54 protein-coding genes and 3 tRNA genes (2 of these 57 cut by a window edge) are annotated in these 57,061 nt (G+C 57.3%); 24 read left to right on the plus strand and 33 right to left on the minus strand.

The features are described from left to right. Both D7M11_RS19445 and uvrA read left to right on the plus strand, forming a co-directional pair. Positions 1 to 154, plus strand: partial view of a hypothetical protein gene (locus D7M11_RS19445; RefSeq protein ID WP_193556234.1) — the final stretch only. Its footprint begins 803 nt before the window's first position; only the last 154 of its 957 coding nucleotides appear in the window; its start codon lies off the left edge, out of view; the stop codon is at positions 152 to 154. Positions 155 to 182: 28 nt separating this feature from the next. Continuing rightward, on the plus strand, positions 183 to 3,113 hold the full coding sequence (uvrA, locus tag D7M11_RS19450) for an excinuclease ABC subunit UvrA (protein WP_120748915.1): 2,931 nt from the start codon (positions 183 to 185) through the stop codon (positions 3,111 to 3,113). Between the two features lie 49 nt (positions 3,114 to 3,162). On the opposite strand, the gene D7M11_RS19455 is transcribed toward uvrA, so the two are convergent. Continuing rightward, positions 3,163 to 3,618, minus strand: a complete 456-nt coding sequence (locus D7M11_RS19455; RefSeq protein ID WP_120748916.1) for a hypothetical protein — start codon at positions 3,616 to 3,618, stop codon at positions 3,163 to 3,165. A gap of 143 nt (positions 3,619 to 3,761) precedes the next feature. Between D7M11_RS19455 and D7M11_RS19460 the strand changes: the two genes are divergently transcribed. Continuing rightward, positions 3,762 to 4,442 carry a helix-turn-helix transcriptional regulator gene (locus tag D7M11_RS19460; protein WP_120748917.1) on the plus strand — a complete coding sequence of 227 codons (681 nt, stop codon included), beginning with the start codon at positions 3,762 to 3,764 and terminating at the stop codon, positions 4,440 to 4,442. Next, positions 4,439 to 6,211 (plus strand): ABC transporter ATP-binding protein, encoded by a 1,773-nt coding sequence (locus tag D7M11_RS19465; protein ID WP_120748918.1) that lies wholly within the window; start codon positions 4,439 to 4,441, stop codon positions 6,209 to 6,211. Before D7M11_RS19460 ends, D7M11_RS19465 begins: the two co-directional genes overlap by 4 nt. Positions 6,212 to 6,583: 372 nt before the next feature. Here the strand turns inward: D7M11_RS19465 and D7M11_RS36940 are convergent, their stop codons facing one another. After that, on the minus strand, positions 6,584 to 6,739 hold the full coding sequence (locus D7M11_RS36940) for a hypothetical protein (RefSeq protein ID WP_193556235.1): 156 nt from the start codon (positions 6,737 to 6,739) through the stop codon (positions 6,584 to 6,586). Positions 6,740 to 6,756: 17 nt separating this feature from the next. Between D7M11_RS36940 and D7M11_RS19470 the strand changes: the two genes are divergently transcribed. Further along, positions 6,757 to 6,954 (plus strand): hypothetical protein, encoded by a 198-nt coding sequence (locus tag D7M11_RS19470; RefSeq protein WP_120748919.1) that lies wholly within the window; start codon positions 6,757 to 6,759, stop codon positions 6,952 to 6,954. Here D7M11_RS19470 and D7M11_RS36495 read toward each other — a convergent pair. The 3 genes from D7M11_RS36495 to D7M11_RS19480 all read right to left on the minus strand — a co-directional run bounded on the left by D7M11_RS36495 (position 6,924) and on the right by D7M11_RS19480 (position 9,685). After that, positions 6,924 to 7,088, minus strand: coding sequence for a hypothetical protein (locus D7M11_RS36495; protein WP_158606726.1), 165 nt, complete (start codon positions 7,086 to 7,088; stop codon positions 6,924 to 6,926). The two genes, D7M11_RS19470 and D7M11_RS36495, sit on opposite strands and share 31 nt — an antisense overlap. Further along, positions 7,085 to 9,118, minus strand: a complete 2,034-nt coding sequence (locus D7M11_RS19475) for a penicillin-binding transpeptidase domain-containing protein (RefSeq protein WP_120748920.1) — start codon at positions 9,116 to 9,118, stop codon at positions 7,085 to 7,087. Before D7M11_RS19475 ends, D7M11_RS36495 begins: the two co-directional genes overlap by 4 nt. Positions 9,119 to 9,325: 207 nt before the next feature. Then, on the minus strand, positions 9,326 to 9,685 hold the full coding sequence (locus D7M11_RS19480) for a winged helix-turn-helix transcriptional regulator (RefSeq protein ID WP_120748921.1): 360 nt from the start codon (positions 9,683 to 9,685) through the stop codon (positions 9,326 to 9,328). A 151-nt stretch (positions 9,686 to 9,836) separates the two neighbouring features. Here D7M11_RS19480 and D7M11_RS19485 point away from each other — a divergent pair, with 151 nt between their 5' ends. Both D7M11_RS19485 and D7M11_RS19490 read left to right on the plus strand, forming a co-directional pair. Further along, positions 9,837 to 10,775 (plus strand): aldo/keto reductase family protein, encoded by a 939-nt coding sequence (locus D7M11_RS19485; RefSeq protein WP_120748922.1) that lies wholly within the window; start codon positions 9,837 to 9,839, stop codon positions 10,773 to 10,775. A 332-nt stretch (positions 10,776 to 11,107) separates the two neighbouring features. After that, positions 11,108 to 11,416 (plus strand): hypothetical protein, encoded by a 309-nt coding sequence (locus tag D7M11_RS19490; protein ID WP_120748923.1) that lies wholly within the window; start codon positions 11,108 to 11,110, stop codon positions 11,414 to 11,416. Between the two features lie 15 nt (positions 11,417 to 11,431). Here the strand turns inward: D7M11_RS19490 and D7M11_RS19495 are convergent, their stop codons facing one another. The 4 genes from D7M11_RS19495 to D7M11_RS19510 all read right to left on the minus strand — a co-directional run bounded on the left by D7M11_RS19495 (position 11,432) and on the right by D7M11_RS19510 (position 15,807). Then, positions 11,432 to 11,818 (minus strand): iron chaperone, encoded by a 387-nt coding sequence (locus D7M11_RS19495; RefSeq protein WP_120748924.1) that lies wholly within the window; start codon positions 11,816 to 11,818, stop codon positions 11,432 to 11,434. A gap of 152 nt (positions 11,819 to 11,970) precedes the next feature. After that, positions 11,971 to 13,887, minus strand: coding sequence for an LTA synthase family protein (locus D7M11_RS19500; protein ID WP_120748925.1), 1,917 nt, complete (start codon positions 13,885 to 13,887; stop codon positions 11,971 to 11,973). A gap of 231 nt (positions 13,888 to 14,118) precedes the next feature. Next, positions 14,119 to 14,916: an alpha/beta hydrolase gene (locus D7M11_RS19505; RefSeq protein WP_120748926.1), complete on the minus strand. Its 798-nt coding sequence runs from the start codon at positions 14,914 to 14,916 to the stop codon at positions 14,119 to 14,121. Between the two features lie 531 nt (positions 14,917 to 15,447). Then, the gene (locus D7M11_RS19510; RefSeq protein ID WP_120748927.1) at positions 15,448 to 15,807 is read right to left on the minus strand and encodes a HesB/IscA family protein; all 360 of its coding nucleotides are present in this window, start codon (positions 15,805 to 15,807) and stop codon (positions 15,448 to 15,450) included. A gap of 298 nt (positions 15,808 to 16,105) precedes the next feature. On the opposite strand from D7M11_RS19510, the gene mqnE reads away from it, so the two are divergent. Further along, entirely contained in the window at positions 16,106 to 17,209 is a 1,104-nt protein-coding gene (mqnE, locus tag D7M11_RS19515) for an aminofutalosine synthase MqnE (protein WP_120748928.1), read from the plus strand. Between the two features lie 87 nt (positions 17,210 to 17,296). After that, positions 17,297 to 18,361, plus strand: a complete 1,065-nt coding sequence (locus D7M11_RS19520) for an NAD(P)/FAD-dependent oxidoreductase (protein ID WP_120748929.1) — start codon at positions 17,297 to 17,299, stop codon at positions 18,359 to 18,361. Between the two features lie 19 nt (positions 18,362 to 18,380). On the opposite strand, the gene D7M11_RS19525 is transcribed toward D7M11_RS19520, so the two are convergent. Continuing rightward, positions 18,381 to 18,632 (minus strand): YuzB family protein, encoded by a 252-nt coding sequence (locus D7M11_RS19525; protein WP_120748930.1) that lies wholly within the window; start codon positions 18,630 to 18,632, stop codon positions 18,381 to 18,383. A gap of 94 nt (positions 18,633 to 18,726) precedes the next feature. Here D7M11_RS19525 and D7M11_RS19530 point away from each other — a divergent pair, with 94 nt between their 5' ends. Continuing rightward, entirely contained in the window at positions 18,727 to 18,972 is a 246-nt protein-coding gene (locus tag D7M11_RS19530) for a NifU family protein (RefSeq protein ID WP_120748931.1), read from the plus strand. 75 nt (positions 18,973 to 19,047) lie between these two features. Here the strand turns inward: D7M11_RS19530 and D7M11_RS19535 are convergent, their stop codons facing one another. The 5 genes from D7M11_RS19535 to D7M11_RS19555 form a co-directional block, all read right to left on the minus strand. Then, complete coding sequence (locus tag D7M11_RS19535; protein ID WP_120748932.1) at positions 19,048 to 19,836, minus strand: SDR family oxidoreductase; 789 nt, start codon at positions 19,834 to 19,836, stop codon at positions 19,048 to 19,050. 37 nt (positions 19,837 to 19,873) lie between these two features. Further along, positions 19,874 to 20,587, minus strand: a complete 714-nt coding sequence (locus D7M11_RS19540; RefSeq protein WP_240041212.1) for a Cthe_2314 family HEPN domain-containing protein — start codon at positions 20,585 to 20,587, stop codon at positions 19,874 to 19,876. A gap of 3 nt (positions 20,588 to 20,590) precedes the next feature. Next, positions 20,591 to 22,351 carry a UbiD family decarboxylase gene (locus D7M11_RS19545; protein WP_120748933.1) on the minus strand — a complete coding sequence of 587 codons (1,761 nt, stop codon included), beginning with the start codon at positions 22,349 to 22,351 and terminating at the stop codon, positions 20,591 to 20,593. Between the two features lie 182 nt (positions 22,352 to 22,533). Continuing rightward, positions 22,534 to 23,490: a COX15/CtaA family protein gene (locus D7M11_RS19550; RefSeq protein WP_240041213.1), complete on the minus strand. Its 957-nt coding sequence runs from the start codon at positions 23,488 to 23,490 to the stop codon at positions 22,534 to 22,536. Between the two features lie 228 nt (positions 23,491 to 23,718). Further along, positions 23,719 to 24,060, minus strand: coding sequence for a thioredoxin family protein (locus D7M11_RS19555; RefSeq protein ID WP_120748934.1), 342 nt, complete (start codon positions 24,058 to 24,060; stop codon positions 23,719 to 23,721). A 207-nt stretch (positions 24,061 to 24,267) separates the two neighbouring features. On the opposite strand from D7M11_RS19555, the gene D7M11_RS19560 reads away from it, so the two are divergent. The 3 genes from D7M11_RS19560 (at position 24,268) to D7M11_RS19570 (ending at position 26,391) form a co-directional block, all read left to right on the plus strand. Continuing rightward, complete coding sequence (locus tag D7M11_RS19560; protein WP_120748935.1) at positions 24,268 to 25,107, plus strand: SPFH domain-containing protein; 840 nt, start codon at positions 24,268 to 24,270, stop codon at positions 25,105 to 25,107. 13 nt (positions 25,108 to 25,120) lie between these two features. Then, positions 25,121 to 25,321: a type II toxin-antitoxin system antitoxin gene (locus D7M11_RS19565; RefSeq protein ID WP_120748936.1), complete on the plus strand. Its 201-nt coding sequence runs from the start codon at positions 25,121 to 25,123 to the stop codon at positions 25,319 to 25,321. Between the two features lie 83 nt (positions 25,322 to 25,404). After that, complete coding sequence (locus D7M11_RS19570; protein WP_120748937.1) at positions 25,405 to 26,391, plus strand: CPBP family intramembrane glutamic endopeptidase; 987 nt, start codon at positions 25,405 to 25,407, stop codon at positions 26,389 to 26,391. Here the strand turns inward: D7M11_RS19570 and clpP are convergent. Genes clpP through D7M11_RS19585 form a run of 3 tightly spaced genes read right to left on the minus strand, consistent with a single transcriptional unit; the run spans position 26,384 to position 27,953 of the window. Further along, on the minus strand, positions 26,384 to 26,962 hold the full coding sequence (gene clpP / locus D7M11_RS19575; RefSeq protein WP_120748938.1) for an ATP-dependent Clp endopeptidase proteolytic subunit ClpP: 579 nt from the start codon (positions 26,960 to 26,962) through the stop codon (positions 26,384 to 26,386). The genes D7M11_RS19570 and clpP overlap by 8 nt on opposite strands. Before the next feature lie 60 nt (positions 26,963 to 27,022). Next, positions 27,023 to 27,310, minus strand: a complete 288-nt coding sequence (locus D7M11_RS19580; protein ID WP_120748939.1) for a hypothetical protein — start codon at positions 27,308 to 27,310, stop codon at positions 27,023 to 27,025. A gap of 4 nt (positions 27,311 to 27,314) precedes the next feature. After that, a complete protein-coding gene (locus tag D7M11_RS19585) occupies positions 27,315 to 27,953 on the minus strand; it encodes a winged helix-turn-helix domain-containing protein (RefSeq protein ID WP_240041214.1) in 639 nt (212 codons plus the stop codon). Between the two features lie 174 nt (positions 27,954 to 28,127). Between D7M11_RS19585 and D7M11_RS19590 the strand changes: the two genes are divergently transcribed. Further along, positions 28,128 to 29,426: a DUF2515 family protein gene (locus D7M11_RS19590; protein ID WP_120748941.1), complete on the plus strand. Its 1,299-nt coding sequence runs from the start codon at positions 28,128 to 28,130 to the stop codon at positions 29,424 to 29,426. A gap of 160 nt (positions 29,427 to 29,586) precedes the next feature. On the opposite strand, the gene D7M11_RS19595 is transcribed toward D7M11_RS19590, so the two are convergent. Beyond that, a complete protein-coding gene (locus D7M11_RS19595; RefSeq protein WP_193556236.1) occupies positions 29,587 to 31,215 on the minus strand; it encodes a putative polysaccharide biosynthesis protein in 1,629 nt (542 codons plus the stop codon). Between the two features lie 190 nt (positions 31,216 to 31,405). Here D7M11_RS19595 and D7M11_RS19600 point away from each other — a divergent pair, with 190 nt between their 5' ends. Continuing rightward, positions 31,406 to 32,302: an AraC family transcriptional regulator gene (locus D7M11_RS19600; protein WP_147433461.1), complete on the plus strand. Its 897-nt coding sequence runs from the start codon at positions 31,406 to 31,408 to the stop codon at positions 32,300 to 32,302. 62 nt (positions 32,303 to 32,364) lie between these two features. On the opposite strand, the gene D7M11_RS19605 is transcribed toward D7M11_RS19600, so the two are convergent. From D7M11_RS19605 to D7M11_RS19635, 7 genes are all read right to left on the minus strand, one after another. After that, a complete protein-coding gene (locus D7M11_RS19605; protein WP_120748944.1) occupies positions 32,365 to 33,159 on the minus strand; it encodes a phytanoyl-CoA dioxygenase family protein in 795 nt (264 codons plus the stop codon). Between the two features lie 307 nt (positions 33,160 to 33,466). Continuing rightward, positions 33,467 to 34,273: an SDR family NAD(P)-dependent oxidoreductase gene (locus D7M11_RS19610; RefSeq protein ID WP_205127083.1), complete on the minus strand. Its 807-nt coding sequence runs from the start codon at positions 34,271 to 34,273 to the stop codon at positions 33,467 to 33,469. Positions 34,274 to 34,307: 34 nt separating this feature from the next. Beyond that, positions 34,308 to 35,393: a succinylglutamate desuccinylase/aspartoacylase family protein gene (locus D7M11_RS19615; RefSeq protein ID WP_120748945.1), complete on the minus strand. Its 1,086-nt coding sequence runs from the start codon at positions 35,391 to 35,393 to the stop codon at positions 34,308 to 34,310. 21 nt (positions 35,394 to 35,414) lie between these two features. Then, positions 35,415 to 36,149 (minus strand): MBL fold metallo-hydrolase, encoded by a 735-nt coding sequence (locus tag D7M11_RS19620; RefSeq protein WP_120748946.1) that lies wholly within the window; start codon positions 36,147 to 36,149, stop codon positions 35,415 to 35,417. Next, the gene (locus tag D7M11_RS19625) at positions 36,146 to 37,159 is read right to left on the minus strand and encodes a Gfo/Idh/MocA family protein (protein WP_120748947.1); all 1,014 of its coding nucleotides are present in this window, start codon (positions 37,157 to 37,159) and stop codon (positions 36,146 to 36,148) included. The genes D7M11_RS19620 and D7M11_RS19625 overlap by 4 nt, the downstream gene beginning before the upstream one ends. Before the next feature lie 3 nt (positions 37,160 to 37,162). Further along, the gene (locus tag D7M11_RS19630; RefSeq protein ID WP_205127084.1) at positions 37,163 to 38,257 is read right to left on the minus strand and encodes a pyridoxal-phosphate dependent enzyme; all 1,095 of its coding nucleotides are present in this window, start codon (positions 38,255 to 38,257) and stop codon (positions 37,163 to 37,165) included. A 305-nt stretch (positions 38,258 to 38,562) separates the two neighbouring features. Beyond that, complete coding sequence (locus D7M11_RS19635; protein WP_120748949.1) at positions 38,563 to 39,246, minus strand: FadR/GntR family transcriptional regulator; 684 nt, start codon at positions 39,244 to 39,246, stop codon at positions 38,563 to 38,565. Between the two features lie 363 nt (positions 39,247 to 39,609). On the opposite strand from D7M11_RS19635, the gene D7M11_RS19640 reads away from it, so the two are divergent. The 9 genes from D7M11_RS19640 (at position 39,610) to D7M11_RS19680 (ending at position 49,613) form a co-directional block, all read left to right on the plus strand. Then, the gene (locus tag D7M11_RS19640; protein ID WP_120748950.1) at positions 39,610 to 40,269 is read left to right on the plus strand and encodes a FadR/GntR family transcriptional regulator; all 660 of its coding nucleotides are present in this window, start codon (positions 39,610 to 39,612) and stop codon (positions 40,267 to 40,269) included. Positions 40,270 to 40,485: 216 nt separating this feature from the next. Continuing rightward, positions 40,486 to 41,574, plus strand: coding sequence for a hypothetical protein (locus D7M11_RS37465; protein WP_240041215.1), 1,089 nt, complete (start codon positions 40,486 to 40,488; stop codon positions 41,572 to 41,574). A 183-nt stretch (positions 41,575 to 41,757) separates the two neighbouring features. Next, positions 41,758 to 42,897, plus strand: coding sequence for a serine hydrolase domain-containing protein (locus tag D7M11_RS19650; protein WP_240041216.1), 1,140 nt, complete (start codon positions 41,758 to 41,760; stop codon positions 42,895 to 42,897). Between the two features lie 29 nt (positions 42,898 to 42,926). Continuing rightward, on the plus strand, positions 42,927 to 44,072 hold the full coding sequence (locus D7M11_RS19655) for a serine hydrolase domain-containing protein (protein ID WP_158606727.1): 1,146 nt from the start codon (positions 42,927 to 42,929) through the stop codon (positions 44,070 to 44,072). A 1-nt stretch (position 44,073) separates the two neighbouring features. Next, the gene (locus D7M11_RS19660) at positions 44,074 to 44,874 is read left to right on the plus strand and encodes an ABC transporter permease (protein WP_120748952.1); all 801 of its coding nucleotides are present in this window, start codon (positions 44,074 to 44,076) and stop codon (positions 44,872 to 44,874) included. After that, a complete protein-coding gene (locus tag D7M11_RS19665; RefSeq protein WP_120748953.1) occupies positions 44,871 to 45,653 on the plus strand; it encodes an ABC transporter permease in 783 nt (260 codons plus the stop codon). The genes D7M11_RS19660 and D7M11_RS19665 overlap by 4 nt, the downstream gene beginning before the upstream one ends. Before the next feature lie 6 nt (positions 45,654 to 45,659). Beyond that, the gene (locus tag D7M11_RS19670; protein ID WP_205127085.1) at positions 45,660 to 46,646 is read left to right on the plus strand and encodes an ABC transporter ATP-binding protein; all 987 of its coding nucleotides are present in this window, start codon (positions 45,660 to 45,662) and stop codon (positions 46,644 to 46,646) included. A 63-nt stretch (positions 46,647 to 46,709) separates the two neighbouring features. Then, complete coding sequence (locus D7M11_RS19675) at positions 46,710 to 47,642, plus strand: ArsR/SmtB family transcription factor (RefSeq protein ID WP_120748954.1); 933 nt, start codon at positions 46,710 to 46,712, stop codon at positions 47,640 to 47,642. Positions 47,643 to 47,798: 156 nt separating this feature from the next. After that, positions 47,799 to 49,613 carry a glycoside hydrolase family 2 protein gene (locus tag D7M11_RS19680; RefSeq protein WP_120748955.1) on the plus strand — a complete coding sequence of 605 codons (1,815 nt, stop codon included), beginning with the start codon at positions 47,799 to 47,801 and terminating at the stop codon, positions 49,611 to 49,613. 301 nt (positions 49,614 to 49,914) lie between these two features. On the opposite strand, the gene D7M11_RS19685 is transcribed toward D7M11_RS19680, so the two are convergent. From D7M11_RS19685 to D7M11_RS19715, 7 genes are all read right to left on the minus strand, one after another. Then, positions 49,915 to 49,991, minus strand: a tRNA-Asp gene (locus D7M11_RS19685). 29 nt (positions 49,992 to 50,020) lie between these two features. Beyond that, positions 50,021 to 50,094, minus strand: a tRNA-Met gene (locus D7M11_RS19690). Positions 50,095 to 50,103: 9 nt separating this feature from the next. Beyond that, a tRNA-Lys gene (locus tag D7M11_RS19695) sits at positions 50,104 to 50,175 on the minus strand. Between the two features lie 523 nt (positions 50,176 to 50,698). Then, entirely contained in the window at positions 50,699 to 51,085 is a 387-nt protein-coding gene (gene mscL, locus D7M11_RS19700) for a large conductance mechanosensitive channel protein MscL (RefSeq protein ID WP_120748956.1), read from the minus strand. A 152-nt stretch (positions 51,086 to 51,237) separates the two neighbouring features. Further along, a complete protein-coding gene (locus D7M11_RS19705) occupies positions 51,238 to 52,551 on the minus strand; it encodes an ABC transporter substrate-binding protein (protein WP_120748957.1) in 1,314 nt (437 codons plus the stop codon). A gap of 196 nt (positions 52,552 to 52,747) precedes the next feature. Next, positions 52,748 to 53,692, minus strand: coding sequence for an AraC family transcriptional regulator (locus tag D7M11_RS19710; protein WP_120748958.1), 945 nt, complete (start codon positions 53,690 to 53,692; stop codon positions 52,748 to 52,750). Positions 53,693 to 53,952: 260 nt separating this feature from the next. Further along, a protein-coding gene (locus D7M11_RS19715) for a heparinase II/III domain-containing protein (protein WP_158606728.1) crosses the window boundary here: on the minus strand, positions 53,953 to 57,061 show its 3' portion. 758 nt of this gene lie beyond the right edge of the window; only the last 3,109 of its 3,867 coding nucleotides appear in the window; the start codon falls outside the window, past its right edge; its stop codon occupies positions 53,953 to 53,955.

Raw genomic sequence — 57,061 nt, forward strand, 5'->3', positions numbered from 1 at the left:
ACTCGATCCGGGACTGCTGGAGATGGGGTGCGCCTGGCTCGCGGAGCGCGAATACATCGTTCAGGTTCCGGTCAGCGTCAAACCCACGCCCAAGAGCAGATGGTTTCTCGACGAGCCCGGCTATATGCTGGAGGACGAGTACGGGCTGTATTAAAATATCGCCAGAGGAGCGACCGCCATTCATGAAAACGAGTATCGAGGTACGAGGCGCCAGACAAAACAATCTTAAAAATATCGACGTCAACATTCCCCGCGACCGGATGACGGTCATTACCGGCGTCAGCGGCTCGGGCAAGTCGTCGCTCGCCTTCGAGGTTATATACGGCGAAGGGCAGCGGCGCTTTCTCGAATCGCTCTCCACCTTCGCCAAAAGCCGGATGAATCAACTGAAAAAGCCCGACGTCGACTTCGTGTTCGGCCTCTCGCCGGTGATCGCCATCGAGCAGAAGAAGGGCAACCAGAACCCCCGCTCCACGGTAGGCACGATGACCGACCTGTACGACTTTCTCCGGCTGTTGTTCGCCTCGAGCGGCGAAGCGTGCTGTCCGTTCTGCGAGCATCCGATCGAGACGAAGACGGTCGGCCAGATGATCGACCACGTGCAGGCGCTGCCCGCCGGGACGGAGCTGGAGGTGCTCGCCCCGATCTTCAAGCTGTACGATGAAGACTACCAGACGCTGTTCGACGAGATTCGCTCCAAAGGCTTCCGCACGGTCAAAATTAACGGAACGCCGCATCATCTCGGCGACCCGGTCGAACTGGACGAGGAAGCGGACTACCGGATGGAAGTCGTCGTCGATAAGGTGATCGTGACGCCGGGACTGTTCAAGTCGCTCACGAAGACGATCGAGAACAGCCTCAGCCTGGTCGGCGACGGCTTCATCCGGTTCGAGATCGTAAACGCAACGGACGGCAAGACGATCGATATGAAAGCGTTTTATGACGATTTCGGCTGCCCGGAGCACCATCTCGTTCTCGGCGAGCTGCATCCTTCCTACTTCTCATTCAACGATCCGAACAGCGCCTGCCGGACATGCGGCGGCATCGGGACGTATCTGCGCACCGAGAAACGGTTCCTGATCCGTAACCCGGACAAAAGTGTCAGCAAGGGAGCGCTCGATCATTCGCTGTACGGACCCAGCACCAAGAAGTCTTACCGCGGCATGATTTTGCAAAGCTTGTTCGCCCATTACGGCTTCAGCATGGACACCCCTTTCTGCGAGCTGCCCGAGCACTTCGTCGACATTCTGTTCAACGGAACGAGAGGCGAGCAGTTTCCGCTCATTATGACCGATACCGATTCCCGTCACGCGAAGCGCCAGGTCGGCCAATTGCGCCGTTATCCCGGCCTTGTCGCCGAAGTGAACCGCTGGTACAAATGGTTCGTCAAGAAGCGGGCCGGCACCGGGGGCGGCGACAACGAGTTTTTCAAGCGGGTCATGGTCGAGAATACGTGTCCGGACTGCGAAGGGAAAAAGCTGAAGCCGCAGCGGTTCTGCGTGCGCATCGGAGATAAGGACATCCACGAGTTGTGCAGCGCGCCGCTCAAGGAGCTGAAGTCGTTTCTGGACGGGGTCGCATTTCCGGAGCATAAACGTCAGGTCGGCGCCCAGATTACCGCTCAGATTGATTCCAGGCTGACGCTGCTGATCGACATCGGCCTCGAATATTTGAATCTCGGACGGAGGTCGGACACGATATCCGGCGGCGAGGCGCAGCGCATTCGCCTGTCCACGCAGATCAGCTCGGGGCTCATGGGCATGCTGTACGTGCTGGACGAGCCCAGCATCGGCCTGCATGCCAGAGACAGCCTGAAAATCATACAGACGCTCCAGAAGCTGCGCGACATCGGCAACACGATCATCGTCGTCGAGCACGACATCGACACCATCCGCAGCGCCGACCACATTATCGAGATCGGACCGGGGCCCGGCGAACACGGCGGGCAGGTAATCGCTCAAGGGACGGCCGCCCAGCTGCGCAGATCGAAGACGTCGCTGACCGGCTCGTTCCTCTCCGGAGCGCGGCGGATCGAAGTTCCGTCCAAGCGGCGTGTGCCTGCGGGCCTGTACCTCCACATCCGCGGAGCGCGGGCGAACAACCTGCGGAATGTCGACGTCGACATTCCTCTCGGTATTATGACCTGCGTCACCGGCGTTTCCGGTTCGGGCAAGAGCACGCTCATCAACGAGGTGATGTACAAGCAGCTGTACGCTGTTTTTCAGGATCAGCGCATCGTGCCGGGCGAGCACGACTCGATCGAAGGTGCCGAGCATTTGACCGGCATCATCAATATCGACCAGTCGCCGATCGGGCGGAGCACTCGGTCGAACCCAGCCACCTATGTCGGCTTCTTCGACCGGATTCGCGAGTTGTTCGCCGAAACGGAGGACGCCAAGGAGCGGGGGCTCGGCAAAAACGAGTTCAGCTTCAACCAGAAAACCGGCCGCTGCGAAAGCTGTCAGGGCGAGGGCATCGTCTCGACGCAGCTCCAGTTTATGCCCGACATCGAGTCGGTTTGTCCGTCCTGCAAGGGAGCGCGCTTCAACAACGACGTGCTGGAGGTGAAGCTGAAGGGCAAATCGATCTCCGACGTGCTTGACTTAAGCATCGAGGATGCGGTAACGTTTTTCAGCGATCAGCCTTACATTCTGCATAAGCTGAACGTGCTCAACCAGCTCGGGCTCGGCTATCTGAAGCTCGGCCAATCGTCGACCACGCTGTCCGGCGGCGAGGCGCAGCGCATCAAGCTGGCGACGGAGATCGGCAAGCTGAAGCGCGGCTCGCATAACCTGTACATTCTCGACGAGCCGACGACCGGCCTTCATCTGCACGATATCCAGAAGCTGATCGATTGCATGAATCAGCTCGTGGAGAGCGGGCATTCCGTGCTCGTCATCGAGCATCATCTCGATGTGATCAAGGTGTCCGACTACTTGATCGACATGGGGCCGGAAGGCGGCAAGGACGGCGGCACCGTCGTAGCTCAGGGCACGCCGGAGCAAGTCGCGGCCGTGGAATGCTCGCATACCGGCAAGTTTCTGAGGGATATCCTGTCGTCCGACAACCGTTATTGGAAGGAGCCCGAACGGGTGCTGCAATCGAACTCCTGAGCCGTAATACAATTAAGCAGGCCGGTATGCGCGTACCGGCCCGCTTGTGTTACTTCTTTTTATAGCGTCTCCCTAAAAAGAGACAGATCCAGATGAAGATGGTAAGGTATAATCCTGATGCCCAAATGTTCGCGGCAGACGGATAACCGATCATGATGGCATGGATGTCGGTCGGAAACCAAAGCCCTGCCATACGTAAAATTTGATTCATGTAGTGATGAACGCCCAGACCTGCCGCAATATACGCTGCTCCGCTTGTCAACGAGAGCAATGCAGCGTCCGTCCTCTGCCTGGAACGAGAGAGCTTCACAGTCAGAAGTACAGCTGGAATAGAGGCAATTCCCATAGTCCACCATTTCAAATCCAAAATAGAAAGTCGAATACCGTGATAAAGGGACCCGGGATACCGTATACAGTTGTACAGCGTCCCGAAAACATAGGTGCCGAGCAGCGCTATCATCCCAGCTAGCGCACCCAAAACGATCGCCAAGACAGCTTGCTTCATGCCTTTTCACCCTCTTTCCGCACCATATTTCAATCCCGCGGCTATCCACCCATTGCCCACTCCATCCCGCGCAACCGCTAATTGCTTTCCGTCCAGCCGCCGCGGGTGGTAAGTTAGAAGTACGTCAGACGCGAGGTGAGCCGATGGATACAAGAAAGTTCGGGGCGTACTTGTGCAAGCTCCGCAAAGAACGCGATTTCACCCAATCCCAGCTTGCCGACATGCTGAATGTGACGAGGCAGGCCGTGTCCAAATGGGAGATGGGCGATTCGCTGCCGGATATATCGCTTTTGCCGCAATTGTCGGATATTTTCCGGGTCACGATCGATCAGATTTTGAATTACGGCGAAAGCTGCAAAGCCGAAAACAAAATGATGCTGCAAATCTTGAACGGCTCGCCCGAGAAGGTGGCGAATATGCTGGAGGCCGGCGAGCTCGGCGCGGATTCGATCGTTCATGCCGCCCCGCTGCTGAAGGCGAGCACGCTCGGCATCATTGCCGAAGGATTCGCAAGGCACGGCATCGATATCCGCCATGTCTCCAAGCTGGCCGCGTATATGAACGAGGCGGAGCTGACTCATCTGCTGAAGAAGGCTACCCTGGACACACTGGACGAGCAAATGCTGGAGCAGTTCGTCCCTTTCCTCGACGGAGCGTCCAAAGAAATTTTGTTTATGAAAATTATAAACCGCGAGCTGAACGCCTCGTTCATGACGGTGCTCGTCCCTTACCTGGACGGCAAATACTGCTCGCTGATCGAAGCGGCCGTCCTTGAGGGCGAGCTCGATGAACAAATACTGAAAGTCATGCGGGGCATGGCATGAACAAGGACCCGAACGAACCAGTCTCCCGCTTACATACCACCGTCCCTCTTCGCCGCGTCCTAGCTTTATTTCGCCCCTACAGACAGCTTTCCTGCTTGATTGTGCTGCTCGCTCTAACCGGCTCGATGCTGTCTCTCGCGACTCCGCTAATGCTGAAGACCGTCATCGATACGGCTATTCCGAACGGCAGCGAAGCGCTGCTGTGGTCGCTCGGAGCGGGGGTGCTTGCGGTCTCCCTGCTGTCCGGCTTGCTGGACGTCTGGCAGAACCATCTGGAGCACAAGGTCGGACAAAGCATCATGCGCGATTTGCGGTTACGGCTGTACGGGAACGTGTTGCGGCAATCGATTTCGTTTTTCACCCGGTCTAGAGCAGGAGACATCCTTCAGCGGTTGACAGGCGATATTCAAAAGATTCAGTCGGTCGTGACAAGAAGCGTCGTAACCGCCATCACGCAGTCGACCGTCTGGATCGCCTCCATCATCCTATTGCTCGTGCTGGATGTGAAGCTTGCGCTTTTTGCCCTGCTCCTGCTGCCTCTGCACCTCTATCCCGCTCGCAAAACGGCCAAAGCCCGCAAGCGGCTAGTCAAAGAAGCCCAGCGTTTCAAATCCGACCTCTCCTCGCATCTCGCGGAAACAACCGGAATTTCCGGCGCTTTGCTGACTGCTCTGTACGACGGAGAAGCTTATCAGACAGCCAAATTCGCCAAGCTGAACGAAATCGTGATGCGTCTGGAGCTAAGGATGAACCTGATGGGCCGATGGATCACTATGTTTAATGGCGTACTGCCGTCCATAGGCACTATTATGGTTTATATGTACGGAGGGTTTAAGGTGATGGAGGGCTCCATGACCGTCGGGGGAATCGTCGCTTTCGCTGCTTACTTGAGCAGACTTTACGGGCCGACTCAGCAACTGCTCAATCTTCACAGTGATGTCGTTTCTTCGCTCGCCGTTTTTGAGAACGTCTTTGAATATGAGGATATGCAACCGGAGGTGAAGACTGCGGAGTACGCTCCTCAGTTGCCTACCGTCACCGGGCACGTCCGCTTTCGCGACGTGTCGTTTCATTACGGTCCCGACAAGCTGACGTTATGCGACATTTCGTTTGAGGCTCGGCCCGGAGAGGTTGTCGCCATCGTCGGACCGAGCGGCGCCGGCAAGTCGACACTGCTCAGTATGCTCGCCCGGCTTCACGATCCGGTATCCGGTTCAATCGAGATCGACGGCCGCGACATACGCGGTGTATCGCTAAACAGCTTGCGGAAGTCGCTCGCCTTCGTAACACAGCAAACGCACTTATTCCACGCATCGATCCGGGACAATCTGCTGTTTGCTTGTCCTGGGGCTACCGATGAAGAGCTTGCCGACGCCTGCCGAAAAGCTTGCATTCTCGAATACGTTCAATCGCTGCCCGAGGGCTTCGAGACGATCGTTGGCGAGCGGGGCTTCCGGCTGTCGGGCGGCCAGCAGCAGCGGCTTTCGATCGCCAGAGCGATACTGAAGAAGCCTCGAATATTAGTTCTCGATGAAGCCACTTCACATCTAGACACCCAGTCCGAAGCTCTGGTGCAAGCCGCACTCGAACAGCTTATGATAGGAAACACGACGCTCGTCATCGCCCATCGGCTGTCCACCATCGTAAATGCGGACCGAATCATCGTCTTGGAGAACGGGCGCGTAGCGGAAACCGGCACCCATCGGGAGCTGCTGGGCCGAAACGGCTTGTACGCGAAGCTGATCTCGTCGCTGGACAATCGGATGTAAGTTACTTGTCCGCCCATTCACCGGTTTGCATACACGCCGCAGCTCGATCGAAAGCTCCTTGAGTAGGCGCCGGTTGAGCTTTTTTAACGTTACACAAAGTTTTGATTCGCTAAATCGTTAAAGCGAAGTCCGAGTTTCTGTACCAAGAAAAACTTCCGCTGATTTTGGGGTCCCCGCAAAGTAATCGGAATACCACCCGAAGCTTATCTTCACTTTGTGGGGTCCAGTAGCGGGCGCTCATCCTTGAAATACGTCGATAAACGTTTTTCTTATGCTGGTGGTGGCGATGATGCAAAAATTGGTTGTGATTGTTCCTCACGGCGAAGACAGGATTAGCGGTCGGGTAAGGCGAATGATATAGGGGAGAACTTACTATTGAAACAATTGAAACAATTGAAACAATTGAAACAACTGAAACAATTGAAACAACTGAAACAACTGAAACAACTGAAACAACTGAAACAACTGAAACAACTGAAACAACTGAAACAACTGAAACAACTGAAACAACTGAAACAACCATACCAAGAACGGAGGGTCGCCTTATGGTCGAAAAATACCCGCTTCTGGAGGAACCGGGCAAAACGATGTTCGTTTTTGCCGCAAACGGCAAATTTTACGGGCATATCGTAAAAGACCGGACCGATAAAGGCCCGGCCAAATTTTTGTTCGAGACGCAAAGATACGGCTCGGTAGAAGAGCTCAAAAGCGATTACCCGCCCGCGGCGGCAACGAACGGGTGAGCGGCGTTTGCCGGATTGCTGCGCGGCTTGGCGGCAGCGCAGCGGATCTGGTTCGACTGCCCGGCATCGCCCGGGTGCCGTTCGGACGTAAGCTTCGAAGCAACGCCGGACGCGAGCGATGCCTTGTTTGTCACTGTTTCGGCATCTGCTGGAACATCCGCTTCACTTTCTTTGTCACATAGCCGCTTCCGCCTCGGCCCTTCACGTCCTCCACCATGACGGACAGCACGACTTGCGGATCGGCGCTATTAAATCCGACAAACCAGCCGTTCTCGAGCCCGTCCTCGTTCTTGCTTCGCTTGTATTCGGCTGTGCCGGTTTTGCCGGCGATCGCGGCGCCGGGTATGTACGTTCCGTGTCCGGGCCCGCCGGGCTCCGCTACCGCCTTCACGAGGTCGCTTGTCAGCAGCTCCGCCGTATCCGGCGTCATCGCGCGCGCTTTCCACACTTTCGAACGGTTGCCCTGCTCTTCGTCGGTCAGCACCGGGTATGCGATATCCCCTTTATTGACCAGCGCGGCAAAAACGAGCGCCGCATGCAGCGAAGTCATCGTCACCTCGCCTTGTCCGTAGCCGCTGTCGGCGAGCTGAATATCGCTGCGTATGCCGTTGTTCGCAAGCTGCGACTTCTGGAACGGATACGCAAGCGGCAGTTCCTCGCCGATGCCGAACCGGGCCGCTGCGGAAGCGAACGCCTCCTTGCCCGCGGCGAGTGCAGCTTGCGCGAAATAGATGTTGTCCGAGTAGACGAGGGCGTTTTGCAGATTGACCGGATTCGATTCATGTACGCGCCTTACGTAATAGTTGCCCCACGAGGAATCCTTGCTCCAGTTCAGCCCCGGTATGTTCTTCCGCTCGTTCGGATCGAGCGTATGCCCGTCGAGACCGATCGCCGCCGTCACGAGCTTGAACGCGGAGCCGGGCGCGTAAGCTTTCGTAAACCGGTTCAAAAACGGCTGCTTCGGGTCGGTATTCCAAGCGTTATACTGCCCGCTCGTCAGCCCCCGCTGAAAGGCGTTCGGATCGTACGACGGGCTGCTCACGAGCGCCAAAATATCGCCCTTCACCGGCTGAATGGCCGCGGCCGACCCCGCATCCGGCTGCAGCTCCTTGTACAGCGCCTGCTGCACGCCCGCATCGATCGTCACGCGGACCGTCTCGCCGGCTTCGGCCTCCTTCCGCGCAAGCAGCGCTTTTTCGTTGCCATCGGCGTCGGTGATCGCTATGCGCGCCCCGCTATGGCCCCGCAGCCGAGTTTCGAGCAATTGCTCGAGTCCGGATTTGCCGATCAGATCGCCTGCCGCGTAATGCTGCTCCTTGAGCCGTTCCAATTGTTCGGCGCTGATCTCCCCGATGTAGCCGGTAATATGCGCAGCCGCTTCGGCAAGCGGGTACACGCGCATCTTCTTGCTCTGGATCGTCACTCCCGGCATATCCCGGAACTGCTCCTCCGCCGCTTCCGCCACGAACCCAATCGGCACGAACGAATCCGGCTTCACCCACTTCGCGCCAAGCAGGCCGCCAATCGCATCGACTCCGATGCCAAGCTTCTCCGCGAGTCTCGCTTTCGTCTGTTCCGCCTTGTCACCCAGCTTCCCCGGCACGATGCCGACTTGCTGCGCGGTTCCGTTTATGGCGAGCCCCACCCCGCTGCGGTCCAAAATTTCGCCCCGCTCGCCCTTATCGGTCGTAACCCGCACCTTGTCGCCTTCTTTCATGGACGGGAACAGGAGCGACGCATTCCAATCGACATCCCACTTCGTTTCGCCGTCGAGTATGCGTTTGACGAGCTTTGCCACATGTTCGAATTGCAGCGGTCCGGCGACCGTATCCATCGCCACGCGGTAACGAAGCGACACCTCGTCCGTTTCCGGCTGCGGCTTGCCCGGTTTCGGGTCAACGGACTCCACCGCTTCCACCATCAGCTTCGACACGCCGATTCCGTCGTAAATGTTGCGGTACCGCTGAACGAACTCCTCCTGGCTATGGCCTGCCTGAAACTCCGGCGTCAGCCTGCCATACATTTCGGCAAATTGCTGCTGCCTCCAGTCGGTCAAATACGCTTGAAACGCCTCCTCGGGCCTCATCTGCTCTTTCCCGCACCCGATTAGCGCAAGCGCGAGCCCGATCCATACGGCGTATAAACAGGCGAATTTTCGGTTCATCTCAAGTCCCCCTTCTCCCCAAAAACGGACAAATCAAACCCAGCATAGTACGAGGCTGGAGTCCGTTCAATGAACGAACGCTCACATTCGGGTGATAGGTACATGAGATTGGCCGGGGCTTGTCGAGGTAACGGGAGCGCAGACAGAGGAGAGGCCCGGCAAACTAGACGAATAGACAACCTGCGACGCCGAAGCGCGGACATACGGCTACGCCCATTTCGACGCCCACAGCTTCATGCTTTTAATAATCGGATGCAGATCTTGTCCCTTCGGCGTTAGCGTATATTCGACCGTTACCGGAACGGTTGGGTACACCTTACGCTCCAGCACGCCCTTCTCCTCCATATGGCGAAGCGTGTTCGTCAGCGCCGTCGGGCTGATGTTATGAATGCGCCGCTGCAGCTCGCCGAACCGCTTCGTCCCTCCAAACAGCTCGCGCAGGACGAGGAACGCCCATTTGCCGCCGATGACGTCAAGCGTCTTCTCGATCGAGCACTCGATGCATACGGGCTCCTTCGGCACGTAGCCGGCACGGGGCGTCCCGGTCTCTTCCTTCAGCTTCTCCATCTTCATCTCTCCGTCTATAGTTAGTCAACTTTAGTTTAGTAACTCGTAACTATTTCACTTCTTTTAAAAGTGTACCAGCTTTTTTTATAATAGAAAAGGATGCAAGACGGGCGAAAGCCCGTTTCCAACTTTTTCACGAGGAGTGATCCAGATGAAATACCGCAAGCTGGCCCAAACCGGACTGAAGGTGAGCGAGATCAGTCTCGGCAGTTGGCTGACCTATGGAGGCTATGTCGAACGCGAAAACGCAGTTCAATCGATCCGCCGCGCGTACGAACTCGGCATCAACTTTTTCGATACCGCAAACGTCTACGAGCGCGGAGCCGCCGAGCTGGTCGTAGGCGAAACGCTTAAGGAATATCCCCGCGAGTCTTATGTGCTCGCGACGAAAGTATTTTGGCCGATGGGCGACGGCCCGAACGACCGCGGCTTGTCGCGCAAGCACGTGTTCGAGCAGCTCCACGCCAGCCTGAAGCGGCTCGGCACCGACTATGTCGATATTTACTACTGCCACCGCTTCGATCCGGAAACGCCGGTCGCGGAAACGCTGCGCACGATCGACGATTTCGTCAGACAAGGGAAGGTCTTGTACGTTGGCGTCAGCGAATGGACCGCCGCCCAAATGGCGCAAGCGCTCGGCACGGCGGACCGCTATTTGCTCGACCGCATCGTCGTCAACCAGCCCGTTTACAACATGTTCAACCGTTATATCGAGAAGGAAGTCATTCCGTTCGGCACGCAAAACGGGATCGGACAAGTCGTCTTCTCGCCGCTCGCCCAAGGTCTGCTGACGGGCAAGTACCAGTCCGCAAGCGATATTCCGGCGGACAGCCGCGCCGGGAAGCTGGAAGGCATGCGCAAGGCCATCACCGAAGAGAAAATAGCGAAAGTCGCAAAGCTGACCGAGATTGCCAACGAGTTGGATATTACGGTAGGCCAGCTCGCCATCGCCTGGATTTTGCGTCAGCCGAACGTGGCAAGCGCGCTTGTCGGCGCCAGCCGCCCTGGCCAGGTGGACGAGAACGCGGGAGCGTCCGGCGTTGCTCTCTCCGCTGACTTGATCGAGCGGATCGAGTCGATTTTGCAGTAAGCCGGGACAAGGTCTGCGAAAGCGGGGCGCCTGTCGTTAACGGAACGGATTTCCGCTAACTGTGCCAAACCGAACGATTCCGCCAATGTAACGGAAATTAATTCCGTAATTGGGCTGAATCTTGCGGTTTTCGAACCATAAATGAGGCATTTGCGGTATTTAGAGGAATTTTTTTCCTTTAGATCGGGAAAAAGTCGCATAACCTACTCCTTAGTGGAAAAAAACTCCGCTATCAAAAATCGCCGTCGGCTCGTCCGATGGCGATTTCATTTTATTCCGGCCCCTTTGCTATAATGGGGGTACGTTACCCAGACGAGAAGGAGGCTGCACAGATGGCTTTCGGCATTACCCGCGAAGAGCTGAACCGCTGGAAGGAAGCCGTTTCCCGCGGCGAGATCGCGTATTTGACCCACTACTGGCTGGACCCTCGCTTTCCGGGCTCCACGACCGTCACGAAAGTCGGCTGTGCCGATCTACACCGCCTGTCCGCCTGGTGCGAAGCTTACGGCCTTCCTGCGCGTTATATCCACAACCGCCCGCCTTTCCCCCATTTCGACCTGATGGGTCCCAAGCAGGTGGAAGTGCTGCGCCAGGAGCAGCTATGGGAGCAGCTCGAACGTTTCCGGCTGATCGCCCCGTAGCCGGGGCGCACCGTTTTATTTCTTTTTGGTCTTTGCCGCGGCTTTTTCCTTGCTCTCGGCTACCCGGTATTTCACGATGCGGGCGATAAGCTCGTTAGGCAGCGGCTGATCAAGCGGGAATTGCAGCGTCCCTTTCGATTTGTGATAAGGCTTTACTTCGTCCGCGAACGCCTCGATTCCACTGGGCGCCGGGTAAAAACCGATATGGTTTTTGAATGCCGCAAAATGCACGAGGTTGCCATGCAGCTCGTAAGTCGGCATCTGATAGCTGATTTTCTCCTTCGCCTCGGGCGCCGCCTCCCGAATCACGTTTCTCAGCGCAGTTAAAATGTGTTGAATGTCGGGAGGGAACCCGGCGATGTAGGCATCGATCGACTCATAGACGGTTTTGGGAGGGTTCATAGGAGCGTTTCCCCTTTCAGGAGCTTGATTGTACTTCTATTATACCAAACAAGCCTCCTATCTAGTCGCTCGCACTATGTTTTCCTTTCCTTCTTTGCTTGCACAAAAAAATCGCCTCCGAGTCCCTCCTCAAAGGCGATTTTCCACAACCTTTATTCGCTATCGCGCTTCGGCAATACTTTCATATACTCGTCGGACGCTTTTTCCAGCGCCATCGTGTAATAGTAGTCTTTCTTGTACGGGGCGAGATCGGTTACCGGTTCGTGCGTGTCGAGCCGGACCGCTTGACCGTCCTCGAAGCCTTCGCCGGGAATGAACAAAATGTCGTCATTGATAAACGAACCCGTCGGCAAATAGTAGCGGATGCCGAATACGTTGCGCTGAATATTCATTAGATCGTGGCCGAAATGGACGTAACCGCGGTCCGCAAACGAAATGCCGAGCAGGTTCGCCACGGTTGGCATCATATCAAGCTGGCCGCCGACCTGATCGATCGTCTCGCCCTCCGTCTGCCCGGGAACATGCACGATAAACGGAACATTAAAGCGGGTCACATACTCGTGATACGGAATGCCGAGCAGCTCGCTCAGCTCCTCCGGCTCGTTATACTGCGGCTTCAACCCGGAATGGTCGCCGTATACGACCAATATCGAACGATCCCACAAGCCTGTCGCCTTTAACTGGTTGATGAACGTGCCTAAGGCATAATCGGCGTAACTGACGGCTTCCAAATATTCGCCGGCCTGCGTGCCGGCATACCGGTTATCCGACAGCCGAATCCGCTTCTTATCGTCCGGTATCACAAACGGATGATGGCTCGATGATGAAACAAACTGCGCGTAAAACGGACTTCCCCCGGCGCTAAGCGCCGTAAGCTGCGCGATCCCGGTCCGGTACAGCTGCTCGTCGGAAGCGCCGAAGGCATTGAACTGGTCGTTCGTATAGGATGGCTTGTCGAAAAAGCGGTCGAAGCCGAGCGCCGGATACAGCTTGTCGCGGTCCCAGAAGGTCACGTCGTTGACGTGGAACGTCGCCGTCGCGTACCCGTCCTGCTTCAGCAGCTTCGGCAAGCTCGGCAAACTGCGGTTGCCGTAGCCGGTCGACATCGGGATGCTCCCAACGGGATATAACGACGTGTTGAACATAAATTCGGCGTCGGACGTATTGCCCTGCCCGATCTGCTGGTACACGTTTTTGAAATAGTAGCTTTCCTTCGCCAGCTCGTTCAGCACCGGGGTCAGCGGCTGACCGTCCACCGAGTAGCCGATCGTAAAATTTTGCAGCGATTCCATTTGCACTACGATGACATTTTTCCCTTGCTGCGAACCGAACAGCTTGGGCGGAGCGGCGGTCTCCGCTTCCTCATCCCCTTCCGCTAACGTGGAATTGTACGGAAATTTGGACTGAATTTTCGCGATAATGTCGGCTGCCTGCGCAGTATCGGCGAACCTGGTTTCGCGGCTGTTCTCCCATGCTTCCAGAACGAACGAGCTCTGGTAGTTGAAAAAGCCGAGCTTCTCCGCGCGAATCAACTCGTTGCGCACTTTGCCTTCAGCCCGGATGGACAAGGCTGAAACCGTCACGGCGATCAGGACGACCGCGGACATCGACGCTTTGCCGAGCGAAATTCCGCTCCATGCCGGCAGCTTGCGCCGCCTCCGCACAAGCCATAACAGCGCGAATACAGCCAGATCGGCGAAAAAGATATACGTCTCCGGATGCATCGCGCGCTTCACGCTGCTCGATACTTGCAGCACTTGTTTGAGTCCGTACAGCGATGTGTAGGTGACGATCGAGCCGAAATGCGTGTAATACAGCGTTGCCGCGAATAAAATGAGGGAACCAAGTATGTTGAGCCCCCAGAAGGCCGCTCGTTTCGCCCTTCGGGGCAGGAGCAGCTCGATCGCTCCCGCGGCTGCGATAACGGAGGCGAGATCGAGAACCGCGCCGCTCCAGACGATTTTATGATAGATGAATACCCGCAGTATGATCAGCTTGAGCCATAGCAGCAGCGATATACGAACAAACATGCTTTTCCATAAGAACGGCACGACCCGTTCGCTCTTCATTGTAGGCGCCTCCCACTTCGGGACAAGGTTACGCAGGACTCTGCCTTCGTCTTCCCGAAACGTGTTCGTGTTCATCGGGATATTGTAGCAAAGGAACCTTAAATTAAAATGAAAAGCACGCCGCACGATGGGGTGCCCATTATTGCGCGTCAGCTGCCTTATTGCCGGAAGCACGAAACAAAAAAACGCCCGAGGCGGCAAATGCCGTATCGAGCGTTTTCTAATGACCGGCTAAGCCGGGTATACATCCCGCAAGAAGCGTTCGATCGCAGCCAGCGACTCAAGCTGCGCGGGCGTTTTCACGCCGTAGCCGAAGCCGTGCGGAACGCCGGGGAGTATGAGCAGCTCCGCACGGATGCCGTGCTTTGCGAGCTTCTCGTAGTACACGCGCGAATGCTCTACCGGAATCACCTTATCGTCGTCGCCGTGAATGAGCAGCGTTACCGGCTCTTCGCCGACGATGCGGTCAACCGGCGAAGCTTCGCTGTAAGCGCCGGGCAGCTCCGCCTCGCCGCTTCCGAACAGCTTGACGATCGAACCGTTCAGCGAGTCGAAGTTATCGTCCAAATGCAGGTTCGTAGCCGGACAATACAGCACGGCAGCTCCGGGCCGGGTATTCCGGATTCGCAGTTCGGGCGAAATGCCTAGCTCGTCCTCCGCGGCAATCGTCGAGAGCATCGCCGCCAAATGCCCCCCTGCGGACGAGCCAAGAGCGGCGGTTCGAGTCGGATCGAAGCGGTAAGCGGCCGCATTTTCCATAAAAAACGACATCCCCAGACGCACGTCTTCAATCTGTGCCGGATGATGCCATTCGGGAGCAAGCCGGTAGCCTACCGAGGCACAGCTATACCCCAGCTCGCAAAAGTGGGCGGCCACCGAGTGCCAAGCCATTCGATTGCCGGCGTTCCAGCCGCCGCCGTGAATAAATAGAAGTCCTACTCCGTTTGCATTGTCTCCGGGCACGAAAATGTCCATTTTACGCTGTTCCGTATAATGCTCGCTGTATGTAACGTTCAGCAGCTGCTCCATGCGATCGTCTCCATTTCGCTTAGGACGTAGTTTTTATAGGTTAAGTTCCTCCCCGATCGTATAGGAATTTTCCCAGGAACACAATATTGACAACGCTGTAAAAGTAAGGTATTGTATATAGATGTGTTATAGATATTCACCCTTCGAACATACCACGACAGTCCCCCGAAGCTATCTGCACGATGTCGATGAACCATTCCATTGATTACAAGTTAGACCTGATTCACACTGGCGCGATCAAGGAGTCGTAAGGATGAAAGAGAGGTAGGGCTTTCATTGTTTTAGGTTTCATCATGGTAACAGCAGTTCGGCACTGCCAGTAGTTCTTTTGATTTGGAGAAGATGACGTAAGGCTCGCGAACGATCAACGATTCCGGACTGTGTAACGGTCTGTTTGATACAGCAAAATAACACAAAAGCAAAACGCCGCTTCGCGAATTTCATTCGCAAGGCGGCGTTGTCCATTAACGGCGTAAAAACCGCGGCAAAAAACCCCCGGAATCCATGATTCCGAGGGCACCTAATATGCTATCAGCACTGCTCCGGATTCGGCTTGCCCGCATCTTCCTTCGTACGGAACGACTGTCCGCAACCGCACGATGCGATCGCGTTCGGGTTATGGATGGTGAATCCGCCGCCCATAGCCGCATCCTTGAAATCAATCTCGAGACCGCGCAAATATTTCGTGCTATCCGAGTCGACGACTACCTTCAACCCGTTAATCGTAAGCACCTGATCGCTGCTGTGCTCCTCATCGTCAAAGCCCATGCCATATGAAAATCCGCTGCAGCCGCCTTCTTTGACGCCAACGCGCAAAAACAGGTTCGGCGTTTCCTCGGCCGACAGCATCTCTTTAATCTTATCCACTGCTTCATCCGTAATGGTAATCATATCGTTCCCTCCTTCGATCATCCTATAATTTATAAGATTCGGGGTCCCGTAAAGGTTTTGAAATACGCACCCAAAGCCCCGGCTCCACTTTGTGGGGTTGTTTTCAGTATACTCCTAATTATGCCGCCTCTCAAGAGGAGGTTCTCCCCTACACAAATTCGTCATGATCGAAAACCTGCCACGCCTGTTGCCCGTATACAGAAGGAGGTTTATAATAGATAAGTCATCGACAAGACACGGTTTAGCTCGACAAGCAAAATAATGTTTCAGAAGTATTCCATGAACGAGGAGGAACAACATGCACCCGACAATCACATCACCGGATAAACGGATGGCCGAAATCGCGGAAAAAGTAGAGCACGGCGAACGGCTCACGCTGGAGGACGGCGTCTTTCTGTACGAATCCGACGACCTCCTGTCGATCGGTCAAATGGCCAACAAAGCGAATATGCGCAAAAACGGACGGAACGTGTATTTTATTGAAAACATGAGCCTTTATTTCACGAACGTCTGCGAAGACCGCTGCGCGTTCTGTCATTTCCGCCGCGACGAGGGCGAGGAAGGCGCTTATACGTTATCTCCGGACGAGATGCTGGCCTATGTCGCGAAGCACTTTCATCCCGGCATGCGGGAATTTCACATCACGGGCGGACATAACGCACATGTCCCGTTCGACTATTATGTGGAATCGATCCGCGCCCTGAAGACGAATTACCCGGATGTTACGGTCAAGGCTTACACTGGAGCGGAGATCGACTTTTTCTCGCGCATCAGCGGCCTGTCCTACAAGGAAGTGCTGCAGACGCTCATCGATGCCGGACTCGGCACGCTGCCGGGCGGCGGAGCAGAAATATTGACCGAGCGGTACCGTAACAAGATGAATGTGGAGAAAGCAACCTCGGACCAATGGCTCGAAGTGCACCGCACGGCGCATCAGCTCGGTTTGCGGACGCACGCCACGATGCTGTACGGCTCGATCGAAACGAAAGAGGAACGCATCCGCCACATGATGCAGCTTCGCGCCTTGCAGGACGAAACGAACGGATTCATGGTATTCATCCCGAATGCGGTGCAGCCGGCGAATACCGACATGGGCATCAAACGGAGAACGTCGGCGTTCGACGACCTGAAGACGATCGCGATCAGCCGCCTCATGCTGGACAATATTCAACACGTGAAGGCGTACTTCATTAATCTGGGCACGCAGCTTGCGCAGCTCGCTTTTACCTTCGGCGCGTCCGACGCGCATGGAACGATCGTGCAGGAGCGGATCAGCCATTCCGCAGGGGCGCTGTCGCCGCACGGTCTCACCCGCGACGAATTGATCCATATGATCAAAGGCGCGAACCGGATACCGATTGAGAGGGATACGTTCTACAACGAAATTAAGGTGTATGCCTGAGGGCTCAGCTTATAAACTTCCCTCCTGCGTGACATTCTAATACCATCGATACTCCAATATAGGAACGGGAAAGGAACGCTGTTTGGAATGAGCAGATTTGTCATATTGGGCGGAGGGTACGGCGGCTTGACGCTGGCTCTCCATTTGCTTGAGCAGGATCCGCCGGCCGGCACGGAAGTCGTTCTGGTGGACCGCATGCCTTATCAAGGGCTAAAAACGGAATATTACGCACTCGCGGCGGGCACCGTATCCGAAGCGGAGATCCGGGTCGCTTTTCCGAGCCATCCCAGATTGATTCTGAAGTACGGAGAAGTCAAAGAGGTCGATCTGGAGCGAAAGCTCGTGCTAATGAATAACAACGATACGCTTTCGTACGACTGGCTCGTCATTGGGCTCGGCTGCGTAGACAAGTATCACGGCATCGAGGGCGCCGAGATGCACTCGCACAGCATCCAGACGCTGTCCGGCTCGCGCAAGGCGTATCAGGCGCTCAACGACCTGAATCCATATTCTCAGGTGTCCGTTGTCGGCGGGGGCCTCAGCGGCGTCGAGATCGCTTCTGAGCTGCGCGAGAGCCGTCCGGACCTCAATATTCGCGTCATCGACCGCGGCCCGAGCATCTTGTCTTCGTTTCCGGACAAGCTACAATCTTATGTGCGCGAGTGGTTCACCGAGCACGACGTGGAGATGTTATCCCACATTTCGCTGAGTAAAGTAGAGCCGGGCATTCTGCATAACGGCGACGAGCAGATTTTAACCGATCTGACCGTATGGACCGCAGGCATTCAGCCGAGCCCGGTGGTTCAGCAGTTGAATGTGCCCAAGGACGCTCAGGGCCGCGTGCTGCTCAATGAATATCATCAAATTCCGGAGCACCCGGAAGTGTATGTCATTGGCGACTGCGCCAGCCTGCCGTTCAGTCCGAGCGCCCAAGCGGCCGAGGAGCAAGGCAAGCAGGTCGCGGAGGTCATGCATGCGCTGTGGAAGGGCGAAACGCCTCAGCTCAAAACGATCAAGCTGAAGGGCGTTCTCGGCTCGCTCGGCAAGAAGGCCGGCTTCGGCATGATGGGCAAAAAAACGGTCATTATGGGAAAAGTGCCGCGCGTGCTGAAAAGCGGCGTGCTCTGGATGTCCAAGCATCATTTCGGATAATCGGACGTATCCCGCCATGCTACTCGAGCCAGGAAAACTGCTCTTCCCATTCCTTAATTTTCGCCAGGATGGCTTCGTATAGCTCGTCCGGGGTTTCGGCTGCAACAATTTCCCCATTGACGAGCGCGTACGGCTCCATGTAACACTGGCCGCAGTTGCCAAGGCAGCCGTACTCGATCACGTCCAACTCGGGGTTCTCCTCCAGCTTGCGCATGATCCGGTCCGTGCCGTGGTGCATGTTATTCGTGCAAAATTCTACGATCGGTCTCATTTATATTCACCATTCGGCCTGCAACTCGATTGTGGCAGCCGTTTTATTTTCGTTTATAATGTACTATAATAATACGTGAAGGGAGATGAGGCAAATGAGCAACGCACAACAGGAAGCTGTTTTTGACGAAGTACTGGAAGTTCTGGATAAATTGCGTCCGTTTCTGCAACGGGACGGCGGAGACGTCGAGCTCGTGGACGTTGAAGACGGAATCGTGAAGCTGAAGCTGATGGGAGCTTGCGGAAGCTGCCCAAGCTCGACCATAACGCTGAAGGCCGGTATCGAACGCGCCCTCCTCGAAGAAGTGGAAGGCATTACCGAGGTCGTTCAAGTATTTTAATAACGAATTCACGATGAAAAGAGCGGCTATGGTCCCTAAGGACATAGACCGCTCCTTTTTTTCGCATTCAAACGTTCAGCCCTGCCCGGGCCTCGCGGAGGACATACTGCGAATCGGATCGAAGCCGCCTGAAACCTCCATAATATTGCCGGTCAAAAAATCCGACTGCGGCGAACAGAGGAAAGCGATGACGCGGGAGACGTCTTCCCCGCTTCCCTGGCGAATGCCGGGAAATTCATGATCGCTTAAGTGCGCAACCTCTTCGATCGACTTCTCTTTATTGCCGCCGCGAATATCGCCCGGACAAATCATGTTAACGGTTACACCGTGCGGCGCCATCTCTTCCGCCAGCGTCTTCGTCAGGGATACGAGCCCGACCTTGGCCGCCGCGTAAGCGGCCCGGTGAGGCCAGCCTCTCGCCTCCGCAGCACGCCCGAAGCCGAAATGAATGATCCGGCCCCATTTGCGCCGCATCATACCGGGCAGCACGAGCCGGTCGAGCTGCATGACGCCGAGCAGATTGCCTCGCATCATATAATCGATCTCGTCCAATTCGTACTCGTCGAACGTCCGCCGCTCCCGCACGAACGGCCCTGCGTTGTTAATCAGGATGTCTACCGTTCCCCATTCGCGCTCGATCGTCCCGATCATGTTCTCGTTGTCGGCGCGGCTCGCCATATCGGCCCGGACGGCCATAGCCCGGCTCCCGTTAGCTTCCAGCAGTTTCACAAGCGAGAACGCCTCGCTTTCGCTGTTCACATAATTGACCGCCACCTGGCAGCCCAGCTCGGCAAGCGCGATGGCGGTCCGTTTGCCGAGTCCTTTCGCGCTGCCCGTCACGAGCGCGATTTTGCCTTGAAGCATAGGAGCTTCCTCCTTCTCTCGGCCGTTTCCGCCGCGATTACGTCTTCTTCCTCCTGTACGCGTAAGCGAATACGGCTTCTATCGTCAAGCAAGCCATCTCCAACCCTTGCGTCAAATCGTCCATATTCGCGCTCAAATCTTCGATATACGACCGGTCGGTCCGGCAGGCGTCGATATGCAGCAGATCGTCGAGCATCTCCGCGTTGACCAGGTGAATTTCCATATTGCGCTTATGGCGCAGTCTGGACAGCTGCTCCTGATAGCGTTCCTTGATTTCCTGCAAAGGTTTTGCCAGGGCAGGTTCGGCATGAAGATGCTGCATCTGCCTGAGCACCGTGAAGTACGAAAACTTCCGCTTCACCCGTTCCGACCTCAGCTTCAGCAGATCGTTCATAAAATAGCCGAGCTTGTCGAGAATCGAGAACAGCCGGATAAAGCCGTTTTTGTAAAAGTATAGATGCCGTCTGTAGTTCGCCAGCTCCTCGGCATCCATCTTCTCTTCCTGCCTGTGCGTCACGGACTCGCGGAACCGCCCGGCGCAGTAGACGCTCTGCTCCAGCTCGTCCAGCGCATTCGCGAGTCCCCGCGCCCACAGCTCGTAGCGGGTGTACGTCTCGCACTGCGGCGTTTGCTCGTCGATGAGCTTTGTGAGCAGCTTGCGGTAATCGGCTATGGCCGCGAACGCTTTTTGCAGCGATCCGGAATCAACCCGTTTCGGCTCGTCAAACCATGTTCTGAATATACGGATCACCGCCTACGAAAAATATTCGCCCCAACGGTCCGATACGAGCTTCACGATATCGTCACGCGGAATGAGCTCGTCCGGATAGCCCGGCTTCATGCGCGCATCGATAACGATCGGCAGCTCGTAACCGAGATGATGGTTCTGTACCTGGTGCCTTGCGAACAGATCCGTCGCCGGATTAAACCGGGTGAACACCGTCCACAGAAACGGCGTTTGCCCGCTCACGATGGAAGCATCGTCGGCCAAAATCACGAGCGGCCAGCGGCTCAGCTTCTCCCCGTGCTGATCGGAGATCCGCTTCGCCTGCTCCGGGTCCTCCTCATAGGATGCACCGGATACGACCAGACAACCCGGACAATATGGACGCGCGTCGCGAATGCCGTCCAATTGGCCTTCCGTATAAGCGGCGGGCAGCTCCCGCACCGGATCGCCTACCCCGAGCAGAACGGCCTTGCTGCCGTGATTCAATCGAAGGCCGGTGTAATCGAGCGTATCGTGGGACGTATGGTTGAAAATAAACAGATCCGTGCGCGGATCGAACCGCTCCAGTACCGTCACAAGCAGCGCGCGGAAGTCGGACAGATCGACCGGCCGGTCGGTCAAGATCAAAAACTTCGTCAGCGAAAGCTGGCCTTCTCCGAAAATGCGGAACGCCGAGCCGAGCGCCTCGCGCGAATAGCTTTCGCGCACGACAGCGGCCGCCAGCGGATGGAAGCCCGTTTCCGCGTACGTCCACAACTCCTTGACCGCCGGCATGACAAGCGGAAAAGCGGGCGACAGCAGGCGCTGCAAAAACTCGCCCAAGTAGTAATCTTCCTGCCGTGGCTTGCCGACGACTGTCGCCGGGTAGATCGCGTCTTTGCGATGGAACATATGGGTCACCCGGAACTCGGGAAAATCGTGCTGGAGCGAGTAATAGCCGTAATGGTCGCCGAACGGCCCTTCCGGCCTGCGCACATGCGGCGGCACTTCGCCGCAGATGGCGAACTCGGCCTCGGCCACGAGACGGTGGCCGCCAAGCGGGTTATCGGCCATCGGCAGCTTTTGTCCGAGAATGAGCGACGTGAGCAGCAGCTCCGGCAAATGCTCCGGCGCGGGAGCGATTGCCGAGGCGATCAGCGCCGGCGGGCCGCCAAGGAAGACGGTAACCGGCAGCGGACGGCCCAGCCGCTCCGCCTCATGATGATGGAAGCCGCCGCCCTTCTGAATTTGCCAGTGCATTCCGGTCGTATGACCGTCGTAGATGTGCATCCGGTACATCCCGAGATTATGATCGCGGCCGTCGACATGCTCCGTGTACACGAGCGGGAGCGTGACGAACGGTCCCCCGTCATCCTGCCAGCTCGTCAGAGCGGGCAGCTTGGACAGCGGCTCGCTGCGATCGCATACGTCCAGCACCGGAGCCTGCGTGTGGGGAACCGTCTTCAAACCGACCTTGAGCAGGTCGAATATCAGATCCTTCTCGTTCCAAAGCGCTTTCGGCGTCGGCGGAATAAGCGTATCCTTCGCCGCCATCAGCCGGTTCATAATCGCCTCGGGCTTCGGCCCGAAAGCGAGATCGACCCGACGCGTCGTTCCGAACAGATTGGTCGCCACGGGAAACGGGCTTCCTTTTACGTTCGTGAACAGGAGCGCAGGGCCGCCTTCTTCGATAACGCGCCGATGGATTTCCGCTATTTCCAAATACGGATCAACAGGAGCGGATATGATCGCAACATCCCGCTCCTTGCGTAGAACATCGATAAACGTGCGTAAATTCGGAAAATTCATTACCGATCTCCCCTCTTGAATTCGGGCCAATCTATGTAGTCGAACTGTCGATGCAGCTATATGTCCCTCTCCGGAAAGGAGAAGTCAGGGTGAGCATACCGTTCATTTTCGGTAAAGTCACCCTGACCGCCGCGGGACGAGTTGCCTAAGCTTCCACCGACCGCATCAAATCTCAGCAGCCGCTACAAGGACGAGCTGTCCATGCTTTCCGGCTTTCGGGCCGCTCGCCAGGCCAGCACGCACATGTAGCAAAGCACGCCGAACATGCCGGATACAAGCACGACATGGATGAGCGCGGTGAGAAGGTACCAGTCCGTGCTGAGCGTCCATACGACCGACGCTCCGCTGAACACCTGCATAACGGTCAGCACCAGCGCCCACAGCGATGCGGATCGGAGCAGCGGAGACGAAGCGTCCGGTCGGGACGCCTTGTAGGCGATTATGATGATGACGATGAGCAGCAGCGCGGCGGCGACACGGTGGGCAAAGGCGATCCCTACCGCTCCGTTTAGCTCGGGGATGACCGCCCCGTTGCACAGAGGCCAGCCGAGACAGCCCCCCGACGATTCGGTATGGCGGACGAAAGCCCCGACGTAAACGACGATATAGCTATAAATCGCCGCTCCCCATATCCATTTGCGCATATGCGGCGCGATAACGGGAGCTCGTACGCTTTTGCTCCGGGCCGGGCTGCCCTTCGGCACGTACGCCCCTGTCTTGATGCCTACCGCCAGCAGCAGCGCCGATGAGAACGCCAGCAGGGAGAAGCCGAAATGAAGCGCCATGACCGCATCCGATTGCGGATAAATGACGGCCAGCGCGCCGAGAATCGCCTGCAATATGGTAAAAAATAAAGTGCCGAAAGCAAACATCATCGCTTCCTTGCTGTGGCGCAGCACCATGTAGGTACCGACTGCCGCGCCAAGCACGAACAGACTGACGACTGCGGTGACGAAGCGATGGCTGTACTCGATCATCGATTCGATCGTATACGCCGGTACGAACTTGCCGTTGCACAGCGGCCAGTCCGTGCCGCAGCCGTCGCCGGAGCCCGTCTTCGTAACGAGCGCCCCCATGAGGAGGATCAAACCCATTCCGATGGCGGAGGCCAGCGCCAATCCATACATTCGTTTTCCCATCGTGTTGCACCTTCTTTATGTTAGGTCGCGTCTTCGAAAAAAGTCGATAAATGCGTCAAACCAATTATAACGATTATCAATAGGTAAATCCATTTCGGAAATGTGAACGGAGCGGACAAGCCGGCTGCCGGTGGCGAAAATGTGGCGAAACCGGTCGAAGCAGAGAGAAATGCTGCCGCAAAAAAAGAACAGCCCCTTGGGCTGCTCCCGCATTGCTGGCCTAATCGTTTATGCCTTGGTTTGGCTGGCCTCCACCACTTGATCGAGAAACTGCTCGATCTCCTCGCGCGTTTTGCGCAGCTTGCTGACGAAACGTCCGATCTCTTTCCCTTGGCTGAAGCCGAGAAAGCTCGGAATGCCAAGGATGTTGTACGTCTCGCACAAGTCGGGCAGCTCGTCGCGGTCGATCTGGATAAAAACGAGACGGTCCGCGTACGCCTTCTCCACATCCGGCATGAATGGCTCGATATAGTGGCAGTCTTTGCACCAGGTCGTCTTGAAAACGGCGACAGTCGGTTTATTTTGTTCAAGCGCTGCATGAAAATCTTGTTCCGTGCGGATCATTTCCATTAGAGGCACCTCCTGCCGACCAGTGTCGGTTTTTAGCCTGTTATAGCATGCCTATAGCCGCTTGTCAATGTAGGCGCCGCCTATGACCGAGACTGGTTGCAGGAAACATCCAAAAAATGGATTTTACATTTATTTGTAAAAGTGATATCATATAAATATCAAAACAACATCAAAACAAAATCATTTACCCAAAGGAGAGAACTGCACATGAACGAAAAAAAGACTTGGCGCCTGAACGGCTTTATCGGAATCATCCTGCTGCTGGCCATGATCGGCCTGGCCGTTTACGAATTTAGTGTGAATCGTCCCGCCATCGGAGTTCCGCTCATCGTCGTCTCCATCGTGCTGCTCAGCTCGATTACGGTTATCCAGCCGAACCAGTCGAAGGTTATCATCTTCTTCGGCAAATATATGGGGACTGTTCGCGAGGGCGGATTCTGGCTCGTTACTCCGTTTAGCAACCACCGCAAAGTATCGCTGCGCGTCCGCAACTTCAACAGCGCTAAGCTGAAGGTGAACGATATCGAGGGTAACCCGATCGAAATCGCCGCAGTGGTCGTCTTCCGCGTCGTCGATACGGCCAAAGCGATGTTCGATGTGGAAAATTACGAGCAATTCGTGGAAATCCAAAGCGAAACGGCGCTCCGTCACGTCGCAAGCAGATATCCATACGACAGCTTGAACGCAGAAGGGTATTCGCTGCGAGGCAACTCCGAGGAAATCGCCGCCGAGCTCGCCGTCGAGCTGCAAAGCCGGCTCTCCGTAGCGGGAGTCGAAGTGACCGAAGCCCGGCTCACCCATCTCGCCTACTCGACGGAAATCGCCAGCGCCATGCTTCAGCGCCAGCAAGCCGCTGCCATCATCTCGGCCCGGGAGAAGATCGTTGAGGGCGCGATCGGCATGGTCCAATCCGCGATTAAGCAATTGGAAAAAGACGGCCTGCTGCTCGATCCGGAGCGCAAAGCCGCTATGGCCAACAATCTGATGGTAGCCATCGTGTCCGACCGGTCCGCGCAGCCGATCGTCAACGCGGGCTCGCTTTACTAACGGAAGCAGCGCCATGTCCGGCAAAAAAAACTTTCCTCTGCGCATCGATCCGAAGCTGTACGAAATATTGGAGCGATGGGCAGCAGACGAATTCCGCAGCGTTAACGCGCATCTCGAATATTTGCTGCGGGACAGTGCGCACCGGGCCGGCCGGCTCCCTGGCGGGCGGCAGCCTCCGGCCGCGCCTTCCGAACCCGAAGAACAGGACAAATAAGCGCAGTCCCCACGGGCTGCGCTTTTTTTCCAAAATGGCTATTACCGCCCGATGAATCACCTGAAAGAGAGGCTGCTGCCGATATGATATCCATGCTGTACAACCGGTACAAAAGCTGGATCTGGCTCCTGCTTGCGCTCCTGTTCGCCACCGGAGCTTACTCGAAAGGGTCCCGCGGCTTGGAAGGGGAGATGCTGCTGAACGCCGGACTGGGAGCAGCTTGCCTGCTCGTCTGGGGTTTCCTCCTCATCCGTAAGCCGAAAATACGTGAAGGAACCGACGCGCTCATCCAATCGTCGTCCCCGCTGCCGGCATGGCGTCTCGTCGCCTTGTTTACGCTGGCTGGCGCGTTTGCAGCCACCGCAATGATCCCATACCAGCTTCAAACGGGTTTACTCGAAACGGCGGTGAAGACAAGTCCGCTCCCGCCCGCGGCGCTCGCGGGGATTACCGTGTTGCAAACGGCGATATTTTGCTTCGTCGCCAGCTTCATCGGAGTAAAACTGGCTCCGAAAGCCGGACTAGGCGCCCCCTTGCTCGCCGCCTGGCTGAACCGGGAGCAGCCGCCGAAGCTGTCCGGCAGATGGATTGCAGCAGCCGCGATTGGCAGCGCCATCGGCACGCTTCTCATTTTCGCGCTGGAAAGCTTCATTTTTCAGCCGCGCATGGAGCCGGCCGGAGTTTCCCCCTCCGCCAGTATCTGGAGTGCCGCGCTGATCGTATTTTACGGCGGTATCGTGGAGGAAGTGCTGCTTCGCCTGTTTCTGATGACGCTGATCGTCTGGCTGCTTTCCATCCCGCTGCGGCGGCGGCGGCGGCCGATTCCGCCATTTTTGTATTGGGGGGCCATCGTGCTGGCCGCCGTTTTGTTCGGTCTCGGGCATTTGCCGGCTACGAACGTTATGTTCGGCTCCCTGAACGCGCTGCTAGTTATCCGTGCGCTTGTGCTGAACGGCCTCCTAGGTATCTGGTTCGGCTACCTGTACTGGAAAAAGGGACTGGAATACGCCATCATCGCGCATCTGCTGGCCGATGTCTTCCTTCACGTCGTCCCCCAGCTTTTTATTTAATAATTTTATCGATCAGCCCGTAAGCCAGCGCCTCTTCCGCCGTAAAAAATTTGTCCCGGTCCGTATCGCGCTCGATCGTCTCCAGCGGCTGGCCGGTCCTCTCGGCGAGAATCGAGTTCAGCAGCGCCCGGGTGCGGAGCATCCAGTCGGAGCGGATTTTGATGTCCGCCGCCTGGCCTTGCGAGCCTCCCCACGGCTGATGGATCATCACCTCGGCGTTCGGCAGCGCCGCCCGTTTGCCTTTGGCTCCGCCCGCCAGTATGATCGAGCCTGCCGATGCGGCCATGCCCACGCAAATCGTCGCTACGTCGGGCTTGATGAACTGCATCGTGTCGTAGATCGCCATGCAGGCCGTCGTCGAGCCTCCCGGCGAGTTGACATACAAACTGATATCTTTCTCCGGATCGTCTCCGGCCAGAAACAGCAGCTGCGCGACAATCGCATTCGCCATCTGATCGTTGAACTCGGTGCCGACGAAGATGATGCGATCCTTGAGCAGCCGGGAATAGATGTCGTAAGACCGTTCCCCTCGGCTGCTTTGTTCCACTACTACCGGTACGTATACGCTCATGCCGTGCACCTTCCTTTCGTCCGCTTTATGGGCTTCTTGCAAGTGATCGGCGGCTATTCGTCAGGCCGCCATGCGAATAGACGTAGACGCATGTGTAGTGCTCTTGGCCGTCGCCCAAAAACCCGAGCCGACGTAAATTACGGTAGCCGCAGGCTTCGCCCCGCCATCCGCTCCCGGCATCGCCCGCGTCACTACCGAAGGCTCGGCGATCAAGCGCTGAGCGGCTGCCGGCTTAATCGAAACGACGTTACCGCTGCCGCCGGATGAGGCTTCGTCTTGCCGCTGCTTTTCCTTCTGGGCTGTCTCCCAACTGACAACCGCCTTCTCTTCTTGCCTGTTTGCCTCCATACGCTCAATCCTCTCCACTGCGAATTTGCGGATATACGGCGATTAATACATCATACAGCTCGGCGTCGCTTTCATTCGCCTCGGGCGGCTTATTCGCGGAACGTCCTTCGTCTTCAGCCGCTCCGTATTTCGCCGTGAGCTGGCGCACCGCCTCTAGGTAGTCCTGCACAAACAACTGCCGCGCCTCTTCCCCGGCAAGCCGGACCGTTGCGGATAACGAGGCGCTGTGCACCGCCATCCCCGCCTCCGACCGCTCCAGCAGACGAAGCGCGTCGCGCTTCAGCTTGTCGGACGTATGGACGAGATGGGAAAGCGATCCGTCCTCCTTCATCCGCCGCACCGTTTCCGGCTCGAAGCCGAGGGCATCCGACAGGATGAACGACTTGGCGATAGCCTGATACAGCACCCCTACCAGATTGCGCACTTGACGGGACCCCATCCGGCGCACAAGCCCGACCTTTTCCAGCGCTTTCAGATGATAGTTTATTTTTTGCGGCGTTTGCCCCATCATCCGGCCGATCTCGGCCGCAGAAACGGGCTCGTGCATATTCGCGAGTATTAGCGCGCGAAGCGGGTTCAGCAGGGCGACTGCCTGCTGCGGATCTTGAACGACGACGGTTTCCGCCGGTAACTCGTTAGCCACGTTTATCACCATATACAAAGTTTTTATTACGTAAAAATATTTTATTACGTGGAGTTTGTTTTGTCAAATGAGATCCGCCCCGTTACCGGCAGCCCATCTCCCGTCGCTGCATGTATCTTTTCTGCGATCCATATACTGAATAGGGAAACGATGGAGCCGCTTGGAGGGGATCGGATGAATCGGACGGAAGAACGTTTTCGGGAGCGCGGCGTATGGAAGCGGCTGCTCTCGGTTCCTCGGAACGTCTTCTCTTACTGGAGCGGTAAAGCGGCCGGGTGGTGGCAATCGGAGCAATTGTCGCAGGGCGCCCAAACGCTCATCATCGACAGAGCCGAGGTCAAGCGGCTGCGGCAGGCCTTATCACGCTTGGAAACGGCCGGAACGCCTCCCCGCATGACGGCGGAGGAACGGCTCCTGACCGAGGCCATCCGTGAAGAAACAAGGCGGATGAATCGCAATAATGTCACCCGCACTACGGCGTACTTGCGGCTGTTCGAGCGTACGCCCGAGCTTCATTGGGCGTTTCTCGCGCATATGGTATCGCGCAACGGCGGATGGAACATGACCGATCTGAAGGGCGAGCTCGTATCGCGGCTCGTCGGGGAGAGCGCAGCGGAGGCTTTATTCGACTTTTTGGAGACGTCCAATTCGTATATTTTTCACGACGCCTATCCGCAGCTTCGGCTGTTCGAGAAGTCGAAGGAACACGGCCGGTCCCTGTTCCATCTGCTGCCGGCTTTTGGCGTGTCTTCGTTCATGCGTCCGGTTTGGGAGCAGTTTTGGCGCGAGCGCCGTCCGGCCCTGCTTACGGTCGGACTGATCGTCAACGAGCAGCACTATATCGAAAAGCGTATCGTCCAAAACGAAACGTTCAAGATCGCCGTTCTCGATACACCGGCCTTCTGGACGCATTCGCTGCTTCAGCTGAATGCGGTTGTGTTTCCGTATGCGAAAAAGGAGTCGCCGCCGAAGCCGAGCGGCGGGCCGGAGCAAGCCGGAGCAGACGATTACCGGCTCGCGGGCCTCGTGATCGAAAGCTTCAGCAATTTGCGGGAACGCATCGAATTCGGGCAAAAGCTGTATGCGGTGCTGTTTGGCGTTCCCGCCGTGCTGACGCAAGCCCGCTTATTCGCCGCCCGCCATCCGCATACCGGCTCCCGCGCCGATTATTGGCCTAGCGTGTTCGCTCCCGTTCGCCATACGCCTCCCCAGACGGCGTACAAGGAGAAGCTGGACGGCGGCAAACTGCTGCCGGATGCGTCTCCCCTCTACAGCCCGAAGCTGGAGCAGGCGTGGAAGGACGTGCCCCTCGCGGACCCGGAGCGCGGCGATTGGCACCGGTTAGGCGCAAGTCCGCTTCGCTACTTCGAAACGATGCGGCCCCCGCTTTCGTTCGAGATGACGAACGAATACGAGTTCATTCTGAACAAGCTGGAGCTGGCCGTTATGGCCGGCAGTTTGCTGACGGATTGAGCGGGTCCGGGGCTTCGTACAAAAAAAGAGACCCGCAAGGCAACGGGCCGCGGGTCTTCGGAAATATATATATTCAAAAAGGGGGTCGACTTTTATTATAGGTTCGCTTCATTAAGGGAAGATGAAAGTAATGTTTCAATTGTATTACAAATTTTCTCCGTTATCCCCGATTGCCGCTTGACGCTGCAGGCCTACGCACGAAACGGCTCATAACTTTCCGCAGCGGACCCGGCAGTCGAGCCACATCCTCGGCCGTAACGACCTTCGTCAAGGCAAGAAGCCCGATATAAAGCCCAAACGCGACCCCGCCTACGAGTATCGCATCCACCATATGGCTCATCCGGTAGCCGAACGGCTGCACATATCGGTGGGCGAGCAGCTCGAGCCCGAAACCGGCCGCATAGGCGAGGAGCGTCGTGAACGCGAGTCCGGTCCACTTTTTGCCCAGAATCGTGTAATCGACATGCTTCCGCAGCACGACCAGATTAAGCTGCGCCATAACGATAAAGCAAAGCGCCGTAGCGGCGATAATGCCATAGATGCCGATGACCGGAGCGAGCAAAAAGCTGACTACAAGCTTGACGACGATCCCGATCCCGACATGCACGATCAGCGGACGCATCTGCCCGATGCCCATCAGCACGGCGCCCGACGTCTGCATGACAATCTGGAAAACGGCGATTGCCGTCAGCATCGCAATAATGCCGGTGCCGCTATCGTCGCCGAACATGAAAATATTGATCGGCCGCGCAGCGGCGCAGATCGCCAGCACAAGCGGCAGCCCCGTAATGACGGAGATGTAGAGCGCCTTGGATGCTTGCGCATTAACGGTCGCCATATCCTTTTTCGCGAACGCGGACGAGATGACCGGTACGGTCGACTGACTCAGCGCTATCGCCAAAATGATCGGGATGCCGGCGAGCGACTGCGCCCGGCCGCCCAAAATGCCAAGCGCGTCCACCGCCGCCGCATGGCCGATGTCCGTCTCCAGCAGGCCCACCGTAATCGTAGTGTCGATCGCATTGATAAGCGGCACGGCCAGAGAGAACAGCACGATCGGAACGGATACCTTGAACAGCTTGCGGAAAATGTCCCCGTAGCTCATCCGGGCAACCGGCGTACGATTGCCGGTCTCGCCGCTGCGGCGGTCCTCCCGCTTCAGCTTCATCCCGTAATACAGCATGACGAGCACCGCTCCCACACTGCCGGCTACGCCGCCGAACGAAGCACCGGCTACCGCCCAGTCGTGTCCCCAGCCGATTTGCAGCAGCAAATAGGCCAGCCCGACCGCGACGACGATCCGCAGCAGCTGCTCGACGATTTGCGAGAGGCCGTTCGGCGCCATGCGCTGGCGTCCCTGGAAATAACCTCGCATGATCGCGATAACCGGAAACAGCAGCAGCGCCGGAGCCAGCGCGCGGATCGACAGCGCCGTTGCCGGGACCTTCGATATCGTTTCGTAAGCGGGAGCGAGCACGATGAGTAGTACCGTCATGACAGCCCCGGCGGTAAGCGCGAACAGCACGGCGGCCTTGTAGATCCGGTTCGCCTCGTCGTACTGCCCGAGCGCCGTCCGCTCGGATACGAGCTTGCTGAGCGCGCTTGGAATACCGGCCGTCGCCACGACGAGCAGCATCATGTAAATGTTGAAGGCGTTCGAATACGTCGCCATCCCGTTATTGTCCAGCAGGTAGATGAGCGGGATCCGCTGCACCGCGCCCAGTACGCGGGCGATCAGCGCCGCAAGCGCGAGTATGATCGTGCCTTTGACCAAAGAATCTTTCGACAAGAGCTTGTACCTTCCTCCGAAATTAATAAATGACGGATTCATTATACAACGATTCGTCCGCGAACTCACCCTCTTCCCGGCAATGAAACACGAATAACGTCCGCATGTCTGTATCCTTTCGCCGGGTCCTGTGATACAATCGGGGCAAATTACTTTTCTTGGCGGCCATGCCGGCAGGGAGGCGCTCTTTTTGACCCGGTTCAGCAACGACGCTTTTTTGGAAAGCCCCGACTTCCCGTTTCATCTCGCCTTGTACGAATTCAAGCGCGGCGAGTCGGTCGCTCCGCATTCGCATGAATTTATCGAATTTGTATATGTATACGGCGGTACGGGCACGCACGAATACCGCGGCATCGGCTACCCGATCCGCGAAGGCGACGTGTTCGTCATCGAGCCCGGCGCGGAGCACGCCTACCGCGCCGGAAGCGACAAGCAGCCGCTCGAGGTGTACAACATCCTGGTCGCGCCCGCGCTGCTTCGCCACGAGATGGAGGCGCTGTTCCGCGTCTCCTCCTTCGTTGACTTTTTTTACGTGGAGCCGTTCCTGCGCGAATCGGCGCAGTTTCAGTCGCGGCTGACGCTGACGCCGCAGCACCGGATCGAAATGAAGCTGCTCATCGAGCGAATCGGCGAGGAGTACCGCGAGAAGAAGCCCGGCTACCGCATCCTGGTGAAAACCCGCCTGATCGAGATGCTCGTCTTCCTAAGCCGCTGCTACAGCGGGCTGCTGCATAAGCCGATGACGTCGAATGCGGGCGAGGAAAGCCTGATGCGTCGGATCGCCGAATTTATCGAGCTGCATCACGCAAGTCCGCTCACGCTTGCGCAGATGAGCCAGATGTGCGATATGAGCCAGTCGGCCTTTACGCTTAAGTTCAAGCAGCATATCGGCAAGTCGTTCCTCGAGTACCGCAACGACATTCGCCTCGAGACGGCAAAGAAGCTGCTAGCCTCGACCGATTATACGATTCTCCGCGTGTCCCAGGAGGTCGGCTTCGACGATCTCAGCTTTTTCAATAAGCTGTTCAAGCAGGCGGAGGGCGTGACGCCAGGGCAATTCAGGCGGACGAATCCGGAAACGGGATAGAACGGGCAAAAAAGGACTTCTCCCGCTTGAGGAAAAGTCCTTTTTGCTGCGGCCTTTGCGGCCTACTCGCGCGACAAAACGGGGAACAGCCGGCCGCTAATCGGCTTATCCTGCGTAAGCTTCTCTTTCGTCGTCAAGAGATGATTTTTGCCGTTAAACGTCGTTCCGTCCGGCATATAGATGATCGCGAGCACCCGGCGCGGCTTATCCGTCTTGTTCGAGTGCGCATAATGGAACGTCAGCCCGTCGTGGAACGTGCAGCTTCCGGCCTTCATGCGGACGATGACCGGCTGGGTCGCGGCGATTTCGGGATCTTCGACGTAATCGTTAATATTTTGCGGATCGAGGAAATTGATGCCTTTGAGCTTGCCGGCCTTAAACGAGCCGGGCACGAACATCATGCAGCCGTTATTTTCGTCTACATCGTCGAGCGTAATCCAGATGGATAGCGCTCCTTTTTCGTTCATCGGCCAATAGGGCATATCCTGATGCCACGGGGTCGGCTTGGAATCTCCGGGCATCTTGAACAACGCGTGGTCGTGGAACAAACGGATCGCCGAAGCGCCCGTGAGCCGCCGGGCCAGCTCCGCAAACCGCGGATGCAGCACGTATTTGGCCATTCCTCCGTGATCGCGCCATGTGTTCACTTTCTGGTTGAGCACGCGGTAGTACGACCCGCCCTGTTTATCCGTCGCGAACGAGTTGCCGTCCTCATCGGTCATCGCCTCATCCAAATATTCGCGCAGCTCCGCCAGTTCCTCCGGTGTCAACACGTTGTCGATCTGAACGAAACCGTTTTCCCGGTAAAATTGGATTTGCTGCTCCGACAGCAGCTCATGCGTCGTTTCCGTAGTCATGTAAAGGTCCCCCTTGGCAAAGTGAACTGTTCCTTTGCTTGTTATTGTACGGGAGCTTCCCTCCTGCGCACTTGGGTAATCTCACACGATTTTAAGGGTGATCCGCCAATCCGGGCACCGGCACAAAAAAAGGGACCCGCTAGGCAACGGGCCGCGGGTCTTCAACATTTATATATTCAAAAAGGGGGTCGACTTTTATTATAGGCGCGTTTCATTAAGCGAAGATGAAAACTATATTTCATTTGTGTTACAAATTTTGTCCGTATAGCAGAAACAGCCCCAGCCCTGCAATCCGGCTCGCTACCAACTACCAGATGCTCCAGCCCCCGTCCAAGACGAGATTGTGTCCGGTGACGTACTTCGACGCAGCCGAGGCTAGAAAGACGATCGCGCCTTTAATATCCGTATCGTCGGCCATCCGGCTAAGCGGCGTGCGCTCCGTATAGCCGCGCACGAACGGCTCGGCGCGAATTTCGCGGTCGGTGCCGACCGGATTGTAGCCGCCCGGGCTTATACTATTGACGCGTATGCCAAGCTTGCCGTAGTACCCCGCCATCCATTTGGTCATGCCGATCATGCCCCATTTGGCGTACGTATATTCGATGCCGCTCGTCATGCCGGTGTCGCCGTATACGGGAAAATGGGGACCCTGGACGCCCTGGATCGAGGCGATGTTGATGATGTTGCCTCCGCCCCGCTCCCGCATAGGCTTTACCGTCTCCCGGCATAGGAGCATCAGCCCGAGACCGTTCACCTGCTGGGCGGCCGCCCAGCCTTCGGCGGTCGTCTGCTCGAGATCGGCGAGCCCTGTGCGCGACACCGAATTGTTGACGAGTATTTCGATGCCGCCGTATTCGCTGCAGGTCTCTTCAACGAATGCCACGACGCTCCGCTCGTCGGCCAGATCGAGCTGCATGCCGTACGCCGCGTACCCGCTGCGCCGGAGCGCCTCCGCTTTCTCCTCGCAGCTTTCCCGGTTCCGCGATGCGAGCAGCACCGTCGCCCCCGCTTCGCACAGCGCTTCGGATATCGAGGCGCCGTACAAGCCGGAGCCCCCGGTTACGACAGCCACTTTGCCGTCTAATCTGAACATGTCCAGCACACTTGGATTCATAGGCGCTTCCTCCTGTTCTGCGTTTCTGATCTCGTCATCGGTCAGCCTCTTCAGCATCTACGGGTGCTGCTGGCCGAGTCGGGGCGATGAGAAACAGCGGCTCCCCTTGCCGCACCGTAGGCGCGCCCGGCAGCATGACGACGATTCCGTCGCGGGAAGCGACTACGCACTCCAGCTCTGTCCCGTCGAAGCCGCAGATCGAGCCGATCCGCTCGCCGGCGCGAATCTCCGCCCCCAGCACCGTCTCGGGCAAGAAAAAGCCGCTCGCCCCGGCCGTCTCCGATCCGTCAAAGTTGCCGTCCCCGTAAATACGCCGTGCGGGCGCAGGGGAAAGGTCCGCTCGCGAAGCCGCCATCTGTTCCGGGACCTCGGAAAGCATTCCGAGATGCCGCATCAGCCGGAGCGCCCCGTGGTAGATCAGCTCCGCATCTTCGCGGCGGATTCGCTTGCCGCCGTACGCCTCGGTATACAGCCACGGCACGCCAAGCGCCAGCGCCGATGAAACGGTGCGCCCGAGGGCGACCGTCTCGTGCGCCCACAGCAGCTCCGCGCCGAACGCCTCCGCCGCCGCCCGGCTCTTTCTGCCGATCTCCGTCTCCTCGTTATGGTAATAACCGACCAGCGTCGAAACGGCATAATGCGTTCCGCCGCTGTGCAGATCGAGCAAAAAGTCGGCCTGCGCCAGCAGACGGTGATGCAGCTGCCAGGCGATCCGCTCCGTCGGACGGCCCCTCCGGTCTCCCGGGAAGACGCGGGCCATATTGAGGCCGTCCTCCGGCGAAGTCCTCGTCCCTCCGCGGTAAGAGAGCGGGTTGGCTACGGGTGCGAGGACTAGCGTTCCGGCCACCTGCTCCGGCTGGATGCCTCGGTACAGCCGCAATATCGTCTCCATACCCTCGTATTCGTCGCCGTGGACGCCGGCCAGCACAAGCAGGGTAGGACCCTCGGCCGCTCCGGCGATTTGCAGCACCGGCAGCGGAATATCCCGCGATTCGCCTTCCCTTTCGCCTCCATCTTCGACTGAGTCGATTCCAGTGCCGATCAGCAGCTCGAAGCTTGTCTTCGTTCCCCTCGCTGCTGCCGATATGTCATAGTCGTCTATCCTCATCCGAACTGTCACCCGCTTCTCTCCTTCCTTTTCTCACACGATACTGAGCGGCGGCTCTCCCAGCCTAAAACGCCGGTCGGCTGCCTCGATCACCCGCCAGCCACCGGAGGTCAGCGCCGTCCCGTGACCCGGGAACAACTGGCGGACGTCCAGCCGGGCAAGCGATGCGATCGTCCCGCGATACTGGTCGATCGAGAAGTCCGGCGTCGCTATAACCGCGAGCCTGCCTTCGGCGAAGACGGCGTCCGCCGAGAACAGCGCCTTCAGCTCGGGACAATAGTAGGTCACCATGTCGAAGCTGTGTCCGGGAGCGGCGACGGCCGTAAGCGTCAAATCGCCGAAGCGGAGCGTCTCGCCCGCACTGACAATCCGGTCCGCCGGGCATGGAGCGAGACGGTACCAGGGCGGATACGTACCGCTTGCCCGCGCCGCCGCAAGCGACGTGCCGATCTCGTCGCCCGCTCCTACCATCTTCGCCGTTGCCTGCGCCGCAACGACCTCCACGCCGAACCGCTCCTTCCAGATCGCCGCTCCTCCCGAATGATCGGCGTGGGCATGGGTGAGCAGCAGCGTTCGGATGTTATCGTGCGGCAAGCCGTCCTCGTCCAGCCGGGCGAACAGCCGCTCCGGCTCGATGCCGGACCCGGCATCGACGATGACGGTGTGCTCTCCGGCGCAAAGCGCATACACATTGCAATCGTAATCGCTGCTGATGCCGTAGCCGAGTCCGCCTCCCCCAATCACATGAACGCGTTCCGTCAGCTTCATCCCGGCGTTATCTCCTTCGGCTCCAGCTTGACCGCGCGCCCGAGCAAGGCCGATTCGCGCACGGCAGCGGCAACGCGCACCGCTCTCCAGGCATCAGCCGGGCGAAGAATGGCGGAAGGCCGTCCATCGCGAACGCAATCGGCAAAATGCGCCAGCTCGTCGGCCAGGGGCCCTCCGGTTTTGCCATGGACCTGATAGCCCCCCAGCAGCGCCAACCGCTCGGTCGCCGCGCCGCCGATGAACTCCATGCCTCGCTCGGGATCGCGGACGATCAGACTGCCGGCATCGCCCGTTATTTCCGTGCGCACATCCGCGAAGGCGGCGGCTCCGTCCGGCAGTAGCCAGTTATTTTCCAATATGCCGACGGCGCCGCGCGAAAATTTCAGCATCGCCCATATCAAATCTTCCGTTTCGTGCCCGGACGCGGAACGAATCGCCGTTACTTCGGTCACATCGTCCTCCAGCAGCCAATGCATCATGTCGATATCATGAATGCCAAGTATAAAGACCGGAGAAATACGGTTGTAAATAGGGAAAAAGCGTTTGCCGTTGTTGCGTTTCGCATAAATCGAGCGAACCGCGCCGGCATCGCCCCGGGCAATCCTTTCCTTCGTCTCCGCATAACGCGGGTCGAAACGAAGCACATGGCCAGTCATTAACATACGGCCGCGCTCGGCAGCCGTCCGGACTAACCGCTCCGCCTCGCTAGGGTCGGCGGCGAGCGGCTTCTCCACGAACACGTGCAGCCCGGCTTCAAGGGAATAACGGACAGGCTCTTCGTGGGCATGCTCGGGCGTCAGCACATCGATCGCGTCCAGCCGTTCCTCGTCAATCATACGTTTCCAGTCGGTATACGGCTTCGCATCCGGAAACAGCGGCATAAACGCCGCAAGCGCCTCCGGGCTGCGGTCGCATATCGCGACGACCTCGACATCCCGCACCTGCGGCCATATCCGGGCATGCGCGGCCGCGAACCGGCCAAGTCCGACAATCGCCAGGCGAATCTTCATCTCCTAATCGCCCCGCTTTCCCGGGTTCAATCCTAGATCCAGCTGTTCCGCATCGAGCAGCGGCACGTCGACATGCGATACCATCTCAAGAAGCCGCTTGCCATCCTTGAAGCCGACTCCGCTGACGATGCAGACGACCCGCTGCGAGCCGAAACCGCCCCGCTCCTTGACGTCCCGGATCAGCCCGGCCAGCGCGGCCGCGGCGGCAGGCTCGCAAAAGATGCCTTCCTCCTCGGCGAGCAGCCGCTGCGCCTCCCAAATATCCCCATCCGTTACGGCCACAGCCGCCCCATCTCCGCTTGCCATAATATCGAGAGCGAGTGCGCCGTCGGGCGGATTGGGCACTTGCAGGCCGGATATTTGCGAGACGGAGGCGCCGGGAGCGGGAACGCGCGCTCCGGCTTCGTACGCCCGCACGATATTGGAGCAGCCTTCCGGCTGGACGGCGACCATAAACGGCCTTTGCGCAATCGCTCCGAGCTCGCCGAGCTCCCGGAAGCCTTTCCATATGCCGACATACAAGCCCGCGCCTCCCGCCGGCACATAAACCGCCGTTGGCGGCGCCTCAAGCTGCTCGGCGAGCTCGAACGATATCGTTTTGACCCCTTCCATCGCGTAAGGGTTGTAGCGGAAGGCGGTAATCGTCGATTCCCAGCCGTTGCTCCGCACCAAATCCAGAACGGCGGCGAATACGCGGTCGCCGACATCCGCATACGTGCCGAACCCCTTCACCTTCCGCACGAGCGCTCCATAGGCGAGCACCTGAGCCAGCTTCGCTTCCGCCATATGTTCCAGTACGAACAGATGGTACGTCATTCCCGCCCGGGCGGCATAAGCGGCATAGGCGGCCCCTGCGTTGCCGGAGGTCGTACCTACGCAGGCTTCGCGCCCATTGGCAAGCGCCCACGAAATCCCTACGGCTGCGATCCGGTCCTTGTACGAGCCGGTCGGATTGCCTCCCTCCAGCTTGAAGTATAACTCGCCGACGTTCAGCCTTTTCGCCAGCTTCCGGCTCGGCACCAGGGGCGTACTACCTTCCCCTAAATAAAGCCGGCATCCTTCGGGAACTTCCGGCAGCAGCCGACGATATTTCCACAAACCCGGCAGCGCGTCATTTTTTAAGACTGCCCCGCGTTCAAGATCGTAGTGGAGCAATACTGTTCCGCGGCAATCGGGACACTCGTAAGATTTCGTATCCGCTGCCGGTTTGCCGCATGTCCAGCAATAAGCGATCATGGCAATTCACACCCCTAATATATTTGTATGATGGTATGACCATTCGAAGATAACAGCACGGGCGACAGTCATCCCCCTGGAACTGCTTTCTGAAGGAATGCAGCGTGGAATTGCAGGCAAAGCCCCTCATCTGCGGGACTTTGCTTGCCGCCTTTCGCCCGGCGCTCCTATTTTTCCATAATCCACTTGAGTGGCGGCAGCAAATGGTTTTCCATTTCCCGCTTCGCTTCGGCCGTTTTTTTGTCGCGAATGTACCGGATGATGTTATTGTGCTCGAGCCAGGACTGCTGCGTGCCTTCGCCGTCGCCAAAATGCTTTTCGCGGACGCCGGTAAAAAAATCGGTCAGCACCTCGCTGAGCTCGAAATACGTCTTGTTGCCGGTTGCGCGAAACAACGCCCGATGAAACTGCAAATCTTCATCGATCGGCAGCCGCTTCTGCCCGATGGCCGCCTCCATCTGGCGGTTCCAATACACCATCTGTTCGATCGCTTCCGCGTCCGCTCGCTCGATCGCCATCTCCACGGCACCCAGCTCCAGCACCCGGCGCGTCTCCCACAGCTCCTTCATGCTGCGTTCGTCCTGCATCCAGCGGAACGATACCTGATCAAGTACCGGCTTCAGCGATAATCCGTCGACATAGATGCCGTCGCCGGTTTTGATCTTGAGCAGGCCGACCGTTTCCAACGATTTCAGCGCCTCGCGCACGACAGTCCGGCTGACGCCGAGCGAATCGATGAGCTGCTTCTCGGAAGGAAGCTTGTCGCCCGCCTTCAGCTTGTTCTCGATAATATAGGTTCTGATCCGGTCGCTGACGACCTGGGACAAATTCACCTTTTCCGGGATATCCATCCGGCTTCCCCTCCTTCTCCGTCTGCCGTCTGTCTGTTAGCGCGTCGGACCGTCATCCCAAATCTTAGGCTGTGTCCACCCGTAAATCATGTCGCAGCCCGGCGGCTTTCATTCCTGCCCCGCCAAATGGTAGGACCATTATACATTCATATGCTACTACTATAGTCCCTTTTCTGTCCGTCAGTCAATGTATTTTTGCGGCCCCGTCATCTTTCTGCAAAGGGGCTGTCTCACGGTTAGATGCAAGAAGCCGAGTCTGCTTTTTTGGAAAAACGCTGGACTAACGTTGACATAACATTCCAAACCCTATACGATTACGTTGACCGCAATGTGGTCTGACCATTCAAAAGAGGTGTGCAACCGATGAAGCCGATCGAAAAAGCGGAGCGATATACGTTAAGCAAGCTGGTCGTTCAAAATTTGAAGCAATATATGATCGAAAATCGCATGTCCGCCGGCAGCAAGCTTCCCGCCGAGCGGGAGCTGGCGCAAGTGATGAAGGTGAGCAGAGCCATTCTGCGCGAGGCGCTGCGCTCGCTGGAAAGCGCCGGCATTCTGGAAATTCGTCATGGCGAAGGCGCGTTTGTAGCCGCCAACAGCCTGAATCCGCTGCTTGAGCAGCTGTCGTTTGCGGCGAGTTTGTCCGGCGAGACGAGCCGGGATATGCTGGAGCTCCGCTACCTGCTCGAGGCGGCGGCTATTGATGAAGCGCTCCGGCGGGGAGCGAGGCTGCCGCTTGCCGAGCTGGACGAGTTGTCCGCAGCGGCGAAGGACGAGACAAACCCGGAGCGGGCCGTCGAAGCGGACGTGCAGCTTCATCTCGCGGTAGTCAGTTCGCTGCACAACGAGTCGCTTCTGAACATCGCGGAGCTGTTTATCCGTCAGGCGGCGGATCGCGGCACGCTTGCCGAATACGGCCGAATCGCAGCCGAGCATGAGCGGTATATGGACGCGCTGCGCGGCTCCGATGCCGAAGCGGCGAAGTCGGCGCTGCGCGAGCATTTGGGCACTGCTGGCGGCTAACGGTACGGTTTCCATAGCCGTACCCGCTTGTTTTGTTCCCTTGCGCGAAGATGTCCGCGCATTACGAAGCTAGCCCGAATCCGGCCAATCCTTTCGCCTGCGATAAACATCTTCTTCGTCTTCATCCGCATTTTTCACCTGAATATGTGTCAATGGGCTTTCGCATACATACATTGAACATAGGCATTCACGATGAAGCGAAAGGATGTTTGATGTATGTGGGTTTTTATACCGGCGCAGTATTTGGAAATTCCAGATGAAGATAATCGTTCCATGGGTCTTCCTCCTTCCGGGGGAACCGGCAGTCCGGGCGGTATGGGTGTTCCTGGCGGTATGGGCTATCCCGGCCTACCCGGCGGAATGGGTATCCCGGGTGGCATGGGCGCTCCCGGCGGCATGGGCATTCCCGGCGGCATGGGCATTCCCGGCGGCATGGGCGTTCCCGGCGGCATGGGCGTTCCCGGTGGCATGGGCGTTCCCGGTGGCATGGGCGTTCCCGGTGGTATGGGCGTTCCTGGCGGCATGGGTACTCCTGGCGGCATGGGCATTCCCGGCGGTATGGGCGTTCCTGGCGGCATGGGCGTTCCTGGTGGTATGGGCGTTCCCGGTGGCATGGGCGGTCCAGGCGGCATGGGCATTCCCGGCGGTATGGGCGTTCCTGGCGGCATGGGCGTTCCTGGTGGTATGGGCGTTCCCGGTGGTATGGGCGCTCCTGGTGGCATGGGCGTTCCTGGTGGTATGGGCGTTCCTGGCGGCATGGGTACTCCTGGCGGCATGGGCATTCCCGGCGGTATGGGCGTTCCTGGCGGCATGGGCGTTCCTGGTGGTATGGGCGTTCCTGGTGGTATGGGCGTTCCCGGTGGTATGGGCGCTCCTGGCGGCACGGGCGCTCCTGGCGGCACGGGCGCTCCTGGCGGCACGGGCGCTCCTGGTGGCACGGGCACTCCCGGCGGCACGGGCACTCCCGGCGGTCACCAAGTGCCGACAGAAATGCCGGTCAGCTTGAGCCTTCCGGTCGGCTCGGGCGATCCGTTCGGCGGCCCGGGCGGCGCGGATCAGGCTCCAATGTCCGCACCTCCGTCGAAGATTCCGCCCAAGCCGCCCGTTTCGACATACGCGCTTGATCCCGCCGCGATCGCGCGCTGCCGTTACAAATTCACATACATTTGGCAGCGAAACGGCAGCTCGTACTGGATGTATTTGACCTACGTAGGGCCGCGTTCGATTAGCGGCTGGCGCTGGAACGGCTTTTCCTGGATGAGATTTTCGGTTGATCTCAATGCCATCGAAGCTTCCTCTTGCTGACAAACACCTTGGCTTCTCCTTTGGAGCGGGCTGCGACTGTAACGGTCGCAGTCTTTTTTTGTCCGCCCTACAAAATGATTGTAATTAAAATCGCCATAGACGGAACATACGTTCTGTAATATAATGGAATAACATCTGGTTATTTCAGGAAACCATTCTACATTTGGGAAGCGGGGGATTGGTATGATCCGAGAAACGGAAATGCCGGTTTATCACGACGGACGAACGGATGCAGCGCCGGAGGAGGTCGGCTACGATCCGGAGAGGCTGCAAGCGCTCGACACGCATCTGACGGGCCTGATCCGCGATAACAAGCTGCAGTGCGCCGGCTACCTGCTGTCGCGCGACGGGCGCATATTCGCCCACCGGACAACGGGAAAGCTGACGCATCTGGAAAATAGTCCGGACCTGAAACCGGACAGCATCCGCAAAACGTATTCCGTCACCAAATTTTTCACCGCCGTCGCTATCATGCAGCTTATCGAAGAAGGCAAGCTGTATTTGGAGCAGGCGGTGTCGACGCTGCTTCCGCAATTCGATACGCCGCTACATAAGGGCATCACCGTCTTCCAGCTGCTGACCCATACGTCGGGCGTATATCCCGATCCCGGCGCCTTCCTCGAGCCTTACCCGACCGCCTGGTTTGAAGGGCTGAGAGGTTATGACGACTGGATCACGGCCGTTCTATCGGGCCCGCTTCCGTTCAAGCCCGGCGAGCAATACGCCTATTCGAGCGCCAGCTTTGCCATACTCGGCGAAGTTGTCAGCCGTGCGTCGGGCATTCCGTACGAGCGGTACGTCATCGAGCGGATCGCCGAACCTCTCGGCATGACGCGCACTTTCTTCGAGGTGCCGGATCATCTGCACGGCGAAGTGTGCGTGACCGGCGACTGGCAGGTTCACGAATGCACATCCCGCGAAGACCGGACGGGCAAGCCGCCGCGCGCCGGCAACGGCCTGTTCTCGACGCTTGAGGATATGTGGCGGCTCGGGCAAATGATGCTGAACGGCGGAACGTTCGGCGGAGCCCGCCTGTTGAGCCGCAAAACGGTTGAGGCGATGACCCGCAATCAGCTGTCCGGCGTCAAAACGAGCGTCTGGGGCAGCAATACCCCCGACTATTCGTTCGGTCTAGGTCTAAGTCTCGCCGCTCCGACGATAGAAACGCCGGGTACATACGGACACGAAGGCTTCGGACGCTCTGGCGTCAAGGTCGATCCGGCCGAACGGTTCGTCGCTGTGTTCATCGTTCCGACCGGCATCCAATGGGCTCCGCTGTCGGTCATCGGCACGAGAGCGGTCATGTGGTCCGGCTTGCTGTAACAATAGATCCGGGAAAAGAGGAGAAGCCTATGAACCAGCAGCTTCGCGACAGAACGATACATCTCGGTCACACGAACGCCAGCCCGTCCGAGGTCGAATACGACGCACGGAAGCTCGACACGCTGGACCGGCATTTCGGACAGCTCATCGACGACGGCAAAATACAAGCCGCTTCTTACCTGCTGGCCCGTTACGGCAAAATATTCGCCCACAAATCGATGGGCGCAAGAGTCGGCTTCGAGGAAAGCGGCGACCTGCAGCCCGATTCGATTCGCCGCATCGCCTCCACGACGAAAGCGTTTACGGCGGTGGCGGTTTTGAAGCTAGTCGAGGACGGCAAGCTGTATCTCGAGCAGCCCGTATCGAACCTAATCGAGGAATTCGATACGCCGCTGCACCGGTCAATCACCGTTTTTCATTTATTGACTCATACGTCGGGCATATGCCCCGATCCAGGCTATTATTTGGAGCCGTATCCGCGCGGATGGTGGAACGGCCATGACGGCGACAGCTGGATCAAGGGCGTTTTGTCCGGCCCCGTCCGCTGCAAGCCCGGAGAATTCTACAATTACTCCAGCGCCGGCTTCGGCATGCTCGGCGAGTTGATCGGAAGAATAACCGGCATGCACTACAACGACTATATCCGTCAATCGATATTGGAGCCGCTTGGGATGAGCCGGACGTTTTTCGACGTGCCGGAGCATCTGCACGATGAGGTGTGCCTCGCCGAAAAGTTCGACGCGGAACGTCTGACGACTAGCACGAAACAGCCTGGCAAAATGCCGCGCGCCGGCGGCGGTCTGCACTCCACGCTGCAAGATTTGTGGAAATTCGGGCAAATGCTGCTGGACAAAGGGACATTCGAAGGCAAACGGATCATCAGCCGGAAGTCGGTCGAAGCGATGACCCGCAACCAATTGAACAAAGTGCCCGCCTACGCCTGGGGTGTACAAATCCCGTCCAAAAATTTCGGACTCGGGCTTAATTTGTTTCTCGAGGGGGGCGAATTGAAATCGCAAGCCACGTTTTCCCACGAAGGCGCGGGCCGCTGCGCGCTCCATATCGATCCGGCCGAACAGCTCGTCGCCGTCTTTTTCGTCCCGACCGCAACACCCGGATTTTTGCCGGAGTCGATCGTCCATCCGGGCAATATCATCTGGTCGGGCCTGAACTGACATGCTGCGGGTGCTGAGATCCGTCGCATTCGTCACCTACAAGGAATGGGCGGCCTATCGTTCGCATATGGCCGTCTCCCTCTTCGTAGGGCCCGTTCTGTTTCTTGCGCAGCTTCTCATCTGGCAGGCGGTATTCTCGGCCCGGGATACGGTGGGCGGGCTTACGCTGGAGCAAATGATCGCTTATTACGGGATTATCGCGGTCATCCAATACGCCATATTCGACTTCGCCGACTGGAATCTGCAAATGCTCATTCGTACCGGCAAATTTCTTACCTTCCTGCTCAGACCCGTCTCGCATCGCTGGTTCGCCCTGTCGCAGAAGGCGGGGCATCGCCTGCTCGGCTTTTGGCTCGAGCTTGTTCCCGTCGCCCTTATTCTTTATTTTGGCTTTCATGTCAATCTGGTGCCGAAGCATCCGGTATGGGCCGTTATTTCTGTCGCGCTCAGCTTTCTGATGATGTTTCTGGTCAACTATTGCATCGGGCTGACGGCATTTTGGCTGACGAACGCGCATGGCATTCGCGGCATGTTCCACCTGCTGCGGGACATTTCGGCGGGCGTGTTTTTGCCGCTTACGTTTTTGCCGGAAACGATGCAGAAGGTACTGTTCGTGCTGCCGTTCCAGTTCATCGTTTACGTGCCAACGCGCGTCTTTATAGGCTCGTACGAGCTTGGAGGCATCACCCTATCGATTCCGCAGATCGTCGGCATGCAAGCGGCGGCGGTAGGCATCATGTGGCTCGTATCCGAACTGTTATGGCGGCTCGGCATCCGCCGCTTTACGGGGGTGGGCGCATGATCTCGGGATTTCGTGCTTACATCGAGATCGTCAAAACATCGTTCACGAGCCGAATGGCATACCGGGGAGATTTCTGGATCAGCGCGGTCATGACGATCGCGGGCGAGCTGGTCGTTCCGCTCGTGACGTTCCTCATCTATCGGTCGGGCGCCTCTTTTCCCGGCTGGAGCCTGAGCGAAGCGCTGCTCATCCAAGCGATCTTTTTGCTGTCCAAAGGAATCGCCTTCCCGTTTTTCTTCGGCATCGTCTGGAATACGCTCGACCGGGTGCGCGAAGGCACGTTCGATCTGCTGCTCATCAAGCCGCGCCCTGCGTTATGGATGGCGCTCGTGACGGGCTTCCAGCCGGATGGACTCGGACGACTGCTCGGCGGCATCGCACTGACGGGAGCGGCCGTCCGTCTCGTACCGCAAGCCGGAGCCGCCGATTGGCTGCTGTTCGCCGTGCTGATGCTGTTTTCCATTATGGTGCTGTTTGCGTTCGCGCTGTTCATGTCCGGCATTTTGTTCCGCTGGGTAGGCAGCAGCCGCGTCTACGAAATGTTCGACTCCGTCGCGTCGTTCGGCCAGTACCCGCGCACCATTTTCGCCAAGTCGTTCGTCGGTCTCGTCCTTCAGGCCGTGCCGGTGCTTATGATCGGCTACTTTCCCGCGGCCGCGCTGCTGGGCAAGCTGTCCGCCGACGTTTGGATCGCGGCAGCGGTGAGCTTCGTCTTTTTCCTGCTCAGCCTCGTCTTCTGGCATCGGATGCTGGGCAACTATACAAGCGCAGGTGGGTAAACGAACATGACTATGCTTATCGAAGTAAACCGGCTGTCGAAATCGTACACAACGTTCCAGCGCGGCCATACGTTCAAGGAAACGCTCAAAAGCTTATTTCATCGCAAAACGATCGAGGTGCCGGCGGTAAAAGGAATCTCGTTTCAGGTCGCGCCGGGCGAAATTGTCGGCTTCCTCGGCCCAAACGGCGCCGGCAAATCGACAACGTTAAAAATATTGACAGGCGTGCTCCACCCTACCTCCGGCGACGTACGGATTATGGGATACGTTCCGTGGAAACAGCGCAAAAGCTACGTCGGCCGCATCGGAGCCGTATTCGGGCAAAAGTCGCAGCTGCTCTGGGATATTCCGCCGCTTGACGCATTTTATATGAACAAAGCGATCTACTCGATTCCGCAGGATGAATTCGAGGAAACGCTGGACGAGCTTACCAGCCTGCTGGACGTGCACGAAGTCATACGCAAGCCGACCCGTCAGCTATCGCTCGGGGAACGGATGAAATGCGAATTTATGATGGCGATGCTCCATCGCCCGCAGATCGTCTTTCTGGACGAACCGACGATCGGGCTCGATGTAATCGCCAAGGAGAACATTCGCGAGTTTATAGGGAAGATGAACCGAAGAGGGGTCACCTTCATTTTGACGACGCACGATCTGGATGACGTCGAGCAGCTCGCCGGACGAGTCATCGTGATTAATCACGGCGAGATCGTCTTCGACGACAGCATCGTCGCCATGCGTTCGTTTGTCGGGGGCGGCAAAATGGTGCGAATGCTGACGGAGGAACGGTTCCCCGACCTTAACATGCCCGGCGCTACCGTTGTGCGTATGATTTCCCCGCACGAGGCGGAGATCGAGCTGGATACCGGCGTGATCAAAATCAACGATTTTTTCGCCCGTATGAACGGCATGTGCACGCTGCTCGACATGTCGGTCCAGGAGCTGCCGATCGACCGGGTGATCAAACAATTGTATTTGACGAAATCGCCCTGAAACCCTATACTATTTTTGAACATTAGCAAATAATATGGAGTGTTTTTTGGAAAGGGCGACGGCATGTCCCGCATATTGAAAGTTACCGTAGACGAGTTTTTGGAAATCGCCAAAGCTCTTTCGAACGAATCCAGGCTGCATATTTTTAAACAAATCCAGAAAGCCAACATGAATGTGAATGAGATCGCGGAAATGTTCGGGCTCCCGTCGTCGACGGCAACCGTCAGCATTAAAAAGCTGGAGGACGCGGGGCTGATTCATACCGAGCTGCTGCCCGGCACGAGAGGCTTTCAGAAGGTGCTCTCCTCGCGGTTCGACCAGCTTGTCATTGATTTGAAGGACGAAGAGGTTCCTTCGGACGATGCGGTCCGCTACGTGCAGATGCCGATCGGTCTGTATTCGGACTGCGAGGTACGGCCGACGTGCGGGATTGTCAGCGAAGAAAGCATCATCGGCTACCTCGACGAGCCGCGCAGCTTCTACGAGCCGGACAAGGCGCTCGCTCAGCTGATCTGGTTCAGGCAAGGCTATGTGGAGTACCAGATTCCGAACAAGGTTCCGTACGACGCTCGGCTGACAGGGCTCGAAATCTCGATGGAAGTATGCTCGGAAGCGCCGATGTACAATATGAACTGGCCGTCCGATATTACGGTCTGGATCAACGGCATCGAGATCGGCACGTACCTCAGCCCCGGCGATTTCGGCGGCGAGCGCGGGCTGCTGACGCCGCCCTGGTGGGACGCGCACCGAAGCCAGTACGGGCTGCTGAAGAAGTGGAGAATCGACGCCAAAGGCGCCTATATCGACGGCCGGCAAGTTTCCGACGTAACGGTCGACGCGCTCGGCGTTCACGATGCTCCGGCATTCCAGCTGCGCATCGGCGTCAAGCCGGATAGCGCCAATGTCGGCGGGCTCAATCTGTTCGGCGCCAAATTCGGCAATTACGAGCAGGATTTGCTCGTCCGCTTCGACTTCACGAGCCATCCCAAGAAGTAAGCTCCTACGGACCCATCGCGAAGCAATGGACGGGGGCCGGCCGCGCACAGCAAACCGTTGCGGCTGCCCCGGCGCCGCTTCGCCTTGTTATGCCCATTACCTCCGTTTTTATTGTTTTATTTCAATAAATACATATCTATTCGAGGAGAGATGAATATGAGCAGCCCCTCCATTCCAAGGGCAGAATATCCGAGACCGCAGTTTGAGCGCGATGACTGGCTCACCTTGAACGGTTCGTGGGAGTTCGAATACGACGACGGCGACGAAGGCGAAACACAGCGATGGTACGCGAGCGGCAAACCCGCATTTACAAAAACGATCGTCGTCCCCTACTGCTTCCAGAGCAAGCTCAGCGGCATCGGGGACCCCTCGATCCATGACGTCGTATGGTACCGCCGCAATGTGAACATCCCGGCTTCGTTCCTGGGCAAACGCATCCTGCTGCATTTCGGCGCGGTCGATTATGAAGCCAAAGTATGGGTGAACGGCCAACTGGTCGCCTCGCACGAAGGCGGACATACTCCGTTCCAGGCGGACATTACGGACGCGCTGGACAGCGGCGGCAGCGCCCGCATCGTCGTGCGGGCGCAGGATTACAGCCGGGATATGGCACTGCCGCGCGGCAAGCAATATTGGAAGGACCGCTCCGAAGGCATCTTCTATACCCGCACGACCGGCATCTGGCAGCCGGTATGGCTGGAAGCCGTAAGCGGCATCCACCTGCGCCAGGTTCGGCTTACCCCGGATATCGACCGGGAGCGCATCGATATGCGGTTCCATATCGCCCTGCCGTTTGCAAACGGCGGCGGCGCTCCCGATTCGCTCGTCGTCAAAACAACTGTCACGTTCGCCGGCGATATCGTTGCCGAAGATTCGTTCAGCATTCGCGGAGAGACGGAGTTTCGCAGCATCGGCCTGTCCTCCTCGGGCCCGGGATCCGGAGGCGCCCGGTCGCGCTGGTGGAGTCCGGAATCACCGAAGCTGTTCGAGGTCGCCTATACGCTCGAGCAGAACGGCCAGCCGCTCGATCATGTACGCAGCTATTTCGGCATGCGCAAAGTATCGATGGAAAACGGTAAGCTCTACTTGAACAACTCGCCCTACTACATGAAACTCGTGCTCGATCAAGGCTACTTTCCGGACAGCCTGCTGACGCCGCCGACGGACGAAGCGATCCGCTACGACGTAGAAGCGACGAAGGCGATGGGCTTTAACGGAGCGAGAAAGCATCAGAAAATCGAAGACCCGCGTTACTTGTACTGGTGCGACAAGCTCGGCCTGCTGCTGTGGGGAGAGATGGCGAACGCCTACATCTTCACGGAAACGTACGCGTCGCGTATGACGAAGGAATGGATCGAGGCGGTCGAGCGCGACTACAATCACCCCTGCGTAGTAGCGTGGGTTCCCTTGAATGAAAGCTGGGGCGTCCCGAACATTTCCGTCGACAAGCAGCAGCAAAATCATGCGCAAGCGCTCTACTATTTGACCAAATCGCTCGACGCTACCCGTCCGGTCGTCTCCAATGACGGCTGGGAGCACGCCGTCACCGATCTGTGCACGATTCACGATTACGCCTGGAAACGAGAGGTGCTCGCACAGCGGTATGCGTCCGCGGAAACGGCCGTCACCGCCGAGCCTGCACGCCGCCGCATCTTCGCCTCCGGCTTCCGGTACGAAGGCCAGCCGATTCTCGTCACCGAATTTGGCGGCATCGCCTTCAAGCAGGCCGGACAAGAGGGCTGGGGCTACTCTGGCGCTCAGGACGAGGCCGACTTCGTCAAGCGGCTTGCGGACGTCGTCCATCCGCTGCTGCAAAGCCCGGTCGTGCGCGGCTTCTGCTACACGCAGCTTACCGACGTGGAGCAGGAAGTAAACGGCCTGATGACGTACGACCGCAAGCCGAAGCTGCCGTTTGAAGTGATCAAGAAAATCAATCAGGGGCTGCTACCGGACTATCCGGCGAAGGACTGAATACAGTGCTTTCCAGCTAAAAATGACGCAATGCAAAAGGGTACAGCCTCCTTGGTCAAGGTGGCTGTACCCTTTTGTTTGGGAATAACCGCCCGGAACATGACGGAAAACAAAAAAACGGCGCTTCCGATAGGAAGTTACCGTTTCTAATTTCGTTACATATCATCCCGTGATAGGGAGTTAATCAATGGCGGAGATGACGGGATACTCTTCACTTCGTTGCGAGACTGCGAAGCGGTTGCTAACGGAGTATCGCTACGACGAACCTAAAGGTTCTCATCCTGTGAAGGGAGTTAATCAATGGCGGAGCTGACGGGATTCGAACCCGCGGTCTCCTGCGTGACAGGCAGGCATGTTAGGCCTCTACACCACAGCTCCGCGATATGAAGTTGCCTTATGTAAAGCAATTGCGGGGGCAGGATTTGAACCTGCGGCCTTCGGGTTATGAGCCCGACGAGCTACCGGGCTGCTCCACCCCGCGTCGTTTGAATAGGCCCGGTGGGGGTCGAACCCACAACCTACCGGTTAAGAGCCGGTTGCTCTGCCATTGAGCTACGGACCTGCATATGTGATTTTTTTGAATCACCTTAGCAGCGAATAATAATATACCATACCCGTCCCAGACTTTCAACTCTTTTATTAATTTTTTTTAAAAAGAGCTGAATAGATAGCAGCAAATAGCTCCTGAACGCATCGTGTTTCACCGGCAGCTTGCTGTGGGTATTCCCATTCGGGCTCGGCGGATAAGTATCGCATAGGGTAACGGAACCATTTGTTCCGCTAAACGCTGCATCCCTTGCACGTCCCCCTTATAACGGAACAAGAAGTTCCGCTATATCCTCAAGAATTGCCGGATTCGGCTGCTTTTTCCGGCTTAACGGAACTTTCGCTTCCGTTATCGGGCCGTTTCTGGCCTTCCCCGCGCAATAACGGAAGTTCCGGTTCCGTTATCCCACAGCCAGGCCGATCTTCACACCCTCTCCCGCAGCGTAAAACGGCCAAAAGCAAAATAAAGCCCAACCGGAATCGGTGGGCCTCATTTCCTGCATCTTTCACCTTACACTCTCCCAAGCCGAGACGAACGCTTATCGCGAGCCTTGCTGCTGTTTCAGCAAATCCCGGATTTCGGCCAATAGCTGCTCTTCCTTCGAAGGAGCAGGCGGAGCGGGCGGTTTCTCCTGTTCCTTGCGCTGAAGCTTGTTCAGCAGCTTGATGAACATGAATATCGAGAAGGAGACGATGAAGAAGTCGATCACCGACTGCAAAAACACCCCGTATTTGATAACGGCGTCGCCGAACGTTATCGTCAGTCCGGAGAAGTTGAGACCGCCGAGCAGCAGTCCCAATATCGGCGTCAAAATATCGGCCACGAGCGAGCTGATGATTTTACCGAACGCCGCCCCGATAATGACCCCGATGGCGAGATCGAGCACGTTTCCTTTCATCGCGAATTTTTTAAATTCTTTCCACATCTGCAATTCCTCCTACATACAAAAATCGACTATACAAACAAAAGTATGCGAACCGGGTGGGCTTGTCAATAGAGCAATTCGGCCAAAACGCAAAATCCGCATCCGCGCCAGCAAAAAGTCCGCCTTTTCGGCGGACACGGAAGCCAAGCGGCTTATTTTAATTTTTCTTTTTCGATATAGGCGTCAATCTCTTCATTCGCTTCCCGCAGCGCCGTGTTGACATCCTTGTTGCCGGCAGCGTAATCCTTGTACTTGGTTTCCAGTATCCCTCTCGCCTGCGTAAATCTGGTTTGGACGACGTATGCCGCCGGCTTCGTTTTCAAGACGCCCTCGATATGCTTGTTTTTGAGCAGCGGGTTATCCGCTCCGAATGTTTTGTTAATCGCCTCATTTTGCATCGCGCTCATCATAATGCCCGACCGCGCAAGGAGCGTCTGCATCTCGTCGGATGTAGCCACCTGAATGACCTGCATCGCTTGCTCCGGATGTTTGCTGTTCGAGGCGATCTGAAGCACGAACGTCTGCACCATGCCTGACGTATGCGGCTTTTCCGGGAAGCTGGGGTATTCCGCGATATCCCAATCGAAGTCTACGTTCGCCATACTGTTCAGCACCTCGGGAGCGGCAAGCATGGCTACATTGCGGTCTTTGACGAAACGGTTGACCGTGCCGCCGTGACTTGTAATCTGGAACGCGTTGCCGGGGATATCGTTGATTCGTTTGGTCAGCTCGAACACCTTGCGCCAGCCGTCTGTGTTGACCGCGGCCTTGAGCGTTACCGGGTCGACGTACGGGATCGACAGCGAATTGCCGACCTTCTCGATTCCTTCCGGGTCTAGCCCTTTATACTGCACGCCTCCCTCCGTACGCGTCAGCTTTTTGCCGATCTCAATGGCCGCTTCCCAGGTCATGCCGTCCGGGGGATAAGCGACGCCGAATTTATCGAATATATTTTTGTTGTAAAAGGTGGCGTAATAGTTGTAGCCGAACGGAAGCGCGAACAGCCCTCCCTTGGCGATCGTATCGGATTGCAGCCGTACGCCGTCCAGGTTCGATTTCTCGAATCGGCCCAAATCTACTTTATTTTTCTGAATGTACGGGTTCATATCGGCCAGCAGCTTGAAATTGGCGAATTGATCGAGCAGGCTTCCCCAGCCGGTTATGATGTCGACTTCGTTGCCGCCAATCGCCAGGTTTTCAATCGGCATCGCCGTTCGTTCGACGACCTGAAGCGTAATATGCGGGTATTTTTGCTTCACCGGCTGGATGAACAATCGGTCGATTATGTCCGGCGTGAGCGCGCCGTAGTTGTAAATCTTCAGCGTAACCGGCTCCGTGCTGATCTTCGGCTCGGCGGAATCTGCGGTTTTGCCGTCTTTCGCGGGCGATGAGCCGCAGCCGCTGGCGATGATAGCCGCCGCTGCAAGCACCCAGACGATTTTACTTAACCCCATGTTCTTTTTCACGCGATAGCCCCCCAAATTGAAATCGCTTGCATTTCCTTTCTGCCATCAGTATAGAAAATAACGAGCCTCCATGTATTGAACCGATTCCGCCGTAAAATTGTGCATCAATCCCGAAAGCCGCAAACGTGCAAAATAACCCCGCAAAGTGGAGCTAGCAAAAAACCTCCGCCCACACACGTGGAACGGAGGTGTCGTCTTATTTCTGTTCGGCTATCTCGCCGGGGTCTTCGCCAATATGCTCCCGGATATACCGGGAGGGCGACATGCCGAATGCTTTGCGGAAGGCGCGGCTGAACGTATGGATCGAATCGTATTTCATGATCGCGGCGATTTCCGTGATGCTGTAGCTGCCTTCCTTCAGCAGTTCAACCGTTTTCTCCCATTTGCGCTTTGCATAAACGCTGCGAAGGTTGTCCCCGGTTTCCTGGGTGACGAGGTGGGACAAATAAGAAAGGCTGTAGCCCAAAGCATCGGATACTTCCTTCAAGTCGACGATCTTCAGCAGATGGTCATCAATATATTGAATCGCAGCGTAGACGGCCCGCTTCGTCCCGTGCTCCGCTCCTTCGCCGGGATATTTGGCTTGCCAGTCGGAGAAAAAGTTGCGGTACGTCAGAACGAGAATTTGTTCCAGATAAAGCTGAATCATTTTATGCGAAAAAGGAGTAACGCTGCTAAGCTCTTTGAGCACGTTTACGAAAGGAGCACGTAGATCGAGCCTGTCTTTGCAGATCGGCGACTGCTTGTCGTCGATCATTTGCTTGATCGGCAGCAGCCAGTTGCCCTCGCCATCGTTCGTATTGAAATGGTAGCCTACGTAAAAATAACGGAACGGATCGCCCGCATCCGTCCCTCCCCGATGCAGCTCGCCGGGCAAGCCGATATACAAATCGCCGGCCTGCACCTCGTACCGGACGCCGTTCGTTGCGAACCAGCCTTTGCCGGAGACGATATACGTAATTTCGTAGCATACCTGCTCGTGCTCGCCTAGCTCAAAGCCCGCGTCACAGGTCAAATCACCGAACTGGTGCAAGGAAATGGCCCCGTACTCCCTAAGCTCCGGAGATTTGGGCAAACAGTCGAATTGAAAACGCCTTTTTCCCGGAATGCTCGTAATCCTCGTCTCGCCCGATCGCGACATGGGGACCGCTCCTCTCCTTCCCGCTGTGCCCTGCTCCCTCCATCATATCACACCCGGAGCGGAATCGAGCGACAAAAAGGCCGCGGCCCGTGCCGTTCCTATAACTACGAGAAAACGACGCCAACGGACCTCAGAGCAGCTTTAAATGCTGCAAGAAAAGGAGCCCGCCTAAGCAGTTATGAAGGGCGAAAAAAAAGACTTGCCCTCCGCAGCGACAACTAAACCCTGCGGAATCGGCAAGCCTTTTCTATCTCCCTTGATTACTTTACCGTAATCGGCAATTGCCCCGTGCGCCGAATACCGTCTTTTTCCACCGTAGTCGAGATGATTGTCGTCCCGGTATTATGGGCTTTCAATCGGTCCTGATCGTTCACGTTGGCGATATTGCTATGCTCGCTGTGCCATATGAAGTTGTAGCCGGATAAGTCGGCTTCGCTTCCGTCGGCATACTTTCCTTTGACGACAAGGTTAACCGTCTCGTTTTTGGTCAGCTCCGTCTTCGGCGATACGATCGCAATATCGGATAAATACAAATTTTGGCGGGAAAGCGGAATGACGAACGCATTTCCCGGGGCGACGTCGTACACGAATCCCTGATTCAGATCGGTAGCGCTGGCATAGGAGCGAATGAGCGTAATGTCGCCGAGATCCAGTTCGAACACGCTGCCGCCTAGAGGCTGAATGCCGCGGATCGTGTATACGGCGTTGCGCTTGCCGTCGTTGCTCACATAAATGGAAGAGCCGACTAGCGTCTGCGGATTCACGCCCTGCATGTCGAGCTGCACCTTCAGCTTGTTCGACTGCGATAGCTCGCGCGTGAAATCGACGACCGTGCCTTGAAGCTTGCTTACTCCCGTGCTCGCGTGCGGGGTACCGATTTTGCCGATATAGGCGCCGTCGTTCACGTAAGTGAATACCGGCTGGCCGTCTTTTTCGGAATAAACGCCGAATGCGCCCTGAAAGCGGATCGTGCCATCGATGACGAATGCGGCATCCGGGTTCAGCGAGCTGACGATATAATCGACGCGGCCGTCGGCAAGCTGTACTTTGACAGCCCGGACCGTGCCGTACACGTCCGCCGCAACCGATCCGGGTTCAGCTGTGACGCTTGCTTCTTCAATGCCGCTTATGAAGCGCTGACCGACATACGGCTCGATAACCGACGTAAACGTGCTGTCGAGATTCGTTCCGCTGCGGTGAGCCACGACGTATTTGACGCTGGCCGGATTGCCCGGCTTGTTTTGCGGCGGCACGCCGTCGGCAAGCGCAACGTCGTTCGTATCGCCAAGCATCGTCAGGCGTAAGTGCACATCGTCCTGCTGCAGCGTGGCGTTCCACGTGTCGACGATATCGTAATCGACGCTGAACAACTCGGACGGATCGTTATCGCGCTCTACATTTTTGAGCCAGTGGTAGCCCGGCCCCTTGTAGCCGCTTCCCGACACGCTGTCGCCGGCCGGACGCTGGCCGAAAGGTACGCCGGCACCGGCATACGAGCCGCCCTGCTGCGTCGTCAGCTCGAGGCCTTCCACGGCAACCGGCCCTTCCGCCGCATGGAAGCTGAACCGGTGATCGCTTCCCCCACGGACGCGGAAAAAGTCGACCAGATACGAGTTGTCCCCATCCGCCTTGATCATCGCCGACGTACGCCTGTACAGTTCGGTTTGCGGATACGCCTTCGGCGCCTCCACGTCGATCAGTTTCACCATCGCACTATCGTCGTAATGCTTCGGCGTACCGTCCCACATCGGTGTTTGCTTCATGTTATCGACCACGACCGTATTGTGACTGATCGTATTTTGCACCCATTCAAACCGGTTCACATCGGTTGCATTCGCCTGCTCGGGATAGCCGAGATCCGGCATCAGGTCGAGCCCGAAGCCGTAATAACCGAGGTTTAGCGCATCGAGATGGCCGTGGCCGCTGCTGCGCCCGTAATACATCCACATTGCGCGCCTCGTGTCGACGCCCGCCTCTGCCTCACCGTCGCGCAAGCCTGCCAGGCCATAGCCGGTCAAGTTCATACTGTCCAGATCAAGCGGCCCGTACTGCTGGATGACCGCCTCGATATCCCGGGCGACCTTGTTCGGATCGGACGTGTAGACGTCGGAATGAATGCCGTCCGTCTTGTTGCCGTTCAGCATGTAGGCAAGCTGCGCGTACACGGGATCGCCAAACTGCTCGAAAGCTTCGATCGATTGGGCTTTGTCTACCAGAATGCCCGGCTGTCCCGTCGTCCCGCTGTCCCCGATCGACGGTGTATATTTGCCGATCATGATAAGCGGATACATCGCCTGGAACATTTTGCGGAACTTCACGTTTTCGTACAGATCCGCGTTCGGATATTTATCGTATCCGTCCAGCGCATCGGCCACCGTCAAATAATTGCCGATCCACAGCCGGTTGTAGCCGGGGCCGGCTTCGTTGCCGTGACCGTCCCGGTCGACGTCGTTCACCATGCTGAACAGCACGTTGCCGCCGGTGACGCGCCGGGGAATGGAGTTGATGAACGTACCGGGCTGAAACACGAAATCGAGCCATTGCTTCGTCTCGGGCAGCGTGTCATGGACGACCGCAGCCAGCGCGACGGCGCTCTGATGGAAGCCGTTATTGCCGCGGATCTGATCCCAATACATGCCGGGCGCCACCTGGCGCAGAATGCCGTCCTCGATATTGCGGCGCAGCTCGGTTCCGCTATGCTTCAGCGGCAAATCGTACTGCTGCCCTTTCCCCTGCAAAAACGCCACGACATCCGGAGCGTCAAACGCCGTGAAGAAGGCGTCGTAGGCGCCGATGAACGCCTTCACCAGCGATGTCTCCCAGATGGAGCCGACGACTTTGCCGTCGCCCGTGCCGCCGTGCGAGTTGACATAGATGCTGTTGCTGAACTCGGCCACGTCCATTGCCGGATACACGTCGGCGATCCGGTCCAGCAGGACGGCTCCCGCTTTGGCGTACTTTTCGTCGCCGGTGTATATGTAAGCGCTTTGCAAATTGCTGAGTGCCGAATTGATGATCGCGGTGCCTCCGTACCATGCAAACCAATGGGCGTAATAAGCGACGAAGGTGTAGCGTGTGTTCGTTGCCGGATCAACCCAGCCGTAACCGTCGTCTACGCCCCAGGTCGGCCCTTTCTCCGGGTACAGCGTATTGACGAGCAAGCTGCGGTCGGCGAGCTGCGGCACGAAGTTGCCGTGGGCGTCAAGTCCGCTCCGGTAATAAGCGCCGAAGTCGTTGGTCGGGAATTTGTAGCCGCTGGCCGGATCGACGATTTTCCACGGATCGTTTTGCGGGTCCGCCTTCCACGGATAGTTGCCGTACGCCTTCAAATCGCCGGAGACCGGGCTGAAATTACCCGTCAGCTGGTTC

The organism is Paenibacillus ginsengarvi (genome assembly GCF_003626695.1).
Taxonomy (GTDB): Bacteria; Bacillota; Bacilli; order Paenibacillales; family NBRC-103111; genus Paenibacillus_AB; species Paenibacillus_AB ginsengarvi.

Bases quoted from the DNA above. Each gene is read 5' to 3' on its own strand.
- uvrA (WP_120748915.1), top strand. From the start codon at position 183: ATGAAAACGAGTATCGAGGTACGAGGCGCCAGACAAAACAATCTTAAA.
- D7M11_RS19455 (WP_120748916.1), bottom strand. From the start codon at position 3,618: ATGAAGCAAGCTGTCTTGGCGATCGTTTTGGGTGCGCTAGCTGGGATG.
- D7M11_RS19460 (WP_120748917.1), top strand. From the start codon at position 3,762: ATGGATACAAGAAAGTTCGGGGCGTACTTGTGCAAGCTCCGCAAAGAA.
- D7M11_RS19465 (WP_120748918.1), top strand. From the start codon at position 4,439: ATGAACAAGGACCCGAACGAACCAGTCTCCCGCTTACATACCACCGTC.
- D7M11_RS19470 (WP_120748919.1), top strand. From the start codon at position 6,757: ATGGTCGAAAAATACCCGCTTCTGGAGGAACCGGGCAAAACGATGTTC.
- D7M11_RS19475 (WP_120748920.1), bottom strand. From the start codon at position 9,118: ATGAACCGAAAATTCGCCTGTTTATACGCCGTATGGATCGGGCTCGCG.
- D7M11_RS19480 (WP_120748921.1), bottom strand. From the start codon at position 9,685: ATGGAGAAGCTGAAGGAAGAGACCGGGACGCCCCGTGCCGGCTACGTG.
- D7M11_RS19485 (WP_120748922.1), top strand. From the start codon at position 9,837: ATGAAATACCGCAAGCTGGCCCAAACCGGACTGAAGGTGAGCGAGATC.
- D7M11_RS19490 (WP_120748923.1), top strand. From the start codon at position 11,108: ATGGCTTTCGGCATTACCCGCGAAGAGCTGAACCGCTGGAAGGAAGCC.
- D7M11_RS19495 (WP_120748924.1), bottom strand. From the start codon at position 11,818: ATGAACCCTCCCAAAACCGTCTATGAGTCGATCGATGCCTACATCGCC.
- D7M11_RS19500 (WP_120748925.1), bottom strand. From the start codon at position 13,887: ATGAAGAGCGAACGGGTCGTGCCGTTCTTATGGAAAAGCATGTTTGTT.
- D7M11_RS19505 (WP_120748926.1), bottom strand. From the start codon at position 14,916: ATGGAGCAGCTGCTGAACGTTACATACAGCGAGCATTATACGGAACAG.
- D7M11_RS19510 (WP_120748927.1), bottom strand. From the start codon at position 15,807: ATGATTACCATTACGGATGAAGCAGTGGATAAGATTAAAGAGATGCTG.
- mqnE (WP_120748928.1), top strand. From the start codon at position 16,106: ATGCACCCGACAATCACATCACCGGATAAACGGATGGCCGAAATCGCG.
- D7M11_RS19520 (WP_120748929.1), top strand. From the start codon at position 17,297: ATGAGCAGATTTGTCATATTGGGCGGAGGGTACGGCGGCTTGACGCTG.
- D7M11_RS19525 (WP_120748930.1), bottom strand. From the start codon at position 18,632: ATGAGACCGATCGTAGAATTTTGCACGAATAACATGCACCACGGCACG.
- D7M11_RS19530 (WP_120748931.1), top strand. From the start codon at position 18,727: ATGAGCAACGCACAACAGGAAGCTGTTTTTGACGAAGTACTGGAAGTT.
- D7M11_RS19535 (WP_120748932.1), bottom strand. From the start codon at position 19,836: ATGCTTCAAGGCAAAATCGCGCTCGTGACGGGCAGCGCGAAAGGACTC.
- D7M11_RS19545 (WP_120748933.1), bottom strand. From the start codon at position 22,351: ATGAATTTTCCGAATTTACGCACGTTTATCGATGTTCTACGCAAGGAG.
- D7M11_RS19550 (WP_240041213.1), bottom strand. From the start codon at position 23,490: ATGGGAAAACGAATGTATGGATTGGCGCTGGCCTCCGCCATCGGAATG.
- D7M11_RS19555 (WP_120748934.1), bottom strand. From the start codon at position 24,060: ATGGAAATGATCCGCACGGAACAAGATTTTCATGCAGCGCTTGAACAA.
- D7M11_RS19560 (WP_120748935.1), top strand. From the start codon at position 24,268: ATGAACGAAAAAAAGACTTGGCGCCTGAACGGCTTTATCGGAATCATC.
- D7M11_RS19565 (WP_120748936.1), top strand. From the start codon at position 25,121: ATGTCCGGCAAAAAAAACTTTCCTCTGCGCATCGATCCGAAGCTGTAC.
- D7M11_RS19570 (WP_120748937.1), top strand. From the start codon at position 25,405: ATGATATCCATGCTGTACAACCGGTACAAAAGCTGGATCTGGCTCCTG.
- clpP (WP_120748938.1), bottom strand. From the start codon at position 26,962: ATGAGCGTATACGTACCGGTAGTAGTGGAACAAAGCAGCCGAGGGGAA.
- D7M11_RS19580 (WP_120748939.1), bottom strand. From the start codon at position 27,310: ATGGAGGCAAACAGGCAAGAAGAGAAGGCGGTTGTCAGTTGGGAGACA.
- D7M11_RS19590 (WP_120748941.1), top strand. From the start codon at position 28,128: ATGAATCGGACGGAAGAACGTTTTCGGGAGCGCGGCGTATGGAAGCGG.
- D7M11_RS19605 (WP_120748944.1), bottom strand. From the start codon at position 33,159: ATGACTACGGAAACGACGCATGAGCTGCTGTCGGAGCAGCAAATCCAA.
- D7M11_RS19610 (WP_205127083.1), bottom strand. From the start codon at position 34,273: ATGAATCCAAGTGTGCTGGACATGTTCAGATTAGACGGCAAAGTGGCT.
- D7M11_RS19620 (WP_120748946.1), bottom strand. From the start codon at position 36,149: ATGAAGCTGACGGAACGCGTTCATGTGATTGGGGGAGGCGGACTCGGC.
- D7M11_RS19625 (WP_120748947.1), bottom strand. From the start codon at position 37,159: ATGAAGATTCGCCTGGCGATTGTCGGACTTGGCCGGTTCGCGGCCGCG.
- D7M11_RS19635 (WP_120748949.1), bottom strand. From the start codon at position 39,246: ATGGATATCCCGGAAAAGGTGAATTTGTCCCAGGTCGTCAGCGACCGG.
- D7M11_RS19640 (WP_120748950.1), top strand. From the start codon at position 39,610: ATGAAGCCGATCGAAAAAGCGGAGCGATATACGTTAAGCAAGCTGGTC.
- D7M11_RS37465 (WP_240041215.1), top strand. From the start codon at position 40,486: ATGTGGGTTTTTATACCGGCGCAGTATTTGGAAATTCCAGATGAAGAT.
- D7M11_RS19650 (WP_240041216.1), top strand. From the start codon at position 41,758: ATGATCCGAGAAACGGAAATGCCGGTTTATCACGACGGACGAACGGAT.
- D7M11_RS19655 (WP_158606727.1), top strand. From the start codon at position 42,927: ATGAACCAGCAGCTTCGCGACAGAACGATACATCTCGGTCACACGAAC.
- D7M11_RS19660 (WP_120748952.1), top strand. From the start codon at position 44,074: ATGCTGCGGGTGCTGAGATCCGTCGCATTCGTCACCTACAAGGAATGG.
- D7M11_RS19665 (WP_120748953.1), top strand. From the start codon at position 44,871: ATGATCTCGGGATTTCGTGCTTACATCGAGATCGTCAAAACATCGTTC.
- D7M11_RS19670 (WP_205127085.1), top strand. From the start codon at position 45,660: ATGACTATGCTTATCGAAGTAAACCGGCTGTCGAAATCGTACACAACG.
- D7M11_RS19675 (WP_120748954.1), top strand. From the start codon at position 46,710: ATGTCCCGCATATTGAAAGTTACCGTAGACGAGTTTTTGGAAATCGCC.
- D7M11_RS19680 (WP_120748955.1), top strand. From the start codon at position 47,799: ATGAGCAGCCCCTCCATTCCAAGGGCAGAATATCCGAGACCGCAGTTT.
- mscL (WP_120748956.1), bottom strand. From the start codon at position 51,085: ATGTGGAAAGAATTTAAAAAATTCGCGATGAAAGGAAACGTGCTCGAT.
- D7M11_RS19710 (WP_120748958.1), bottom strand. From the start codon at position 53,692: ATGTCGCGATCGGGCGAGACGAGGATTACGAGCATTCCGGGAAAAAGG.